This is a genomic window from Coleofasciculus sp. FACHB-542, assembly GCF_014695825.1.
GTDB lineage: Bacteria > Cyanobacteriota > Cyanobacteriia > Cyanobacteriales > FACHB-T130 > FACHB-T130.
Map to the genome: position 1 here is coordinate 1 of NZ_JACJPB010000028.1, position 57,671 is coordinate 57,671.

The 57,671-nt window shown below is 48.6% G+C and carries 53 protein-coding genes, 1 tRNA gene and 1 pseudogene (1 of these 55 running past the window's edge); 30 read left to right on the plus strand and 25 right to left on the minus strand.

The features are described from left to right. The first annotated feature begins 129 nt into the window (after positions 1-129). Positions 130-981 (plus strand): pentapeptide repeat-containing protein, encoded by an 852-nt coding sequence (locus H6F52_RS09140; protein ID WP_242033885.1) that lies wholly within the window; start codon positions 130-132, stop codon positions 979-981. Between the two features lie 139 nt (positions 982-1,120). Here the strand turns inward: H6F52_RS09140 and H6F52_RS09145 are convergent, their stop codons facing one another. Beyond that, positions 1,121-1,714 (minus strand): MarC family protein, encoded by a 594-nt coding sequence (locus H6F52_RS09145; protein WP_190414150.1) that lies wholly within the window; start codon positions 1,712-1,714, stop codon positions 1,121-1,123. 362 nt (positions 1,715-2,076) lie between these two features. After that, positions 2,077-2,289 carry a hypothetical protein gene (locus H6F52_RS09150; protein WP_190534180.1) on the minus strand — a complete coding sequence of 71 codons (213 nt, stop codon included), beginning with the start codon at positions 2,287-2,289 and terminating at the stop codon, positions 2,077-2,079. Positions 2,290-2,548: 259 nt separating this feature from the next. On the opposite strand from H6F52_RS09150, the gene H6F52_RS09155 reads away from it, so the two are divergent. After that, complete coding sequence (locus H6F52_RS09155; RefSeq protein WP_190533967.1) at positions 2,549-3,361, plus strand: carbon-nitrogen hydrolase family protein; 813 nt, start codon at positions 2,549-2,551, stop codon at positions 3,359-3,361. 211 nt (positions 3,362-3,572) lie between these two features. Here H6F52_RS09155 and H6F52_RS26055 read toward each other — a convergent pair whose 3' ends face one another. The 4 genes from H6F52_RS26055 to H6F52_RS09170 all read right to left on the minus strand — a co-directional run bounded on the left by H6F52_RS26055 (position 3,573) and on the right by H6F52_RS09170 (position 6,345). Continuing rightward, entirely contained in the window at positions 3,573-3,695 is a 123-nt protein-coding gene (locus tag H6F52_RS26055) for a hypothetical protein (RefSeq protein ID WP_277881926.1), read from the minus strand. A 178-nt stretch (positions 3,696-3,873) separates the two neighbouring features. Further along, positions 3,874-4,953, minus strand: a complete 1,080-nt coding sequence (gene fba / locus H6F52_RS09160; RefSeq protein WP_190414027.1) for a class II fructose-bisphosphate aldolase — start codon at positions 4,951-4,953, stop codon at positions 3,874-3,876. 367 nt (positions 4,954-5,320) lie between these two features. Further along, positions 5,321-5,392: transfer RNA gene (locus H6F52_RS09165), tRNA-Lys, on the minus strand. Between the two features lie 83 nt (positions 5,393-5,475). Then, the gene (locus H6F52_RS09170) at positions 5,476-6,345 is read right to left on the minus strand and encodes an aldose epimerase (protein WP_190414029.1); all 870 of its coding nucleotides are present in this window, start codon (positions 6,343-6,345) and stop codon (positions 5,476-5,478) included. A 350-nt stretch (positions 6,346-6,695) separates the two neighbouring features. On the opposite strand from H6F52_RS09170, the gene H6F52_RS09175 reads away from it, so the two are divergent. Together H6F52_RS09175 and H6F52_RS09180 are read left to right on the plus strand one after the other, a co-directional pair. Then, a complete protein-coding gene (locus tag H6F52_RS09175) occupies positions 6,696-6,938 on the plus strand; it encodes a hypothetical protein (protein WP_190414030.1) in 243 nt (80 codons plus the stop codon). 727 nt (positions 6,939-7,665) lie between these two features. Further along, on the plus strand, positions 7,666-7,977 hold the full coding sequence (locus H6F52_RS09180; RefSeq protein WP_190414032.1) for a DUF6679 family protein: 312 nt from the start codon (positions 7,666-7,668) through the stop codon (positions 7,975-7,977). A 78-nt stretch (positions 7,978-8,055) separates the two neighbouring features. Here the strand turns inward: H6F52_RS09180 and H6F52_RS09185 are convergent, their stop codons facing one another. After that, on the minus strand, positions 8,056-9,729 hold the full coding sequence (locus H6F52_RS09185) for an MBL fold metallo-hydrolase (protein WP_190533970.1): 1,674 nt from the start codon (positions 9,727-9,729) through the stop codon (positions 8,056-8,058). A gap of 289 nt (positions 9,730-10,018) precedes the next feature. Here H6F52_RS09185 and H6F52_RS09190 point away from each other — a divergent pair, with 289 nt between their 5' ends. Then, on the plus strand, positions 10,019-10,615 hold the full coding sequence (locus H6F52_RS09190; RefSeq protein ID WP_190533973.1) for a DNA-3-methyladenine glycosylase: 597 nt from the start codon (positions 10,019-10,021) through the stop codon (positions 10,613-10,615). Positions 10,616-10,623: 8 nt separating this feature from the next. Here the strand turns inward: H6F52_RS09190 and H6F52_RS09195 are convergent, their stop codons facing one another. After that, positions 10,624-11,196, minus strand: a complete 573-nt coding sequence (locus H6F52_RS09195; protein ID WP_190533976.1) for a sporulation/spore germination protein — start codon at positions 11,194-11,196, stop codon at positions 10,624-10,626. 217 nt (positions 11,197-11,413) lie between these two features. On the opposite strand from H6F52_RS09195, the gene mgtE reads away from it, so the two are divergent. From mgtE to H6F52_RS09215, 4 genes are all read left to right on the plus strand, one after another. Next, complete coding sequence (gene mgtE / locus H6F52_RS09200) at positions 11,414-12,763, plus strand: magnesium transporter (protein WP_190533979.1); 1,350 nt, start codon at positions 11,414-11,416, stop codon at positions 12,761-12,763. Positions 12,764-12,811: 48 nt separating this feature from the next. After that, on the plus strand, positions 12,812-13,858 hold the full coding sequence (locus H6F52_RS09205) for an aspartate carbamoyltransferase catalytic subunit (RefSeq protein ID WP_190533982.1): 1,047 nt from the start codon (positions 12,812-12,814) through the stop codon (positions 13,856-13,858). A gap of 150 nt (positions 13,859-14,008) precedes the next feature. Next, positions 14,009-14,503, plus strand: coding sequence for a molybdenum cofactor biosynthesis protein MoaE (locus H6F52_RS09210; RefSeq protein WP_190414042.1), 495 nt, complete (start codon positions 14,009-14,011; stop codon positions 14,501-14,503). A 167-nt stretch (positions 14,504-14,670) separates the two neighbouring features. Next, positions 14,671-14,985, plus strand: a complete 315-nt coding sequence (locus tag H6F52_RS09215) for a hypothetical protein (protein WP_190414044.1) — start codon at positions 14,671-14,673, stop codon at positions 14,983-14,985. A 215-nt stretch (positions 14,986-15,200) separates the two neighbouring features. Here the strand turns inward: H6F52_RS09215 and H6F52_RS09220 are convergent, their stop codons facing one another. Both H6F52_RS09220 and ruvC read right to left on the minus strand, forming a co-directional pair. Then, complete coding sequence (locus H6F52_RS09220; protein ID WP_190425888.1) at positions 15,201-15,905, minus strand: SH3 domain-containing protein; 705 nt, start codon at positions 15,903-15,905, stop codon at positions 15,201-15,203. A gap of 291 nt (positions 15,906-16,196) precedes the next feature. Continuing rightward, entirely contained in the window at positions 16,197-16,727 is a 531-nt protein-coding gene (ruvC, locus tag H6F52_RS09225; protein WP_190533984.1) for a crossover junction endodeoxyribonuclease RuvC, read from the minus strand. Between the two features lie 378 nt (positions 16,728-17,105). On the opposite strand from ruvC, the gene H6F52_RS09230 reads away from it, so the two are divergent. Genes H6F52_RS09230 through tsaE form a run of 3 tightly spaced genes read left to right on the plus strand, consistent with a single transcriptional unit; the run spans position 17,106 to position 19,096 of the window. Then, positions 17,106-18,497 (plus strand): gluconeogenesis factor YvcK family protein, encoded by a 1,392-nt coding sequence (locus tag H6F52_RS09230; RefSeq protein ID WP_190414050.1) that lies wholly within the window; start codon positions 17,106-17,108, stop codon positions 18,495-18,497. 3 nt (positions 18,498-18,500) lie between these two features. Beyond that, on the plus strand, positions 18,501-18,629 hold the full coding sequence (locus tag H6F52_RS26060; protein ID WP_277878299.1) for a hypothetical protein: 129 nt from the start codon (positions 18,501-18,503) through the stop codon (positions 18,627-18,629). A 14-nt stretch (positions 18,630-18,643) separates the two neighbouring features. Beyond that, on the plus strand, positions 18,644-19,096 hold the full coding sequence (gene tsaE, locus H6F52_RS09235; RefSeq protein WP_190414157.1) for a tRNA (adenosine(37)-N6)-threonylcarbamoyltransferase complex ATPase subunit type 1 TsaE: 453 nt from the start codon (positions 18,644-18,646) through the stop codon (positions 19,094-19,096). 91 nt (positions 19,097-19,187) lie between these two features. On the opposite strand, the pseudogene H6F52_RS09240 reads toward tsaE, so the two are convergent. Further along, a pseudogene (locus H6F52_RS09240) lies at positions 19,188-20,419 on the minus strand (amidohydrolase family protein). 258 nt (positions 20,420-20,677) lie between these two features. On the opposite strand from H6F52_RS09240, the gene lepB reads away from it, so the two are divergent. Next, positions 20,678-21,271: a signal peptidase I gene (lepB, locus tag H6F52_RS09245; RefSeq protein ID WP_190414052.1), complete on the plus strand. Its 594-nt coding sequence runs from the start codon at positions 20,678-20,680 to the stop codon at positions 21,269-21,271. Positions 21,272-21,367: 96 nt separating this feature from the next. On the opposite strand, the gene H6F52_RS09250 is transcribed toward lepB, so the two are convergent. Next, positions 21,368-22,633, minus strand: coding sequence for a dihydroorotase (locus H6F52_RS09250; RefSeq protein ID WP_190534181.1), 1,266 nt, complete (start codon positions 22,631-22,633; stop codon positions 21,368-21,370). Between the two features lie 76 nt (positions 22,634-22,709). Then, positions 22,710-24,053, minus strand: a complete 1,344-nt coding sequence (locus tag H6F52_RS09255) for a histidine phosphatase family protein (protein ID WP_190534182.1) — start codon at positions 24,051-24,053, stop codon at positions 22,710-22,712. A gap of 252 nt (positions 24,054-24,305) precedes the next feature. On the opposite strand from H6F52_RS09255, the gene H6F52_RS09260 reads away from it, so the two are divergent. From H6F52_RS09260 to H6F52_RS09285, 6 genes are all read left to right on the plus strand, one after another. Then, positions 24,306-25,850, plus strand: coding sequence for a CPBP family glutamic-type intramembrane protease (locus H6F52_RS09260; RefSeq protein ID WP_190533987.1), 1,545 nt, complete (start codon positions 24,306-24,308; stop codon positions 25,848-25,850). Positions 25,851-25,963: 113 nt separating this feature from the next. Beyond that, positions 25,964-26,227, plus strand: coding sequence for a TM2 domain-containing protein (locus tag H6F52_RS09265; protein ID WP_190414164.1), 264 nt, complete (start codon positions 25,964-25,966; stop codon positions 26,225-26,227). 48 nt (positions 26,228-26,275) lie between these two features. Continuing rightward, entirely contained in the window at positions 26,276-26,752 is a 477-nt protein-coding gene (locus H6F52_RS09270; protein ID WP_199292049.1) for a DUF2752 domain-containing protein, read from the plus strand. Between the two features lie 473 nt (positions 26,753-27,225). Beyond that, positions 27,226-29,676 (plus strand): heavy metal translocating P-type ATPase, encoded by a 2,451-nt coding sequence (locus H6F52_RS09275; RefSeq protein ID WP_190533990.1) that lies wholly within the window; start codon positions 27,226-27,228, stop codon positions 29,674-29,676. A 112-nt stretch (positions 29,677-29,788) separates the two neighbouring features. After that, positions 29,789-29,983 carry a hypothetical protein gene (locus H6F52_RS09280; RefSeq protein ID WP_190438021.1) on the plus strand — a complete coding sequence of 65 codons (195 nt, stop codon included), beginning with the start codon at positions 29,789-29,791 and terminating at the stop codon, positions 29,981-29,983. 70 nt (positions 29,984-30,053) lie between these two features. Then, complete coding sequence (locus tag H6F52_RS09285; protein WP_190414059.1) at positions 30,054-30,476, plus strand: FHA domain-containing protein; 423 nt, start codon at positions 30,054-30,056, stop codon at positions 30,474-30,476. Between the two features lie 48 nt (positions 30,477-30,524). Here H6F52_RS09285 and H6F52_RS09290 read toward each other — a convergent pair whose 3' ends face one another. Then, positions 30,525-30,872 (minus strand): hypothetical protein, encoded by a 348-nt coding sequence (locus tag H6F52_RS09290; RefSeq protein WP_190414060.1) that lies wholly within the window; start codon positions 30,870-30,872, stop codon positions 30,525-30,527. Between the two features lie 59 nt (positions 30,873-30,931). Further along, the gene (locus H6F52_RS09295) at positions 30,932-31,099 is read right to left on the minus strand and encodes a hypothetical protein (protein ID WP_190527336.1); all 168 of its coding nucleotides are present in this window, start codon (positions 31,097-31,099) and stop codon (positions 30,932-30,934) included. A 66-nt stretch (positions 31,100-31,165) separates the two neighbouring features. Here H6F52_RS09295 and tmk point away from each other — a divergent pair, with 66 nt between their 5' ends. Next, a complete protein-coding gene (tmk, locus tag H6F52_RS09300) occupies positions 31,166-31,828 on the plus strand; it encodes a dTMP kinase (protein WP_190533993.1) in 663 nt (220 codons plus the stop codon). Positions 31,829-31,971: 143 nt separating this feature from the next. Beyond that, positions 31,972-32,973, plus strand: a complete 1,002-nt coding sequence (locus H6F52_RS09305) for a DNA polymerase III subunit delta' (RefSeq protein ID WP_190533996.1) — start codon at positions 31,972-31,974, stop codon at positions 32,971-32,973. Positions 32,974-33,000: 27 nt separating this feature from the next. Here H6F52_RS09305 and H6F52_RS09310 read toward each other — a convergent pair whose 3' ends face one another. The 4 genes from H6F52_RS09310 to H6F52_RS09330 form a co-directional block, all read right to left on the minus strand. Further along, positions 33,001-33,672: an alternative oxidase gene (locus H6F52_RS09310; RefSeq protein WP_190414066.1), complete on the minus strand. Its 672-nt coding sequence runs from the start codon at positions 33,670-33,672 to the stop codon at positions 33,001-33,003. Positions 33,673-33,859: 187 nt separating this feature from the next. Further along, the gene (locus H6F52_RS09315; RefSeq protein ID WP_190414068.1) at positions 33,860-34,078 is read right to left on the minus strand and encodes a hypothetical protein; all 219 of its coding nucleotides are present in this window, start codon (positions 34,076-34,078) and stop codon (positions 33,860-33,862) included. A 438-nt stretch (positions 34,079-34,516) separates the two neighbouring features. Continuing rightward, positions 34,517-34,774: a DUF1816 domain-containing protein gene (locus tag H6F52_RS09320; RefSeq protein ID WP_190414070.1), complete on the minus strand. Its 258-nt coding sequence runs from the start codon at positions 34,772-34,774 to the stop codon at positions 34,517-34,519. 352 nt (positions 34,775-35,126) lie between these two features. Next, positions 35,127-35,384 (minus strand): hypothetical protein, encoded by a 258-nt coding sequence (locus H6F52_RS09330; RefSeq protein ID WP_190533998.1) that lies wholly within the window; start codon positions 35,382-35,384, stop codon positions 35,127-35,129. A gap of 1,638 nt (positions 35,385-37,022) precedes the next feature. Here H6F52_RS09330 and H6F52_RS09335 point away from each other — a divergent pair. Next, a complete protein-coding gene (locus tag H6F52_RS09335) occupies positions 37,023-38,210 on the plus strand; it encodes a PAS domain S-box protein (RefSeq protein WP_199292331.1) in 1,188 nt (395 codons plus the stop codon). A 66-nt stretch (positions 38,211-38,276) separates the two neighbouring features. On the opposite strand, the gene H6F52_RS09340 is transcribed toward H6F52_RS09335, so the two are convergent. Then, a complete protein-coding gene (locus H6F52_RS09340) occupies positions 38,277-39,446 on the minus strand; it encodes a quinone-dependent dihydroorotate dehydrogenase (RefSeq protein WP_190534001.1) in 1,170 nt (389 codons plus the stop codon). A 370-nt stretch (positions 39,447-39,816) separates the two neighbouring features. Here H6F52_RS09340 and H6F52_RS09345 point away from each other — a divergent pair, with 370 nt between their 5' ends. Further along, the gene (locus H6F52_RS09345) at positions 39,817-42,801 is read left to right on the plus strand and encodes a GAF domain-containing protein (RefSeq protein WP_190534004.1); all 2,985 of its coding nucleotides are present in this window, start codon (positions 39,817-39,819) and stop codon (positions 42,799-42,801) included. Positions 42,802-42,846: 45 nt separating this feature from the next. On the opposite strand, the gene secA is transcribed toward H6F52_RS09345, so the two are convergent. The 5 genes from secA to H6F52_RS09370 form a co-directional block, all read right to left on the minus strand. Further along, on the minus strand, positions 42,847-45,663 hold the full coding sequence (secA, locus tag H6F52_RS09350; protein ID WP_190414081.1) for a preprotein translocase subunit SecA: 2,817 nt from the start codon (positions 45,661-45,663) through the stop codon (positions 42,847-42,849). 246 nt (positions 45,664-45,909) lie between these two features. Continuing rightward, positions 45,910-46,530, minus strand: a complete 621-nt coding sequence (locus H6F52_RS09355) for a diheme cytochrome C (protein ID WP_190414083.1) — start codon at positions 46,528-46,530, stop codon at positions 45,910-45,912. Positions 46,531-46,641: 111 nt separating this feature from the next. Continuing rightward, a complete protein-coding gene (locus tag H6F52_RS09360; RefSeq protein ID WP_190414084.1) occupies positions 46,642-47,550 on the minus strand; it encodes a MoxR family ATPase in 909 nt (302 codons plus the stop codon). 286 nt (positions 47,551-47,836) lie between these two features. After that, positions 47,837-48,952, minus strand: coding sequence for a bifunctional riboflavin kinase/FAD synthetase (locus H6F52_RS09365; protein WP_190534007.1), 1,116 nt, complete (start codon positions 48,950-48,952; stop codon positions 47,837-47,839). A 64-nt stretch (positions 48,953-49,016) separates the two neighbouring features. Then, complete coding sequence (locus tag H6F52_RS09370) at positions 49,017-49,919, minus strand: MBL fold metallo-hydrolase (RefSeq protein WP_190414088.1); 903 nt, start codon at positions 49,917-49,919, stop codon at positions 49,017-49,019. A gap of 1,039 nt (positions 49,920-50,958) precedes the next feature. Between H6F52_RS09370 and H6F52_RS09375 the strand changes: the two genes are divergently transcribed. From H6F52_RS09375 to H6F52_RS09405, 7 genes are all read left to right on the plus strand, one after another. After that, a complete protein-coding gene (locus H6F52_RS09375) occupies positions 50,959-51,147 on the plus strand; it encodes a hypothetical protein (protein WP_190437986.1) in 189 nt (62 codons plus the stop codon). Between the two features lie 770 nt (positions 51,148-51,917). Beyond that, positions 51,918-53,036, plus strand: coding sequence for a PEP-CTERM sorting domain-containing protein (locus H6F52_RS09380; protein WP_190534009.1), 1,119 nt, complete (start codon positions 51,918-51,920; stop codon positions 53,034-53,036). 160 nt (positions 53,037-53,196) lie between these two features. Then, positions 53,197-54,066: a 2OG-Fe(II) oxygenase gene (locus H6F52_RS09385; protein WP_190534012.1), complete on the plus strand. Its 870-nt coding sequence runs from the start codon at positions 53,197-53,199 to the stop codon at positions 54,064-54,066. Between the two features lie 277 nt (positions 54,067-54,343). After that, positions 54,344-54,607 (plus strand): glutaredoxin 3, encoded by a 264-nt coding sequence (grxC, locus tag H6F52_RS09390; protein WP_190414096.1) that lies wholly within the window; start codon positions 54,344-54,346, stop codon positions 54,605-54,607. Positions 54,608-54,703: 96 nt separating this feature from the next. Further along, entirely contained in the window at positions 54,704-55,681 is a 978-nt protein-coding gene (gene gshB / locus H6F52_RS09395) for a glutathione synthase (protein ID WP_190534183.1), read from the plus strand. Beyond that, positions 55,678-56,814: a Gfo/Idh/MocA family oxidoreductase gene (locus H6F52_RS09400; protein WP_190534015.1), complete on the plus strand. Its 1,137-nt coding sequence runs from the start codon at positions 55,678-55,680 to the stop codon at positions 56,812-56,814. The genes gshB and H6F52_RS09400 overlap by 4 nt, the downstream gene beginning before the upstream one ends. A 266-nt stretch (positions 56,815-57,080) precedes the next feature. Next, a protein-coding gene (locus H6F52_RS09405) for a tetratricopeptide repeat protein (RefSeq protein WP_190534017.1) crosses the window boundary here: on the plus strand, positions 57,081-57,671 show its start. 618 nt of this gene lie beyond the right edge of the window; only the first 591 of its 1,209 coding nucleotides appear in the window; its start codon is at positions 57,081-57,083; its stop codon lies off the right edge, out of view.

Genomic DNA, 57,671 nt, shown 5'->3' on the forward strand with positions numbered 1-57,671 from the left:
TGAGTTTCTCGGCTTAAATCTCTAATAAATCTCATAAGTCTCTTGTTTTCTTGACTTTTGTTTTAGCTTATTCTACTTTTTATTATGTGTAATTTATTTTACATAAGCACTTATATCTTCACTGACCAAATGGATCGGGAAATCTACGATTTATTTGGCTACGGTGGACTGACTCCAGAAATTGTGGAATATTTAATGGTTTTATTAGCTGCCAGTACGGAGTTTCAGCCCGTAAAATTATTTAAACGATTGGAGAATTTTTATCTGCGCTGGTGCGATGGCGAATTTCTTGATGCCACTCCAGAGAATCAGCCGCAGAAGAAGATGTTGCAAATGAGGGAGCAAGCGCCAGAAAATGAGCGGCTGGGACTACGACAGGTGGATATCTATGCAGGACTGAATGTAATGATTTTGCTGCTAGAGCTGAACCGTTATGCTCAGTTAAAAGACGACTTAAAAGACAAAATTACTTTCTACCTTTGTGGCGAAAAAGATACTGATAGTTTTGATGTATATCGACTGCTTCGCATTATTGGTTACAGCCAATGTATTGGTATTGGAGGATTTTTAGGGACAGTTGGTAAATTCCTCAGCCGCGCAAACCTCAACGGCGCATATCTCAACGACGCAAACCTCAGCGGTGCAAACCTCAGCGGTGCAAACCCCAGCGGCGCAAACCTCAACGGCGCAGACCTCATCGACGCAGACCTCAGCGGCGCAGACCTCAGCGGCGCAGACCTCAGCGGCGCAGACCTCTACGGCGCAAACCTTAGCGGTGCAAACCTCAGCGGTGCAAACCTCGACGACGCACACCTCAACGAAGCAGACCTCAACGGCACAAACCTCAGCCGTGCAGACCTCATCAGCGCAGACCTCGACGATATTTCTTGGGATAAATATACAAAATGGGAGAATGTTCAGAATTTGGAAACAGCCGAGAATGTGCCAGAAGCTTTAAAGCAACGGCTAGGGTTGGAGTAAAGTTATCATCACCCTTATTTTTCATGGTGGAAAAGCGATGCGATCGCCTACCTCATCTCACCAAACGCGATCGCCCTTTCTTCCCCTCTTCCTTCGCGTTCTTTGCGTCTTGGCGGTTCGTAAAAAACGCGATCGCATCTTAAGTTAGAAACAGTTCCCGAATCCCAGCACTGCCAATTTCGATTGCCAGCGCGGCTAACAGAAAGCCTAAAAGTTGAGTAATAATCACCGCGCCTTCTGCACCCAGCAAGTGGTCGATCCGGTTTGCCAGACGCACAATCAACCATGTCACCAGCATCGCAGAGACAATCCCGACCACCACGCTGAGATGAGCATTTGGAGATTCAGACATCAACAGCATCACCGTCGTTAGCGTTCCTGGCCCAGCTAACAGAGGCAATGCCATCGGAGTAATCGCGATATCGCGCTGCTGCTCGACAATCGGTGTATCTAGTTCTCCACGTAGCATTTGTAGGGCAACTAAGAGTAAAAGCAGTCCCCCAGCAACCCGCAAAGACCCCATACTGATTTCTAAGTAATTTAGAACTGCTTTACCCCCAAAAGCGAATATCAGCAGCACCCCAGTCGCTACAATACTTGCCCGATTCACCACATTGTCTCTTTGCTCCGGTTCCATGCCCTTCGTCAGGACTAAAAAGATCGGTGCATTGCCCAACGCATCTGCCAAGACAAACACAGCTACAAAAGTTTTAACCAGAACAGAGATGTCCAGCTCCACAGTTGACCCTTAGAAAATATTTCCTCTAACCGTAACGTGGATGCCTTGCCGTTTCGCCATTCCGAAGGTTGATCTCAAACGAGTCAGATGCCTCGTGCCAGCCAAGGACTCCAACTCATTCATAGAGTTGTCGTAGTGTCAACCAATAATATTGATTGTTATAATTTAAACCTCAATACAGTGAGAGAGCGATCGCTCAACCTCATCTGAGAAAGCGATCGCCCGGTTTTTCCCTCTTCCTGAAATGCCTAGATCCAGTGAATACTTTCTTTAAGCTGCGGTGACAAACGCGCAAGTGTTGCGATAGCGCGTCCGCGTGGCGCTGTGCTAATGCAAAATAAGCGATCGCTCCCCGTTTAAACTAAGGCAGAAACACGCCTGGAGTGGAGCAACTCACGAGACTCTTGACGAACCCGACCTTCCATCGCCTCTTTTTGTAAGGTAATGAAAGCCATAAAGTCATCAAAGTCATACTTGGTTTTTAAAAGCTGACGTAGCTGCTCTTCGGCTTCAACCGTTAGATAGCCCGTTACCAAAGCTTGTTGCACAATTTTACTAATCAGACTCATTGCCATTGCTACCAGAACACACGATGATTTCAAAACAGCATCTTTGTCACTGAAGACGCGCATCCGGATGATTTGTGTCCGCATTCCTACTTAGCTGAGTAAATATCTCTCTAAATAAGTACCTTCGGTATAATCCACAGGATTGCTCGAACCAACCCTTCATCAATGCCTAGACACAGAACAAAGGAATAATATATATTCTGATGTTCTCAGCTTCACCAGCATTTAGACTGATTTAGATGAAATTACGAGAGTGATAATGAAGCCCTATCTCGCCGCCGCCATACAAATGACAAGCCTGCCAGATGTGGAAAAAAATCTGGTTCAGGCAGAAGAACTCATCGAGCTTGCTGTGCGTCAGGGTGCTGAGTTAGTAGGCTTGCCAGAAAACTTCTCATTTTTAGGAGAAGAGAAGCAGAAGATAGCCCAATCGGAGGCGATCGCTACCAAGAGCGAAAAATTCCTCAGAACAATGGCTCAGCGCTTCCAAGTCACCATCTTGGGTGGCGGGTTTCCAGTTCCCGTTGATACCGGCAAAGTCTACAATACCGCTTTGCTTATCGATCCTTCAGGGGAAGAACTCGCCTGCTACCAAAAAGTACATTTATTTGATGTTAATTTGCCCGACGGCAATACCTATCGAGAATCTAGCACCGTCATGGCTGGGATGCGACTACCACCCGTTTATCCCTCCAAGCATTTGGGTTCCTTGGGACTTTCGGTGTGCTACGATGTCCGATTCCCGGAACTGTATCGGCACTTGGCGCAGATGGGAGCCGACATTCTATTTGTTCCCGCTGCCTTCACCGCCTACACTGGCAAAGATCACTGGCAAATCTTACTACAAGCCAGAGCTATCGAAAACACCTGCTATGTGATAGCACCGGCTCAGACTGGGCAGCATTACGCCCTGCGTCACACTCACGGACACGCGATGATTATTGACCCTTGGGGCGTTATTTTAGCGGATGCCGGAGATACGCCGGGAGTAGCGATCGCAGAAATCAACCCCTCTCGCCTAGAACAAATCCGCCGCCAAATGCCCTCCCTGCAACATCGGGTTTTTATCTGAGCCTTTTGGGAAAAAAATAGACCGGCGATAGCGCAAACTAATACCATTTTTTAGATTGAAAGATTCTAAATCTTTCAATCTTGTTTTAGCTTTGGTTTTCTAATTAAAAATTCCAAATCTAAAATCCAGAAATGTATAAAAGAAGCCCTCTTATTAGACATTGCGCCAACCGCCGGTATTACCGAACGGCAAAGAAGCCGCATCGGGCACCTTACTTACCAGAATTCTTGCGCTTGGGAGTTTTCTTTGGGTTGCCAGTGACTTTAGGGGCGCTACCATCGCGTCTGGCGGGCTTACCTAAATCGGGAGAAGGTTTAAATTTATTGTTAGCCATAAGATTGACAAACTCTTAAAAAGCAACGCTATGCATTTATACAAAGCAGCTATTCCCTGTTCCTGAAAGTTTGCCAAAAAACTCTTCTTACACACAAAAAAACGGGTGGCTTGGAAGCCACCCGACAAGAAAAATTTCAAATTTTAGATACTAGAGGTATCCAAAACCTAAACTTCTCTTAGACAGTTACAGTCTTCTTGGTAACAGCATTCAACTCGCCTTTGGCATACTTAGCAGCAAATTCATCCAAAGTCATCTGCTTAATCTTGGTACCTTGACCAGCAGCACCAAACTGGTGATAGCGATCGCTACAAACCTTCTGCATATACTTGATGGAAGGCTTGAGGAAGTGGCGGGGGTCAAATTCCTTAGTATTGCTAGCCAAGGCTTCGCGCACCGCAGCGGTAATCGCCAGACGGTTATCCGTGTCAATATTCACCTTACGGACACCGCTCTTAATGCCTTTCTGAATTTCTTCAACAGGTACGCCGTAGGTTTCCGGGATTGTACCGCCGTATTGGTTAATCAGGGCAAGTAAATCTTCGGGCACAGAGGAGGAACCGTGCATCACGAGGTGGGTGTTCGGCAGACGGCTGTGAATTTCTTCAATCCGGCTGATAGCCAGAATTTCGCCAGTCGGCTTGCGGGTGAACTTGTAAGCGCCGTGGCTGGTGCCAATCGCAACTGCCAAAGCATCCACGCCGGTTTGTTCTACGAAGGCAACTGCTTCGTCTGGGTCGGTCAACAGCTGGTCGTGAGAGAGAACTCCTTCGGCACCGTGACCGTCTTCCTTATCACCCATGCCTGTTTCTAGAGAACCCAAGCAACCCAGTTCGCCTTCTACGCTGACGCCAATTGAGTGAGCGACTTCCACCACCTTGCGGGTGACTTCCACGTTGTACTCGAAGCTGGCTGGAGTCTTCGCATCTGCCTCTAAGGAGCCATCCATCATGACGCTGGTGAAACCGTGGCGCATGGCAGAGTAGCAAGTGCTTGGGGCATTACCATGATCCTGGTGCATGGCAATTGGGAGATGAGGGTAAGTTTCAACTGCCGCCAGAATCAGATGGCGTAGGAAATATTCTCCTGCATAGTTCCGAGCGCCACGAGAAGCTTGCAGAATCACGGGGCTATTTGCCTCATGAGCAGCCTGCATGATGGCCTGGATCTGCTCCATGTTGTTAACGTTATAAGCTGGGATTCCATAATCATTCTCAGCTGCGTGATCCAACATCAGCCGCATGGGTACGAGCGCCATAAATAGTCCTCCTATTGACTCGTCGTCAGTTACTTTGTTCTGGACAGCGAAATTATTACAATAATCTTAAGATAGTTTACCAGTCTCTAGGGAATTATCTTGATAATTCCGAGATAAGCAGCCAATACTGCATTTATAAGATTGCCTGATGGTGGAGGTTTAGCAAGAGCATTAGGCTTTCTAACAGGGTTTTGGTTTTGCTCTCGTTTCCAATTTATGTCTGGGAATGGTTTCTCTAGAAGGCTGTACTCTCAATAACGTAGATTCTCCTGGTTCCAGCTAGGAAATGAGAAAACTAATCGTTTGCCAGAGCGCTTCTCGCTTCTTGTCTTAATTTTCTTTAGGTATTTTTTTGAGTATTTTTTTATGGGTCGCCCGGGATTCGAACCCGGAACTATTCGGTTAAAAGCCGAGTACTCTACCGTTGAGTTAGCGACCCGAAAACTTCAGTTGTTTAGACAACGTTTACAACGGTAACACAGATTACTGGAATTAGGAAAGGGGTTTTGAAAAAAAACTTTTTTATAAAAAAGTTACGGTCAAACGAACTGATGTCTCCAAACTGCCTCCCGGTTCTAGACGCAGTAGCTGCTCTCCGGTATTCAGAGCATTGCGGGGGGCACTCCAAGGCTCCATGCAGTAAAAGTCTTTGCCTTTGACCGTCCAGAAGACAAAGGTGGAATAAGGGTTGTCCCAACTAAGGGTGAGCTGCAACTGTCGGCTGGCGTCGGAGGCAGTGGCTTCTTGACCGCTCAACTGCTTAAAGGCGACATCAATTTCATCTTGGTTAAAGTCAAAGGCACCCGTGAAGGGATGGGTTTGGCGGGTGCGCTGATCTTGGTATTCGGCGGCGGGAATTCCAAACTTGATTCCGGTTTTTTCGGGTGTCCAGAAGTAAGGATGCAGACCCGTGGAGAAGGGCATCGGCTCGGCTGAGTGATTGGTGTAGCGCTGCCGAATCTCTAGCGTGTTACCCAACAGACAGTAAGTAAAGGCGAGTTGAAAGTCAAACGGGTAAACGGCACGTGTCTGGTCGTTGCTGTTAAGGACAAGGGTAAGGCTCACTAGGTCTTGAGTCACTTGGTCGGTGACTTCCCAAGGCATATCGCGTGCAAAGCCGTGTTGCTTGAGGGTGTAGGGCTGACCTTGATAGGTGTATTGACTTTCGGGTAAGTTGCCGCAGATGGGAAACAGAATCGGAATCCCGCCTCTAACGCTCAAGTCTGGATTGGCAAACCGCTCTGCATCTAGGTAGAGGATTTCTTGTCCTTGGATGCGTAGGCTAGTAACGATACCGCCTCGCTCTGGAACGACCTCTAGATGGGACTGAGCGGCTTGGTCTGAGAGGATGTAGGTTTTGTAGAGCTGCTGCTTAGTGGCGATCGCGTACACCCGTCTTTTTCCGTTTCTATTGAGGATTTGCTGATTGTCTCAAACTTTAACAAACATTTCTTGAAATTCCCATATCTACTTTACACATCCTTAACAGTCGCTGCACTAAGCTGTTTTATACGGTCAATCTATCTATAGGATTAAATCGACAGCTTGCTCAGTAGAGAAGCAACCGCAGTAAACTCTTCTTTTGTCAAGCATCCGCTTGGTTTTGCCATTTGTGACCTCGATCACCTAAAAATACGGTCTAAAATCACAAAAAATGGCGGATTACCATCAATTCCTAATCTTGGAAAGTATTTCATACTCAAAGATAGATATCTCAGCAAATCAAGGATAAACAGGTCGCCATGATTCGCACACTTGTAAAGTCAGCTTTCCAAACAGGTTGCCTCAGCGTCGCTTCTGAAGGTCTGATTCGCCAAGTGTTAGTGATGAAAGGCTACCAATCGGCGGATTTAGAAGCTCTTGACACCTTACACCAGGCATTGAATGCCGGTAAGATTCAAAGAGAAGCACGGCAGAGCGTAGCGCTGATATCGCCTCGGATACAAGCCCTGAAACCGTTCTTTGATAACTACAAGGCATCGTGATCGCGGCACGGCTGCCAAAACGATAGAAAAACTTTGATATCAGTAGAATTTTTATTTATTCGCTGCCGACCTGGGCCAAGAATTATTAGAATGATTAATAAGAACTACCAATCTCAGCTAGGTGCGCTTCCTAAACAAAGCGAGAGTTAGGATGACTGAATTGACTGCTACAAGGTTGGACTGGTTGCCAGTCAAGGCTTTTTGTCACCAGTTGCCTTTCCATTACTCATCTCAAAAGACTCATTGATACTCGTAGCTGCCTTGATTCAAGTTTCCCTTAGTGGTAAAAACCCTGAATGAGGATTGGAGTGCGCGCATTCTACCAGAGGGAGTATCCTACAATCCCTATCTTAAATGCCGCAGGATTCAAGCTAAACTTTGAAATTAAATCGGCAATATCATCTAGAACGCTCACTTTGAACCCTTGTCCCTACCCTCGATTTCCACATCTTTCCAAAAATTGGCATGGGGCTGACCAAGAGGCTTCCTTGCCTATCCAAAATCGGCATTCCCAGGCTTTAGGGATGCAAAGCCTTGCGCCCCTAAGAAACCCAACCCAAATCCCACATTCCAGGCTTTTGGGAAAAATAGGTAAAGATAAGGACAGGAGCCTGGGAGAATGGCAGGATTCAACCCCGATTACGTTTGAGAGAGGCTGGATACCTAAAAAAAGGTATGCAGGCTCCATGAAGAATTGCACAACTTATCTGCTCAGGAGAAGCAACCCATGCTACACCGCAAGATTTATCAACTCTGTTGCGATGGTCGTGAGGTCTGTATTTTCTTGCGGGACCAACAACGCTGGATCGAACGCGCTCGCATCGTTGACATTGAAGGAGATTTAGTCACGCTCCGCTATGAAACCGAAGAAGAAGATGAAGCTTGTTCTTGGGAAGAAATGGTTCGCCTCGAAAGCATTGGTGCTGTGACACAAAAGCTGGCTTCAGTGCCCAGAGGCAATGCTGAACCACTTGTCTCTGACGATTGTCCGGAAGCCGAACAAATTCGTCCGCGTTTCCCCGACTCGAATCCAGACTAAGGAATTAAAAATGCAAAATCAAAAATTAGAAATGGGGGATGCTTCATTTTTAATTTTTGATTTGATTTCTTATCTTTTTCAATCTTCGAGGCTTTCTAGGTCGTCATCTGAAGGGGTTGGGGGCGGATGCGCCGGTTCAAAAACTGGACAGTATCCTTCAGGTGTCACCTTAAATCCATACAGGGGCGAGTCCTGATTCCAACAGCGCTGCCCCCGTTGGTGCAGGCAGTTGCCGCAGCACTCAACATTCATGGGGACTCTGGCGTCGCTGCTTTGGCTTAAAAGTTCTCGTTGGGATAATCCGCGCAATACCAGTTCCTCACCCTGCCACCGGGCTTCCACTAAACCAGTATCAGCAAAGTGTTGCCAACGGGGATCGGCAGCGATCGCCTCCGGTAGGGTGATGGTAACGACTGTTCCCAGTTCCGTCAGCTCCCCTTCGTAACTGGTTTCGGGTGCCGCCGGTTGCACAAACGTCTCGCCAATCGGGAGTTCTACCAGCGTCCTAGCCGGTGGAGAATGCAAGTGGTAACGGTTGTGCAACTCCTCCAACCCGGTTAAATCAGCCAGGTAGGTGGGAGAGGCATGAACAAAAATTACGTGCTGAGGACGGATATTGTGAATCAGCTGGGTGGTTCCCAGCCCATCAGAATGCTGGGCAAGCAAATAGTTTTGTATCGTCAACGATGAGTAACTAGGCTCTTGGGAGAACCTGGGTTGCTGGGGCAGTAATAACACCCACGGCCCGGTGCCTGGTTGACAGTATTCTCTAAGATCGTGGTTTTCCTCAGTCAGGATAATGCATGGAGACTGACCGACAGAGGGACGTTGTTCTGGAAGCAACCGACGCACTCTGGGACGCACCCGTTCATCCCAAAATAGGGATTGATGACGGGCAAAATTTTGCACAGAGGCTGGGAGGTTGGTGAGAATATCCAAATAGGCATCGCAGCCAGCTGCCACGTTACCATCTACCCAGATATCGAGGTTGCGACCCGTGAATAAGTGGTGACTCCGCAAGAGCATCAAGAGTTCTTGCCCCAGTCCCAAAGTGGGCACGGGCATCAAGACAGAATTCGCTTGAGCGATCGCTTGATTAATTCGCTCTGCCAGCTGATTCTCTTGGTTCCGCCGGTGGGGATGACGCGCTGTGCCGTAACTGCCTTCCACGATTAGCACATCTGGCTCTAAGCCTCGCAATGCTTCTAGCGGCAACCCCTCCACCAGCCGCGAGTTTGAAAGGAAAAAGTCACCTGTGTAAAGTAGGGTGTAAGAGCGGTGGCGACTCGTGTAGGTCAGCAAGATTGCAGATGCGCCTGGTAAATGTCCGGCTGGGAATAATTCCGCACTCAATCCCTCTTTGAATTCGACAGGCGATCGCATCGGCAATGCCTGACACAATTGCGGGAGATTCTGCGGATCTATCTCAGGCCAATTCAGTGGCAGCAGCTGGGTTGTCAATTCACTTGCATAGACTGGCAACTGAGGGAAGCTTTCATGCAGCGCCAGCAATCCCCTAGCGTGATCCGGATGGGCGTGGCTGCACAGCACTAAATCTGCTGGAGGATCTGCTGGAGGAATTCCCTCACCTTTAAGCGAGGAAATGTCCGCCAAACCACAGTCTAGGAGAATGCGGTGTGGCCCCATCCGTACCAGTAAGCAGACGCCTTCGTCGCCATGACCGACGCCATAGGGAAAATAGGCTAGTTCGTCATAGCCGTGAGAGGATACCGGGGGGGGTTGACTCATCATTCGATTTTCAATTTTAGATTTTGGATTTTAGATTCAATCCAAAATCATCGGAGGCTTAGAAACTCCGACCTCCGCAAACTCTAAAATCCAAAATTGACTGGCTAACAGCGATCTTAATGAGCAGAACCGTTTCCGTGATAGTTGTCTGAATCGTAAAATCCATTTTTAGTGCCAAAAAATAGGCACGATACGGTAAAAACAAGTGTTAAGGCTGCTAAAACTAGCTTGACATCCATGAGTTTTTATGAATTGAACGGGGTGGTTTGGTATATCTTAAGTATATTTAACGATGAATCTGATTAAAAATACCCAAATTGTAGAAGTTTCTTGGCTAGATCGCCCATCCACTGAAGTTGCACCTGATTTGGTGGGCTGCACGTTGGTGCGACAGATGCCTGATGGAGAAATCATCCGAGGGCTAATCGTGGAAACGGAAGCCTATGGCCCTGAAGATCCGGCTTGCCATGCCTATCGGCGACGAACCGAGCGCAACTGGGTAATGTTCGGGTCAGCTGGGAGAACTTATGTTTATTTAATTTACGGAATTTACTACTGCCTGAACGTGGTCACAGACCAGGACAGCATTCCCAGTGCTGTCTTGATTCGGGCTTTGCAACTAGAGTCTATACCGCCCTGGATCAAAGAGAGCGATCGCTCGAAACCCCATCGAATTGCCGCCGGCCCCGGTAAACTCTGCCGCGCCTTACAAATTGACAGCACCCTGAATTCACAAGTTTTACAACCCGGTCAACCCCTGTGGCTAGAGCATCGTCAGTCACAATTTACGCCGGAACTTGTCCAAACAACTCGGATTGGTTTATCACAGGGAATCGATTTGCCGTGGCGGTGGTATCTACGCGGTTGTGCTGCTGTCTCCAAACTTTAATCGAAACTTTAAAGGGAGATGTCTTCGCCCTGCTCTGTGAACCGGACATCTCTTATCTTCCATTGAGAATTAGCGGTGAGGGTTTTTCTAAGGCTACCGAACAAAGCAAATTGTTCGCAGCTCGAAAGGGAGACAAATTTCCGCTGGGAACCGGGTGCAATTCGCAAATCAACCGTGGCAACTCGATTGCTGGGATTCACGCTGACACGATACCCAGCTAAATTAAAGTCGGCTGTGTCCCGCTCCTCCAGAACTTTGCCTACCGCTGCTTGGACGCTTTCAATCGATGAAACGTCTACTTTTTCCGGTACTAGCGCTTCACACTGAGTATCGGGTTGATAGATGGTGACGGTGACATTGTTTTTTGAGGGGGCGGTTGTTGTTGCTTGGCTAATCGCACCCGTCAACAATTGGCTGGCATCTGACGCTTTCGTCGTAGTTTTGCTGGCTTCAATAGCATGAGCGGGAGGTAAGCCAGCTTTGTCTCTTTCGCTGTTTGTCGGTAAAGAAGCGCAACTACTTAGACTAGCGACAATCGCTCCAGTTAATAAGGGAATCCAATAATTTTTTGTACGGCTCATCGCTTTTGAAATCTGTCTTTAGATAGATTTTTTGATAGCCCCCAATGGTAAATGGCACCTTGAGGGGATAGCATAGTTTTACTGATACTGCTGAGCAATATCAGTGTAGATTTCTGCGGAATTTATGGACCGAAGTCCATTAGGTGACAGTAGTAAGCTCCTCTAGCGCCTGGGCGGGTCAGTCTCTCCCAGCGCGGGGGGAGACTAGGAGGTTTCTATGCTCACTCAGGAAGGACGTGTTGCACTGTCGGATATTGCTGACTTAAATCAGCTTAAGTCTGAGCTAAATCGCTTACCGGCGGTTGATGTAGGGGATTACATTGCCGAACTGCCCCCATCCAAGCGAGCGATCGCGTTTCGCTTGCTTAATAAAGCTCAAGCCATTGATGTCTTTGAATATCTGCCTCCGGAAGTGCAAGAAGAACTAATTGGTTCGCTGCACGATAACCAGGTGTGTCAGATTGTAGAGGCGATGCGACCGGATGACCGGGCGGAACTGTTTGACGAGCTACCCGCAGGCATTGTGAAGCGGCTGTTGCAGCAACTCAGCCTTGAAGAACGGCAGGCAACTGCCAGGATTCTGGGCTATCCCGAAGGCACGGCGGGTCGGGTAATGACGACGGAATATGTACGGCTGCGCGAAGGCTTAACGGTCGGAGAAGCCTTGAGCAAAATCCGTGTCAGTGACGAAGATAAGGAAACAATTTACTACGCCTACGTCACCGACGACAACCGCAAGCTCGTTCGGGTTGTATCGTTGCGGCAACTGTTGTTTTCGCTTCCCAATGCCCTGATTGGGGATATTGCGAGCGATCGCGTTGTCAAAACTTACACAGAAACGCCCCAAGAAGAAGTCGCGCAACTAATGAAGCGCTATGACTTGATCGCCGTGCCTGTGGTTGACCGCGAAGATAGGTTAGTGGGGATTGTCACCATTGATGACGTGGTAGACATTCTAGAAGAGGAAGCCACACAAGACATTCAGAAACTGGCGGGAGTCAGTGGCGGTGATGAAGCCGCCTTGTCGCCTCCTTTGGTGACGCTTCGTAAGCGTCTGCCTTGGCTGTTAGGGAATATTATTCTCTATGTCGGAGCCGCCAACGCGATCGCGCCTTTTCAGGGAACGATTTCATCAGTGCCCGTTTTGGCAATCATCATGCCAATTTTAGCCAATAGTAGTGGCAATGTCGGCTTTCAGGTCTTATCGGTGACTGTGCGCGGACTAGGTGTAGGTGAAATAACACCACAGGATACGCTGAAACTTCTCCGTAAGGAAATTCTCGCTGGCTTGGGTACAGCCTTGTCACTGGGTTTTGCCTTGGGTGCCCTTTCTTTGATTTGGTCTCCTGCCAATGAGCGATGGGTGGGGTTGGTTGCAGGACTGGTGATGGCTATCAATGTCTTGATGGCTGCCACCCTAGGGACTTTGCTGCCAATGGGTATCAAACGGTTGAACTTAGATCCAGCACTCATTAGCGGTCCGCTGCTGACTACGACTCTAGATGCGCTGGGGTTCTTGACTTTCCTGACGCTAATCTCAGCGGCTTTGAATGTAGTATCTAGATGAGCAGTCAGTTGTCTTCTGTTCGTTGTTCGTTGCTACTGACCACACCTAATGGCTACCACTACCTGGACTCGTCACCACGTTCTTTCCTTAGCTGATTTCACCCCAATTGAATACAATACTGTGTTGCAAACTGCCGCCAGTTTCCGAGAGGTACTGTCGCGACGCACGAAGAAAGTGCCAACGTTACAAGGTCAGGTGGTAGCAAATCTATTTTTTGAATCCTCTACCCGCACCCGCAGCAGTTTTGAACTAGCGGCAAAGCGTCTCTCTGCCGATACGCTGAACTTTGCCGCGGCAACGTCTTCTCTAACGAAAGGAGAGACCATTTTAGATACGGCGAAAACCTATTTAGCGATGGGTGCGGACATGATGGTGGTTCGTCATCGGGAGGCGGGAGTGCCGCAAGCGATCGCTGCCGAAATGGATCGCTTAGGTTCAAAGGTGGGCGTCCTCAATGCCGGGGATGGTCAGCACGAACATCCATCCCAAGCATTGCTGGATCTTTTCACCATCTGTACCCTGTTAGACCCAGACCACCCGCGACTTGAACTGCTCAAAGATAAAAAAATTGCGATTGTCGGCGATATTCTCCACTCGCGGGTTGCCCGGTCGAATATCTGGAGTTTAACGGCAACGGGTGCGGAGGTTCACTTAGCAGGACCCCCCACGCTTCTCCCTCAGTTGTTTGCCGCCTATGGCACTCAGGAGGGGAGCCAGGGAGCCAATCGCCCGTTACCAAGCACCCACGACCAATCCCTCATTCCCAACCGCAAGCTTTTTCTCCACTGGGATTTGGAACCCGCTTTACAAAATGCTGATTTTGTGATGACGTTGCGGCTGCAAAAGGAACGCATGACGCAGCATTTGCTGCCCAGTTTGCGAGAGTATCATCAGCGGTATGGGATAACACGCGATCGCCTGAAACTCTGCAAACCTGACGTTAAGGTACTGCACCCAGGACCCGTCAACCGAGGCGTAGAAATTAGCTCTGACTTGATGGACGACCCCCAGTTCAGCTTAATCTCTCAGCAAGTGACTAGCGGCGTGGCTGTCCGTATGGCGCTCCTATATCTGATGGGCGGTGGCAAGGTTTAGCAGCCAGGGTTCTGCAAAATCTTGGGGTAGATCGACACAATCTGGAACAACACAATCTGAGACAACAAGTGCAAGGAGCGATCGCTTAGGGTAATGCGGGTGCTGGATCGATCAAAATAGATCCAGTTCCTTTCTCAGGATTTCAACGTGATGAATGGCGTCACCACTCTCCTAAACCTTCCCAATCAACCCTCCGCGAAAGATAGTTTTACGATTAGCTTCGCTCCCTTATCAATGGAGGAAGTCTACTCACTAGCGGACGATCCTGCCAACGGAGCCGTGGTAGTCATGAGTGGAATGGTACGCAATCAAACTGATGGGAAGCCGGTGGTTGCTTTGGAGTATCAAGCCTACGAACCGATGGCTTTGCACATATTTAGTCAAATTGCTGCCAATATCCGCCAAACCTGGCAGGATGTCAATCGAGTAGTGATTCACCATCGCATCGGACGCTTGCAGATTGGCGAAATTAGCGTGTTAGTTGCGGTTGGGTGTCCTCACCGCTCAGAAGCTTTTGAAGCCTGCCAATATGCAATTGATACCCTAAAGCACAATGCCCCCATCTGGAAAAAGGAACATTGGGCAGATGGTTCTAGCAGTTGGGTGAGTATCGGTGCCTGTGAAACCCAGCCAGAGGGGTGTTAAGTCGCCTTCTGCTGGTTCAGAAAAGAATGCCCTTGACCGATACTTTTTACAAAACTTTAAACTTTCAAGGGCTTTAGATTGCAGTTTGTAACTATTGCTTTATCCCAGGAAAATTATCCTTTAGACTGATCCCCAATTCATAATTTGGGGATAAAGGGGATAGGCTAATGCCAAATCTGAACTGGCACGAATATTTACTTTTTGTTTCTTTTGTGGGTAGTATTGCTGGACTTTTCTTACTATCCGTTGACAAACAAACTCAGGTGGATGAGCTTGAAGAAACGGAGGAAATGCTATTGACAATGAGCTTTACTTACTGGATAGTTTACTGCGTTGTTGTAGGTATCCTGAAGTTTAGCCACCCTGAGTGGGAGATTTTGTTGATGAGTTTGAAGTTAACGGCTGCTTTTTCTTACTTGTTGACCTTTACTTCTGTCCTGACTCTGCCGCTGCACCGGATGTCAGTTCGGCAAGTAGAGTAGTATAAATTTTGTCTGAATCCCTAAAATTACTATCAGACTTCTCTGTGAGCCAATAGCTAATTGTTTAATGCTCAATTAATCGAGGTTGATTCCCTCATTAAAACTGAATCGTAAAATTGAATTCACGCTTAATAGAAAATCACCCCATTTCCGAATTTTGGCAATTCAAATGGGGTGATTTTGCTTTTATGGCTTTAGCTTAATAGACGATAAGCCTAGCGACAAGTGCCGAGATTGGTCGAGTTTGAACTGGGAAACCCGTAAGAAATCCATCCGGCAACAGGGGCTGTAATCTGAACCCAGGCACGGCGTTCGGCGTCGAAGGTGAATGCTGGAGGACTGGTTCTGAGGGTGACTCTATCTCCAAACTTAACTCCGCCAACTCTAGTACCGTTTTTGCCGGGTGCGGTACGAATAGCCATCCCTTCAGCGCCCTTGTAGGTAATGACGCGGCAAAGGCTAGTTGTAGGATTCGGTCTGGGATTCGGGCTGGGAGTTGGGTTGGGAGTCGGGGTAGGGCTGGGAGTAGGTCTAGGGGTAGGATTGACTCCAGAGCAGGTTGTGAGGTCTCTTGCTTGGACATACCCGGTTACAGGGGCACTGATGGCGATAAAACCAGCGCTGCCATTGTCTGCAAGGGTAACTTGTTCGCCAGCAGCGAGCGTTCTAATTGTTTGGCTGGAGAGCGATCGCTGCGTATAGACAAAAATCCGCGCTTTCGTAGCGCGGCATTGTCCTACCAGACTTTGCGCTATTTCAAAGCTGCCCCCAGGTTGAACTGAGTTCTGTTCTGATTGTGCAATCGTGTTAGCAGTTGTGGTTGTGCTAATGGCAGGAGTGGGAAAATTCAGACTTCCCACGACGCTCAAGCCTAAACTAAAGAGAGCGATAGGCTTGCCCCAGCGACTCATCTTTTTCATACGGTCAACTCCTCATCTCACCAAAAAGTTTTTGTTAGAGACTTCAGCAAAGAAAAACCGATTGACGGTAGAAGCAAGTTTTTGAAGATGGCTCGGCTTTAGTTGCCCAGCATCTTTATTCAGCTTTGACGCTACCGAACATCAGGATCGTCAATCTTTTAGAAGTCTCCTCGTCAAATAGCATACAAGTAAAGATTAATCCAAATCATCGGAAAGAAGGCAGAAATGTCAAGAGTAAGAGCGATCGCTCTTTGGGCTTCACCGCACTCAGTCTCCAGAAAGCGATCGCCTTTACTCCTGAAACCACGCCGTTAACGCTACAGCAAGGGCATCGGCGGCATCATCCGGCTTGGGAATGTAGCCCAAATTTAACTCCCGCGCCACGGCTTGCTGCACTTCGGACTTATCCGCATTTCCCATGCCAGTCAGCGCTTGTTTAATTTGGGCAGGCGTAAACTCAACAAACGGAACCCCGTGCTGTGCCAACACCAACATCAGCACCCCCCGTGCTTGAGCCACCACAATCGTGTTTCCCATCCGATAAAAAAACAATTTCTCGATTGCCACCAGATGGGGTTGACACTGCTCCATCAGCGTGTGCAAATCGTCGTAAATCGTGCGGAGTCGCTCCCCCATCTCCGTCTTTGCCGAGGTCTGAATCACGCCAAAATCTAGTAAACTTACCACCTCAGACGCAGTTTCTACTTGGCGCTTCGCGCGAGCTCCACCTGCCGCTGCGGCATAATCTACCTTTTGGCAGACAATTGTCCCAAATCCTAATCTGGCAAGTCCGGGGTCTAATCCTAAAATACGCTTTTCCATCTAGCCTAGCTTTGGGGATTCACTCAAGGGGGAACTGCAATCGGTTAATTGAACGCTTAGAAGCAACAAGCGGGTCTAATCACTGAGTCGTAACATCTTGATTCCTGATCCAAGCAGCAAACCATCGCAACCTATCATAAGCTGAGTTGAAAAATCCCCTCCTCTGTTTCTTAGTTTCGTATGTCACATCTGAGTGGCTTAGTGAAAATGTATTCTGATGGGCACAGCCTTAGTGTTGCTCAGTGGGTAGCAACTTCTGCCTTCCCCGTGCCAGTCCAATCAATCCGTAGAGACGATTCATCAATCGCGCCTACTTGAGTGGATTCGCCAAGCAACGTTAAAGTCGAGTCTTGCCTTTGTGTCCCCTAGGAATCCGCAATGTCAAACGTTATTTTCAAACAAGCCTTACGCACGCTCAAACAAGATTCGCATATGGTCTGGAGTTTTAAGCCTAGGACGCCCCAACGAGTCAATAGCTGGTTTAAGTGGTTAGCGCCCGGACTATTAGTAAAACGCTGGTTGCTGATCAGTGTGGGAGGCGTGCTGCTAACCAGCCTAGGTTTGGCGATTTGGGTGAAACTGACCCCAATTTTCTTATTGATTCAGTTCATTGGGAACATTCTGGAAGCGATTACCACGATTATTCCCAATTATGTTTCCGGTCCAATCGCGATTGGCTTGGGTTTATTTTTTATTTTTTTAGGACAAACCCGCTCGATGGGAGCGATTACCGAGGTACTGAAGCCTTCCCAGGATGAAGAACTGATTGATGTGCTGTTGGCGCATCGCAAACTCAACCGGGGACCAAAAATCGTGGCAATCGGCGGTGGCACTGGGCTTTCTACTTTGCTCAGAGGATTGAAGGAATACAGCGCCCACATTACGGCGATTGTAACGGTTGCAGATGATGGCGGCTCCTCTGGTCGTCTGCGGCGAGAAATTGGCGTCCTACCGCCGGGAGACATTCGCAACTGTATCGCGGCATTGGCAGACCAAGAAAAGTTATTGACCGAATTGTTTCAATATCGCTTTAAGGCTGGGGATGGTCTGAACGGTCATAGTTTTGGCAACCTATTCCTGACGGCAATGAGCGATATTACCGGAGATTTGGAGCAAGCGATCGCTGCCAGTTCTCAAGTTTTAGCTGTGCGAGGGCGGGTGCTACCGGCAACGTTGTGCGATGTTCGCCTCTGGGCTGAGTTAGAGGATGGACGCACCATTGAGGGGGAATCGAGCATTACAGAAGCCAATGGTCAGATTAAGAAAATTGGTTGCATTCCTAGCAACCCCCCCGCTTTGCCTAAAGCTTTACAGGCAATTGAGGAAGCCGATTACATTATCATCGGCCCTGGAAGCCTTTATACAAGCGTGATTCCCAATTTATTGGTGCCAGAGATTGCCGAAGCGATCGCCCAAAAGCAGGTTCCCCGCATCTACGTCTGTAACATCATGACCCAACCGGGAGAAACCCAAGGTTACACGGTTGCAGACCACATTCGCGCCATTGATGCCGCTTGCGGACGACCGCTATTTAACGCCGTCTTGGTGCAGCGGAAAGTTCCAAGTGCGAATGCCCTGATTCGCTATGCTCAAGAAAGTTCCCATCCGGTTTTTCTAGATCGAGAAGCCATCGGGCTGCTGGGGCGTCGCATCGTTTTAACCAACGTGATGGATGAAGACCCAGAGACGGGTTATGTACGCCACAATCCTGAGCGGCTGGCACGGGTGTTGCTGAGGTGGTATAGTCGCGCCCAGGCAGTAGAGTTTTGAGTTTTGAGTAATTTGGAGTCAATTGTCATTTCTCTTGCCGATGCCGGGGCGACGCGATCGCTTAGGATTGCTCTCAGTCAATCCCTCCGCGCTGGTAGTGTACTTTTAAGCGTTTTAAATTTTGAGTTTTGAGTAATTTGGAGTCAATTGTCATTTCTCTTGCCGATGCGGCGGCGACGCGATCGCTAGGGATTGCACTCGGTCAATCCCTCCCCGCCGGTAATGTACTTTTATTAGAAGGCGACTTGGGCGCTGGCAAAACCACGCTGGTGCAAGGCATTGGCGAGGGTTTGGGCATTACCGAGCCGATTGTGAGTCCCACCTTCACTCTGATTAACGAGTACGCACAAGGACGCCTCCCCCTGTATCATCTGGATTTATACCGCTTGCAGCCAGAAGAAGTCGAAGCGTTGAATTTAGAAACCTACTGGGAAGGATTCGAGGTGCCTCTGGGAATTGTGGCGATAGAGTGGGCAGAACGGTTGCCATATCAGCCGCCCAGCTTTTTAAGCGTCCATCTAACCTACTGTGCGAATAATGGTCGCCAAGCCAACCTGATTCCAGCGGGTGGGTTTGATTTTAAGTCAATAAAATTTTAAACACAAAGGTTCGCTCTCGTTTAGACACTGATTTATCGCGTCTTTCCTTTGCGTACCTTTGCGCTTACCTTGGCGTACCGAGAGCGTTTAATTATTCGTTAAATGTCAAGGCTTCGCCCCGCACTTCTAGATTTAGCTTCCCGCGCTCATAAACAACCTGACCGCCAACAATGGTGATAGAACAAGGCCATCCCGTCAAATTCAAGCCTTCAAAGGGACTCCAGCCGCATTTGGTTAGCAATTCTTCGCGCAATACTGGACGATAATTGTCCAAATCTACCAGAACTAAATCGGCATCATAACCGGGAGCGATCGCACCTTTTTTGGGAATCTGATACGCCTTAGCGACAGCCGCAGACATCCAGTTGGCAACTTGGGAAACACTACAGCGTCCCTGCATGGCTGAAGTCAGCATCGAGTAGCGCTTGCCAAAGAACTTCGTTGTCGTGGGGCGATCGCAATGGCGGATTCATCTGTGCCAGGGTGCCAATTTTCTCATAAGCACTGGTGTTCAGCAGCAAGTGTTGCGGCGTCACTTCTGCTTTCACTCAGCTCGGTTTATCTTGACGTAATAAATCGGCTTTTTGGACTGTAAACAGATGTAAAATATGCAAGCGTCGCTGATATTTTTTTTATAAATAGAGCGCCAATTCGGTAGCTCAAAGAGCGGCTTGATTATCCTGAATTTGAGAGTGAATGGCTGGATCGTGAATTCCAGCAAATTCTTGTCGTCGCTGGTTTATCCGAGCTTGGTCTTCTGCGTGAACGGCAATTAAGCGATTTCCCTTTGCAAAAATAGACTCCAATACCGTATCTCGATCCACCAGTAATTGACCGTGCATCGACCCCATAAAAATTTTGATTCCACAGGTGGATGCGCCTTTAGAAGATCCGGCAGATTTGCTCCGGTTGCCCCAATAAAAAAGCCATAATTAACTAAGCACTTCTGGGCACCTCGTCGCAACTTATCATCGAGAGCCGCCTGGGTAGTTGTCAGAGGGCGAGTATTGGGCATTTCCAGAAACGACGTTACCCCGCCTTTAGCACAAGCACAACTCGCCGCGAACAAATTTTTTTGTGTTCGAGTCCCGGTTCTCGGAAGTGTACCTGCGGATCGATGACTCCCGGCAACAAAGTCAGACCTTGAACGTCTATCTCTTTATCCACTAGTAGACTATCAGATGCTAGGATTTCCAGATGCTAGGATTTTAGTGCAACCCGGACAATTTCCCGACCCAAGGTTTGCACCTCCCCAACCAAAAATTCACCCGTAGGCAGGAGAATTCGAGCATTGCGAATCAACAGAGAGGGGACAGAAAACATGGTAATCAGTTGTTGATGCAGTAGTTAAGTGTGAGCGACAATTGTATGGTGCGATCGCGCTTTGTCGTAAGATGGCACTTTTCTAAACTGACCATCCAGCAACCGGGTAAACGACAGAAGCTAAATATCTGTAATATTAGCCGGATATATTTAGACAAAATTTGTACACAATATATATAGCTAATCATCCGTCTTCCTTAAAATAAATAATTACCTAGGGAATCAATTTCATTCATTTGCTTGAGTGATTAACCGTTTATGACTGACGTGCAGAATCAACAACCTGACCTCAACCCCCAACCAAAAGCCGAAAATCCTTTCATAGAGGGAATAAAAACGATTGGCTTGAGTGCCATTCTGGCCTTTGGAATTCGCTCTTTTGTGGCGGAAGCACGCTACATTCCTTCGGGTTCAATGCTGCCTACACTACAAATCAATGACCGTCTGATTATAGACAAGGTTAGTTACAACTTCCGCTCTCCGCAGCGGGGCGATATTGTGGTGTTTGCGCCGACCGAAGCGCTAGAAAAGCAAAACTTTCACGATGCTTTTATTAAGCGCGTGATTGGTTTACCTGGGGAAAAGATAGAGGTGAAAGGGGGACGGGTGTATGTCAACGGGAAACCCCTGTCAGAAAAATATATTGAAGAACAGCCACAGTATACCTATGGGCCGGTGACGGTACCAGAAAACTCCTACCTGGTACTGGGTGATAATCGCAACAACAGTTACGACAGCCACTATTGGGGTTTTGTCCCCCGCGAAAAAATTATTGGTCGTGCTGTGGTGCGCTTTTGGCCCCTGCAACGTGCCGGAGAAGTGGATAGCGCTCCAGCTTATACCAAGGAATAGTAGGGAGTAGGGGCGAGTTTCACCAAGATATTTGTGCGTCACTAAACCCCTGGTTCAACCTGCCCCTACAGTTAGATATTTCTTCGGTTTGACTGACTAATTACCCATTACCCAAGTTTGTAAAACCCGACCCGTCAGCGATCGCCCTAGCCAAGGGGTATTTTCTGAGCGGGATTTCAGGGTTTGTCTGTCCGCTGTCCAGCTTAACTGGGGATCAAATAAGACCAGTTCAGCCGGTTGACCGGGCGCGATCGCTGGCGGTTTTTGCTGCAAACACTCCGCCGGATGGGTACTTAAAACCCGCCACAGTTCTAAAGCTGACCAGTCGCCAGTCGCAACAAAGGTGTGCCACAGAAGCGATAAAGCCAACTCTAGACCAATTGCGCCCGCGGGTGCTTCGGAAAAGGCGACCGTTTTCTCTTCGTAGGTGTAGGGAGTATGGTCAATCGCGATCGCGTCTAACACCCCACTCTGTATCCCCTGAATCAGCGCCGCTTGGTCTGAAGAATTGCCGAGAGGGGGTTCTAGTCGCAAGTTTGAGTCGTAACTGCCTACCGCCTCCGTATTGTGCAATAAATGCATCCAGGTAGTACTCGCGGCGATTGGTAAATTCCGCGCCTTGGCATTCGCAATTAGCTCAACGCTGCGAGCAGTGGAAACGCGCATGATATGGACAGGGGTGCGAGTAGCTTCCACCACTTCCAGCAAAGCAGCCAGCGCCGATGTTTCTGCGATCGCTGGGTTTCCTGGCAAGCCAAAGCGAATCGACGCCGTGCCTTCTCTCATCACCCCATTGCCGCTCAAAGCGCGATCGCAAGGCCATAACGCCACAGGTTTTCCTAACGGCTGGAGGTATTCCAACAGGCGGCGCAGCAGCGCTAGATTCTGCACTGGCTGACCGTCTGCAAAGCCTACCACCCCAGCCGCCGCCAGTTCAGCCAGAGATGTCATCTGCTGCCCTTGGATACCGAGCGTCAGCGCCCCCCAAAATTCAATTTTGGATTTTGGCTGTTGGATTTTGGCTTGTTGAAGGTAGGCTAAACCCCCTAAATTGTCGAGAACGGGTAGAGTATCTGGCAAGATTGCCAGCCGAGTAAAGCCCCCGGCTGCTGCCGCATCAACGAGCGAAGCTAAGGTTTCCCGCTCTTCAAAACCAGGCTCACCAGAGTGGCTGTATAAATCTACTAACCCTGGCCCTACGACGAATCCACGACAATCTCGGACAGTCGTGTCAGCGGACAAGTCAGAAATTTCAGTTTCGACTGCTTGGATATAACCGTCAGCAATCAGAATATCGGCAATCTGGTCGGTTCCAGAAACTGGGTCGATGACCCGTACTTGTTGGAGCAGTTCATTCATAATCGTTTCGAGTTTTGAGTTTTGAGTTTTGAGATCAAAAGTTTCTTCATTCAAAACTCAAAATTCATAACTCATCACTCTACAATGCACCGGCAGCCGTTTGATCGAGAACGCCCCCACCTAAGTGAGTTGTGACATTCATCGCTTGCAGCACCGGCGTACTTTCTGGCCCTTGAAGATAGTCGATAACCGTCACTGCCCCGTTCCCCTGCTTAATGCTCCAGAAATTTTCTGGATTTAAACCCAAAAGGTAGCAGAGTAAGACTTTGTTCGTGGCGTCGTGAGCGACCACCAAACCTGTTTTCGGTCGATCTCCAGAATAAGACGCGACCATGTCTTGCCAAGCTGCGATCGCTCTATCCCAAACTTGTTGCAAGTTTTCTCCTTCTGGCATCTGCACCGTCTGCGGAAACTCTCGCCACTGTTGCAGCATCCCCGGATACGACAGCTCGATTTCTTCTTCAAATTTCCCTTCCCACAGCCCGTGACCAATTTCTGCCAAAGGTGCCTGTAGTTCAATCTGGACGTTGGGGTGATATTTCAGAATAATCTCGGCTGTTTCCTTGGGACGCAGCATTGGGCTAGTCACAGCAAAGTCAATCGGTACATCTTTGAGAAATTCTGCTGCCTTCCGGGCTTGTTCTCGACCGTTATCGTTGAGGGGCACATCAATTTGCCCTTGAAAGCGTTTCTGGCGATTCCAGTCGGTTTCCCCGTGGCGTACCAGCAACAAACGGAGTCCGCGATGGCCCGGACGCGGCTTTGGCAGCACTTCTCCCACATGGGCAGTGAGATTCATCGACTCTAATTGCGCCGGTTTGCCCCAACCAGCGGCAAAATTTAGCACGCTGATGCCGCAATTCGACTGTTGAATCGAATGGTAGCGCTGTGGCGATATTCCAATTGCCGTACTGAGCAAAGCCCGGTTGATGCCGTTATGCCCCACAATGAGAATCGTCTCTCCCGGATGGCGGGATAAAGTTTCCTGCCAGAATTGCCGCGCTTGCTCGTAGATGGCTAAGACTGGGAAGTGTTCTTTTAATCCCTCTGGCGTCGGGACGCTCATCCGAAATTCCTGGGGACGCTCATGCCAACATTGGTAATCTTCAGGAAATTTCTCCTGCACTTCCACGGAAAGCATTTTCTGCCAAAGGGGTAAATCGATTTCCATCAAGTTATCGGACGCTGTTAAGGGGGCAGGCGTCGCCAAACTGGATTGAACGATCTCTGCGGTTGCTTTCGCCCGTTGCAGGGGGCTACTGTAAATCGCATCAATTTTCAAGTTACTCAGAGTAGCGCCAAGTTGACGGGCAGTCGCGCGACCTTTTTCCGTCAAAATTGATTCATCACAGCGGCCCTGAATTCTACGCTCACTGTTATAGCTGCTCTGACCATGACGCACGAGAATGACTCGAGTATTCAGGGTGATATCCTCCGTGGAAACTAGCACTGCAAAGACAGCAGCCTACATATTCTTGTTCGCTGGCTCAGCTGGTGAAGAATTAGGTCGGCTCTGCCTCAGTTTGGTAAGGTAAAGTTCCCCTAATGCTCTAGGCGAGAAATCTACGCCCATCATCAAGAGCAAAAAGGTTCAGGAGAATTTTAACCTGTCCCGGACACGCATCTAAGATATTCCTCATAGGTGCCGTGACACTTAGAGCCTACAGGAGTTTTCATGACAATTAAGCGGTTGCTTTTGGGATTGCTGACAATTTTGGCTTTGTTTCTGATTACCCACTCATTACTGGATAGCTGGAATCAGCCTCAGATTCAAGGTCGCCTGGAACTGTACCAAACGAATTTGTTACTCCAAGCGAGTGAGTGGCAGGGCGACAAAGCTGGTGATGCCAATTTGAAAAACGCCCGGAACGCTCTTTTAGGTGAAGACCCTTTAAGAACTGCCCAAAAGCAGTATGAGGAGGCGCGTTCGGAGGATCGAGCCACTCTGGAAAAGCTGCAAGGACAGCTCGAAAAGCTGAAATCGGAAGCCGATTTGAATCCCAATGCAGTCAGATCGCAGCCGCAATTACCAGCGTCAATCAACAAGGTAAAAAAGCTGATTGCTGAGCTTGACTTGCGGTTGGGAATTTTACAAGCTCAACAAGGACAAACAGACGCGGCGATTAAAACTTGGACGGAATTAATTAATCGGTCTAAACAGGAAGCGGCGAGCGAGTTACAGACTAAGCCAGCGGCGATTTTGGTGGGACTTTGGAGCGAGCCACCCAGTCTGATGTTGGATGCCCAGCCGCAAATTCAAGAGCATTTAGACGGCTGGTTCCGCGATCGCGCTTTGAAAAAACTCTACCAAGTACAAGAGCGTCAGGAGGCGCTGGCGGCACTCCAGGCACGAGAACAGGAACGCGCTGAAGCTGCAATTGTAAAATTAGCGATTGTCGGAGCAATCCCCCTAGCAGGAGTATTGATGGGATTAGGATTGCTGATTTTCCTGGTAATGGGAGTGCTAATTAAGGGAAAAGAAGCCATCCTCGCTCAAAATGCCGATGTCCCCTGGACAACTCCTTGGAATGCCGAAATTATTTGGCAGGTGTTTGTCGTGGGCTTTTTCTTTATCGGTCAATTTCTGCTGCCGCTCTTTTTTAGCTTACTGCCCCTAAATCGAGCCAGCTTTGATATTCGGACACAAGCGGCTTTTGTTCTGGTGAGTTATGCAACATTGGCGTTCGAGTGTCTGCTGGTTCTGTATTTATCCATCCGCTCTTTTTTACCGTTGCCAGAAGGTTGGTTTCGATTCAATTGGCGGGGAAACTGGATTCTTTGGGGATTAGGCGGCTATTTAGTGGCGCTGCCTCTGGTGATTGTGGTGTCGCTGATTAACCAAAAGCTGTGGCAAGGACAGGGGGGCAGCAATCCAATTTTACCGATTGCTCTAGAGGGGCAAGATAGTGTGGCGCTGGCGATCTTTTTCTTGACGGCGGCGGTGGCAGCACCATTGTTTGAGGAGTTCTTGTTTCGCGGTTTTCTGTTGCCGTCCCTCACCCGTTATATGCCCGTTTGGGGAGCGATCGCGCTCAGTAGTTTGTTCTTTGCGATTGTTCACCTGAATCTCTCGGAAATCTTACCCCTGGCGACGTTGGGAATGGTTTTGGGAGTGGTTTATACGCGATCGCGCAACCTCCTTGCACCGATACTCCTCCACTCTCTCTGGAATGGTGGCACTTTGCTGAGTCTTTTCCTCTTGGGTAGTGGATCTGCGTGATGTTTCCTTCCAGTCATTGTTAAGAAGAATCAATGCTTTCCGTCTTGTGATAGATGCGTTACCCAACTGGGAACACTAAAAGCGGAAAGCAAATTTTTCAAGGGTTCACACAAATGAGGGATGGAAACTCTACTGATGCCAGCAAAAAAATCGCCGCTGGAGTCTGCGGGATTCTTATCGGGGCTTTAGGTATCCATAAGTTTGTTCTTGGCTATAACACAGAAGGCATCATCATGTTGCTGGTTAGCCTGCTTACCTGTGGAATCGGTTCGCCAATTATGGGCATTATTGGTTTGATCGAGGGAATAACTTATTTGACAAAATCTGACGAAGAATTCGTCAGCACTTACCTTGTTAGCAAGAAGGGTTGGTTTTAGATCGACCCCTGCGAGAGCGCTTGGGTAGACGCTAGCTTAACTTGAGCCATGTCTAAATTATCTCGCTCTAATCTGTCTAGCAATGCTCGACGGATTCGCTGGTTGATATTAGGAATATGTTCAGCACCTCTAGTGGGAACCTACTTTTATAACCAAGGATATAAAGTAACGTTCCTAGTTTGCCCAATTCGGCACTTTACAGGGATTCCTTGTCCTACGTGTGGCATGACTCGGTCTTTTATGGCAATTGTGCGAGGAGATTGGAGTTGCGCCTTAGCAGAACACCTGTTCGGCCCGGTTTTATTCGCTGCCTTTTTGATTGCAACAGTTCATATTACACTTGAACTAATCGCGGGACGTAAAATCGCCGTCTTGTATGTTCAAATGCTTAGGACCCGAAAGCTACAGGTGCTGAGCCTACTTCTAATTTTAAGCTACCATGCGTTGCGCTTGTATTATTTATCAAAGTCTGGAGAACTATATCTTGCCTTGGTTCATTCACCATTGGGTCAGCTATTTTTTTGAGGAATTCATGCTTGTGTAAAAAGTTTGGTTTTTAGGTCAAATTATTTGCGATCGCTTGTTTGTATTTTGTCGTTTTTGCAACGATAAATTTAACAGATAGAGCAATATTTTATTCATGTTTAAATTAAGTTCTTCTGTAAATCTTTCTCCTGACTTAATATGCTAATACGCAAACCCAAAAAACTGATTTTACCCATGTTCCTAGCTTTGTTAGGTATGGGATATTTCAGTGTAATGTCTAGCTTAGAGATTAACTTCTTCTTTAGGGGCTATGCCGCGCTCATGCCAATGCAGGCTCTAGCACTGGTCTACGTGATGTATCTTCGCTGGAGTAGCCGTTGACCGTTCGCGGGTAACTAACTTAAAAAAGATTAAGAATTTTTGCGCGATCGCCCAGACTTTCGCCTACCCTCAAAATAGAGACGCCAGAACAATCCGGCGTTGAGGTGTCGTGGAAAGTCCCAAGATTCTCTATGCAATCCCCCCAAACCGTAGTCGCTACCCCTGCATCGCCCGTAGAGACGATCGCCTTGGATGTCACAGGCATGAAATGTGCAGGCTGCGTGAAAGCGGTAGAAAAGCAGCTAACCCAGCATCCAGGCGTCGTTTCTGCCCGCGTTAATCTGGTGACAGAAGTCGCTGTCGTAGAATGCGAAGCGGGTGCGATTGACCCGGTTGCGTTAGCCGAACAGGTGACAGAAGCCGGATTTCCGACCCAGCCTCGTCTCGCCACTAAAACAGGCGAAAAAGCAAAAGAGGCTCTGAGTCCAGCAGAACGGCACGCCCTAGAAAATCGCCAGCAGTTGAGGCAATTAGTTATTGCGGGCGTTCTGATTGTGCTGTCGGCAATGGGTCATCTTAATCAACACTTCATCTCTTTTCCCGCTTATTTTTCACCCCTGACCAACATTTGGTTTCACTGGGGATTAGCAACGGCAGCGTTACTCTTTCCTGGACGCCAGATATTAGTCGATGGGTGGCGGGGCTTGCGGCGAAATGCTCCCAATATGAACACCCTGGTGGCGCTAGGAACGCTTACAGCTTACACGGCTAGCTGCGTGGCGTTGCTATTCCCTCAGCTCGGTTGGGAATGTTTCTTTGATGAGCCGGTCATGCTGTTAGGCTTTATCCTGCTAGGGCGCACCTTGGAGCAACGGGCAAGAGGTCGTGCCGCCGCAGCCTTTCAGGCATTGTTGGCGCTCCAGCCGAAAGTTGCTCGTTTAATTGCCAATCCTACGGCTGCTGGCTCTACGCCCAGAGCCAAGGGGAACGACTTCGGGGGCATTGAAATCCCCGTTGAGCAAGTCCGAGTAGGTGAATGGTTGCGGGTTTTGCCGGGAGAACAGATCCCGGTCGATGCAGAAGTGGTGGCGGGTCAGACAACGGTGAATGAGTCAATGTTGACTGGGGAGCCGGTTCCAGTCGTGAAGCAACCGGGAGACTCGGTGGCGGCTGGGACGCTGAATCAGTCGGGAGCGATCGCGATCAAGGCAACTCGCACCGGCAAGGACACGACTCTGGCGCAAATTGTCGCCCTGGTCGAAGAAGCCCAAATCCGGAAAGCTCCCGTGCAGCTATTGGCGGATACGGTGGCGGGGTACTTCACCTACGGCGTTCTGGCAGCAGCAACCTTCACGTTTTTATTTTGGTACTTCATCGGCTCTCAACTTTGGCCTGATGTCACGATGTTGAGCGCAGTCGGGGTAGAAAGCCACTCAGCCATGCACGCAGTCATGCACCATGCCAGCGGCATGGGCGGGGAAACCCCACCTCTACAGCACTCAGCTTTGTTACTCAGTTTAAAGCTAGCAATTTCTGTCTCCGTCATCGCTTGCCCCTGCGCTTTAGGCTTAGCGACCCCCACGGCAATTTTGGTGGGAACGGGTCTGGGGGCAGAAAGAGGGCTGTTGATCAAAGGCGGCGACGTGCTGGAACGGGTACACCACCTGGATATCGTGGTATTTGATAAGACGGGCACTCTTACCACGGGTCATCCTGTCGTTACTGATTACTTGCCGGTAGGGAATTTCCTCCCAGAAATCCTCCTCCAACTGGCGGCGGCGGCAGAAAGTGGCACCACCCATCCCCTCGCGGAGGCAATTGGGGAAGAAGCACACCGCCAAGAGTTAACGATTCCCACTGCCGAGGAGTTTTATACGGAACCGGGACTAGGGGTATCGGCTTTGGTCGAAGGCGTGCGGGTTTTACTGGGGAATGCAGACTGGTTGACTCAGCAAGGGATTTCCCTAAGCGAGTCAGAACAAAACCAGGCTCAGCAACTAGCCTCTGCGGGTAAAACGGTGGTTTATGTCGCCGCTGACGGTCAATTAGCGGGGTTGATTGGCGTCACCGATACCCTCCGACCGGATGCGAAAGCAACGGTGTCTCGCCTGCGGCAAATGGGATTGCGGGTGATGCTGCTGACTGGAGATCGGCTGGAAGCAGCTAGGGCGATCGCGTCTCAGTTGGAACTTAATCCAGACTCGGATGTCTTAGCAGATGTCCGTCCAGACGCCAAAGCCGCCGCGATTGCCCAGCTACAAGCTCAGGGTCAACACGTCGCAATGGTTGGTGATGGCATCAACGATGCCCCCGCTTTGGCACAAGCAGATGTTGGCATTTCCCTCCAAGGGGGAACCGATGTCGCCATTGAAACTGCTCAAATTGTTCTGATGCGCGATCGCCTTCTGGATGTTGTCAAGTCAATCCAGCTTTCCCGTGCGACTTTCAACAAAATCCGCCAAAATCTATTTTGGGCGTTTGCCTACAACACCATCTCCTTGCCCGTCGCTGCGGGTGTGCTGCTACCCACTTTTGGGCTGGTTCTCAGCCCATCTGCTGCTGGAGCATTAATGGCTTTTAGTTCTGTCAGTGTTGTCACGAACTCGCTTTTACTCCGTAAATCTCTCTCTACTGACAACTAATTGAGTCCAGGTGGGTTTATCAGTCGGATTGGTTTCTTTCAAATATCTTAATTAAACTCGCTTTTCCACAACTGCCAACGAACAATTGACCGCTAACCCGGTGTGCCACAATATGATAGAGGAGATTATAACCCTCCAAACACATCAAGCCTGCTCCAAGCTGACGACACTGGCTTCAGGGAAGGCGAGGGTGTTACGCTGGAGTCCTGCCAACCTCCGCCAAAGCGCCTCTTGTTTTCCTCAAGATAATGCTCGGTCGAGTGTTGATATTCAGGGTGCAGGCACAGGCGCTTATCCCGCCGGTTGAGAATGGTGCCACTGTTAGTCTAAGTAACTGTTTTTCACAAACCAACCGCCCTCTCTTAAATAATTTTTCAATGGCTGTAAAACTGCATCTGAACCATATATTGATTATTGAAGATGATCAGGGACGTAAGGAGTTTCCCTTAGAAAAGCCGGAATATTGCATTGGCAGAGACCAGAAGTGCGATATCCGGTTGTACTCCCAATTTGTATCGCGTCGGCACGCAACTTTAGTGCAAAAATTGCGTGCGGATGGCTCTTACTATTATCGAATTGTCGATGGCGACAAAGGCAAGCCCAGCGCCAATGGTCTGTTGATCAATGGTCGAAAACTCCAAGCTCACGATCTCGAAGATGAAGATGAGATTGTGTTTGGGCCGCAAGTGCGGGCACGCTACTTCCACCTGAAGCGAGAATCCATTCCCACGGGACCTCCAGATGAGTGGGACATTACCCTGATTAGTCCCAATATGGTTGGCGATGGGGAAGAACCTTAATTTTCTCCATGAAAATCTCGCCTGAGAACTTCCCAGGGGGAAGCTTGTCTATCCGGCGACGCTTTCAACTAGTTGCCAATGGCGATTTTCCGCGATCGCCTGATGCACCTGATAGAACATCTGGTGGCAGTGGTTGTCCACTTGCAGGGGCAACTCTTCGTTTTTCACTACAAAATTCATCCGCACTTCTCGGTCGGTAGCGGTCGATTTATCGATGAGCACTTCCACCGTCACCAGCTTGGCAAAAGAGACGTGACCCGGTATCTCGCGAGCCATCAAGTAGTCTCCAGTGTTGTAGATAATATCGAAATTACAGGACTCCAAAACTTCTATGAGCACCTGCTGGAGACGCTCAAGGGGAACTGCAACGATAAATGAACAAGTATAACGAGCCATAAAAAATCCCCGACGTCATATCCCTCGACCCTCTTATCATACCGAACCTTCGTTTCGGGTCAGAAAGGAATGCTTGCTTCTAAGGCTAGAGCCATCACCCAGCCTTTATCAGCTTCCAGCATACCAGTCGCTCCTCCGGAAGAACTAAGTAGGGAAGTTACCAAAAGCACGGGGTGGGGTTGACTGATACTTTGGAAGAATGAAGGATGAGTGGGTAGTGGATTCATCGGTTCTGGTGAGCCACATCCCGATCTTGAGCAAGAAAAAAGGGCTGTGATGATAAGGATTGGGGAATGCAGGGCAAGCTGATTGTGTTTGAGGGAGTGGAAGGAAGCGGTAAAACAACTCAGATGCAGCGATCGCGCGATTGGCTTCTGGAAAAGATGAAGGCAGAATCTCCGATTTTCTCGCAGGTGGCGATCACCAGAGAGCCAGGGGGTACAGAATTGGGTAAAGCTTTGCGCCGCTTGTTGCTCGAAGGGACTCTGACCCACCCAATTCAAGACCGGACAGAACTATTGTTGTATGCAGCAGACCGCTCGCAGCACGTTGAGGAGGTACTAAAACCAATCCTGACGGCGGGAGGAATTATTTTGTGCGATCGTTACACCGATTCCACTATCGCCTATCAAGGCTATGGTCGAGGTCTTAGCCTATCTTTAATCGAGAAGATATGCCAAATGGCGACAGACGGGCTGGAAAGCGACCTCACCCTGTGGCTAGATGTTGACGTTGAAATAGGTCTAGCACGCGCTAAAGCCAGGGGAGCCGCCGACCGAATGGAGCAAGCAGAATTGGCGTTCCACCAACGGGTACAGCAGGGGTTTAGAGCCTTAGCAGCAGCCCATCCCCAGCGGATTGTTCGGGTAGATGCCAGTGGCATTGAGGCAGAAGTCCAAGGGCAAATTCAGGCTATCTTGACTCAACGGCTTCGGGAATGGTCTCTAGAAAATTAAAAATCTATAATTCCTTCCCTGGCAGTGGCTATTAAACTATCAAGACAATTTTTGAGGGTTGGTTCCAGACGCCATATATCGCGTCTCTAGGGTAAATGGTACTGCTTGCAATTTTTTTGAATTTTGCCTTTCTTTGCGGTTAAATGGATTTTTTTGCGGAACTTGTCGGACAAAACCGAGCGGTTGAGTTACTAACTCAGGCAGTGGCTCAAAATAGGATTGCTCCTGCCTATCTATTTGCGGGTCCCGAAGGCATCGGACGCAGCATGGCGGCTCAGTGCTTTGTAGACCTTTTGTTCTGTGCCAACCTACCCGCAACTGAGCCAGATGCCCCCGAATCTCCTGTGATTAAGGAAGGAAGCAAGGGGAGTATTGCGTCTATCAAAAACCGCTTGCGTCAGGGCAATCATCCAGACTTATTTTGGGTGCAACCGACCTATCTGCATCAGGGTCAACGATTATCTGCCGCCGAAGCCGCCGAAGCGGGTGTCAAGCGCAAGGCTCCGCCGCAAATCCGGCTGGAGCAAATTCGGGAAATTACCCAATTTCTGGGACGTTCGGCGCTGGAGGCACCGCGATCGCTGGTTGTGCTGGAACAAGCAGAAACGATGGCAGAAGCGGCGGCAAATGCCTTACTCAAAACCCTGGAAGAACCGGGACGAGCAACGCTGGTTTTAATCGCACCAACGCCGTCGTCGTTGTTACCAACGCTGGTATCGCGCTGTCAGCACATTCCTTTCTATGGTTTAGACTCGGCGGCAATGGAGCAGGTGTTGCGGAAGACGGGTCACGAAGAGATTTTGGAGCATCCGACGGTGTTAGCGATCGCGCAAGGCAGTCCGGGAAATGCGATCGCTTCCTGGGAGCAACTCCAAACGATTCCCCAAGACTTACTTCAGGACGTTATCCATCTGCCGAAATCGCTTCGTGACGCCCTTGAACTTGCCAAACGGATTGATAAAACTCTCGATACAGAAGCCCAACTGTGGTTAGTTGATTATCTACAGCACACTTACTGGCAGCAATTCTTGAACGGTGTAATTCATAAATTGCCCCTCGAGCAACTCGAAAAAGCCCGCCAATCTCTCCTGAGTTATGCTCAACCGCGACTTGTCTGGGAAGTAACGCTATTAGAAATGATTTAAGCCACCATTTGAGAGGAAAAAATTGCCTTAACTCTCTTCAGATGAGGGCTTAAATTCAGGGGAATGGGGGCTTTTAATTTTTTCTTTTGCGTCTGGTTGCTGGCAGGCAATCATGGTTGTGATGTGTTCTTTTTCGTCATTGCGGATGGCAACGAACACATCGTAAAGATTCTCAATTTTTGGGCGACGCTCCCTTGGTGTATGAGAGATTTGAAAATCATCAAACATGTAAAGATCGCCCTCGTGGTAGTAATCAATTGCTATCTGTGGAGCTGGCTGAGTTTTGAGTTCAGCCTCATGCTCTGTTAGAAATTTATCGTAGGTGTGGTAAGCACCTTCTTCGACTAACTGATTAAAGTAGTAAGCCGATCTGGGAGCAATCATGTATACAAAGACTAGAATCCAGTAGTAAGCCAGGACGCCAATCCGAGCAATCATGCGATCGCTCCACGATTTCCCCCCACCCAATGCTTCGATGATGCGGAGATGATGCAACTCATTCCAGGACTCAGCAAAGTGAACCTTGATCCAATCAGCATAAGGCCACGCGCCGAGACTTTCATAGAGATGAAGAACCGACAAATAAGCAAAACAAGGAACGCGAGCGATCGTTTCCAAGACATAAAATCTTGCATACCATCGCTCTTGGTAAAAAGTTTTTAAAATAAATTCTAAGAAACTAACGAGTAAACGAATCATTCTCCTAGTCTGCTTTTAAAACGACTAATAATTATAAACTCATGGATTAAGTATAAATAAATGTAAAATAATTGACAAACCAAGTAACCCGATTGATGTAGTGCAGGGGGTTAGCTGATATTGAATTTTTATACCTACCTAATACTCACCTACTGAGACTGCCGGACATCTACTGTGCGGACAACACTTATTGACCAGATTGTTCCACTAATTTTTTCAGACGCAGATATGCCTCTTCTGGGGTGAGCGGTTCAGATTCGGTTTCGTTAGGAATATAGAATTGGCTGCTATCTGGAAAGTAGCGGACGACAAAACTAGGGATAAGACCTAATTTTAGAGCTTTTTTTCCAAATTGCTCTGCTGTTTCCGAAAGGGTCAATTCATCATGGAACTGAGGTTGAGTCATAATCTTTTTGTCTCCTCAATAGTGTTTATAAATATAAACTAATAGGGACGCTAAGTTACAAAAGCTCAGGCAATAGCGCCACCAAGTGTAATTTACAAACATTCCCTTAAAAGGGAAGCTGGGAGTTTACTAAGCAGAGGGTTCGACAAGGAAGGGTTAACAAAAGCGCGATAGCGTTAGCGAAGCGAGGCGTTAGCCTAGCGCTGACTTGTCAGTTCGCCATCCGACTTAGCGTTTCCGGAGGATAATCGCTGTTTCCCTGACCGTGTAGTACCGTGTAGAAACTCCCAGAGGGAGATTGCCATTCATTTGTTGTCCTTATTAACCAAGTTAATCCCTACCCCTTCCCTGAACTTCTACCGGAGGAGTGGGCATTACGTTAAATCTCTTGGTGATCTTATATACCAACCACTGAATGGTAGATTTCGGACAGTTTTCTTAGTTGACTTCTTCCTCGCACATCGTCAACACGCTTGGCTTGCAGCGTTTGATGGTGACTTCGATCCCGCCAGCTTTTTCACTTTGGATATCTTCAATATAGCCAGGGCACGCAGTTGCTGCTTCAGCGGAGTTGTGAAAGGGACCAAAATAGTAGATACAGCGAGGCTCAGTAGTGGCAATTTCCACCCACCAAGACATTCGGAGACCTTGTGCAAATCCTGTCAAGACCTCTTTGATTGTTTTGAGCAGTGCCATAGGAAGTGATAACTAAGAGAATTAGGGATTAGACAAACTAGACAGAGGCATTGAAATTCTCGTTTGAACTGAATGACAGTTCTGCCCAGCTCGATAGGATAACCTGGCAGTCGGCTCATAGTTGTACGATTCTGCTTTCATACAACTGCGTCACTGTACTCAGATGCGATCGCCAAATTGATATTTTATATCTTTTAGAAAACCTCAAAGAATATCAAACACAAAATTTGTTCTTGAATTCTAGTTTAACGGATGCAACTTGGCACAAGTGTATGCAATACAACCTTAAAGTTCAAGATATTGCTGAATAATCAATAAACCCTGACATTAGCAGCGTAACTGTTGACCATCACTAGCTTTCTGTTTTTGGGATATTTGCTCCCACGCCTAGTTCTTTTTTACTTGTCTTTAACTGCTTCCACAGAGACTTAATATCCTTGTATGCCTGTTCGGAAGAAATCTTACCTCCGGTTTGCAACGCAGATATATAAGAAATTTTTTGTGCAAATTCCTGTAAATTCGCATTAAAAGCTAGCTCCTCTGGAGTGAAACGACCCCAATAACGACTCTGGGGGTAGAGAAAGCTTAATTTATTGAGATTCTCTGGCATGGTACAACGCTCTGAATTAATTTTATAGTTAATCAACAGGTAGGCTAATTAAAGATTACTTGCCTGCACTCAATTATTTATAAATCGGTAATAAAAAACCATTACTTATTCCCATCATCTACAAAAAATCTTGCTTTTTAGAGCATTCTTTAAGATTTTAGCTTTATAAAGTCTACTGTTATTTATACCCCTAGTTTTAGTAGTCTAGGAAATACTGATATTTCGCGAACGCGACAGTGGCGAGGTAAGGTGGGAAGCTTCCAAATACAAAGCGAACTGTAATCTGGGTGTGGGAAGGTTAATCGCTGGCGTTGATTGGTATCTTCTTCTGTGGCTAATGATGAAGAAGTCTGGAAGTTTTTCAAAACGCAATGGGGCGATGACACAGATAGGGAAACTTCTTGTTTTTGCATACAAAAACTGCTAGGGCAGTTTGCCCAACTCCGTAAGAATGCACCTTTGGAACTTTACCCGTTACTGTTTTACCAAACTTCTACCACAGGGCTGGGTTGAATGTTAAATTTACCTGTGATTGGAAGCACAAAACCTATGTTTAGGAAAGATAGGGGTATTGTGGATAGAACAGTAAAGTTGTCAAAACAAGCGTAAGAGCTACAGCTTTGAGACATCTGTTTTATAAAATATAAGAGTTTTAAACGGCGATCGCGAGAATTGCCTTGCACTTCTAAGATAGAATGAACCGACTGGGAAATTATTAGGCGATTGCGCATCCAAAAAAACTTTCTATTGCAGTTAATCAGGAGGTTTTTATTGGTGTTTGTGAGCGATGACAGCTTAGGGAACTTCGCGGGGGTGCTGTTACGCGATCGCATACATAACGGTTTCAGTATTTCTAGCAGAGTTTTTAACTGTTTAGCTAAAATTGTATCGCTAATAAATAAACGAAATTATTCTCATTCAACCTGATTTTTCGCTTACACTAGAGGAATCAGCGAACATTAAATCTATTTGCAATTCTGAATACAAAAAGCCCCTATCAGTTGCTTTCTAGGGGCTTGGTGTTGTCTGTCAGTATATCCCGTTGCAGCTTCTTGCGGCAGGATAACGATTATCTAAGGCTTAACTTTTGTCCTCTTCGCCTGCATCTATCTGAAGAAATAGATTGATGTAAATTCAGTAAATAATTGTATTAAAAATCACAAGCAATTTTAATTAGGTTCTTTCAAAACTTGTCTTTTCATACCCCGCGTAACTGAACTCTTGATTGCGTTCGTTAACGAAGCGGTGCTTAGTGCAAAGTAACTTTGTGAAGCGATCGCAAAGCGTATGCAGAGAGTGATAGAATCTCCCTTGTGCTTTACTCAGATTGCGCTCGGTTCCGTACTACAGGGTGTTGTACATCAAAGATTTTCCAATCGCTAAATATTTAGTTAGAAAACCCTAATTATTTCCATAATCTCAAAAAATAAGCTTGAATATACATTAGTTAAATAAAATTTACTTTTTGCCGCTATTTGCATATTTAATTTATTCATTTAATAAATAGATAAATAGGGGGAGCAAGGATTGCCTCTTTTGGAAGGGCGCAATTAGAGAAAGGAATGTTAAAAGGAAAAAAGCAGTGAACTTGATAGAGGGTAAGAAGTTCTCAATCATGCCCTTAGTGAAGGTAAAACTATGAAAAATGAAATAAATGTGAACTTATTTGCCCAACAAATTCAGCAAATTAACTGGCGATTAGCTGAGCTGTACAAAGGGGCAACCATCGCTCCGCCTAAAGAGCCGGAGCTACTGCCAGTCGCCTTCAAGGAGTTGGGCATCGCCTCGGAAACGCTACAAGTGGCGCTAGAGGAACTACGCCAGCAGAATGAGGAACTTGTAGCCGCACGACAGGCGTTGGAAGCCGAACGCCACCGCTACCAGGATCTGTTCGAGTTAGCACCGCAAGGCTACCTGGTGACGGATGCAGAAGGGACAATCCGAGAAGCCAACCGCGCTGCTGCTAAACTGCTCAACGTGTCGCCAGAGTTTTTAGTGGGCAAACCGTTTGTCATCTTCATTCCTCAAGAAGAACGTCGAATCTTTCGTAACGAACTGACTCGGCTGCATGAGCAGCAACGAGTATATGAGTGGACAGTACGCCTACAGCCCCGTAAAGGTGAGATTTTTGACGCGGGGATAACAGTCGCCACTACTCATAATAATGGGGAAGGCAAAGCCGTCACATTGCGTTGGCTGATTCGCGATATCACTGAGCGCAAGCGGGTAGAGAAGGCGCTAGAAAAAAATAACTACGACCTCAAGCAAGATCGCCCTGTACAGGCTTACTCCAAAGGAGAAATCATTCCCCTCGACCCTCAAAACCTGTGGTTAGTGTGTCGGGGTTTGGTGAAGCTGAGTACGATGAGTGACAATTGTGAAGAGGTGCTGGTAGGGTTAGTCGGTCCTTCGATGCCTTTTGGCTCTTGTTTAACCGCCCTGTCAACCTATCAAGCAACTGCCGTCTCGGACGTGCAGATAGTTAACATTTCCCTCTCAGAGATAACAGCCTCCCCTCATCTTGCCCAGACTATTTTACCGAAAATTAATTTGCGGTTGCGGCAGACAGAATCGCTTTTGGCGATTTCTGGTCAGCGACGATTGCAAGACCGCTTGCAGAATCTATTGTTGCTGCTGAAACAGGAAGTTGGCGAACCTGTGCCGCAGGGAACTCGTTTGAGCGTTCGTCTCACCCATCAAGACCTTGCCAATGCCTGCTGCGTCACCAGAGTGACAATTACCCGTTTGTTAGGGAAGTTACAGCAAGAAGGAAAGATTTCCTTTGACTCCAAGTACCACATTATCCTCAAAGAAGGGAGCTTCTAGAGTAAGCGGTTAGGGGTGAGTTATCAGTTGTTGGTTGATTAACAAGTGACAGTGGGTAGCTCGAAATCAAGTCTGAAGACTGTCTATGCCAACGGCGTCAGAGAGGGACGCTAAGCTGTGTTCCTGCAATTTTTGCAACAGACCCTCCAGAATGCGGCGTACCATCCAAGGACCTTCATAAATCCAGCCAGTGTAAACCTGGATCAGGCTAGCACCCGCCGCGATTTTCTCCCAGGCATCTTGGGCAGTGAAGATGCCGCCGACGCCGATAATGGGCAGTTGACCTTGCGTTTGCGTGAAGATAAAGCGAATGACTTCGGTAGAACGTTCTCTTAAAGGGGCACCGCTGATGCCACCGGCTTCTTCACTCACGGGTTTACCAGTTGGGGAAAGTATCTGGGTTTTTAGATGATCGCGCCGGATAGTGGTGTTAGTGGCGATGATCCCAGCCAGTTGGTAATTTTTAGCAAGTTCAATCACAGAAGCGATCGCTTCCCACTCCAAATCTGGGGCAATCTTTACCAGTAGAGGTTTTTGTCCTTGATTTTCCTGTTGCAGGGCATCTAGAATCAGACTCAGCTGATCCGAAGACTGGAGACTTCGCAATCCCGGTGTATTGGGTGAGCTAACGTTAACGACAAAGTAATCTCCCAAATCCTTCAAAAGGCGAAAACTACCCAGATAGTCAGCAGCCGCAGCCTCTAGTGACGTTATCTTAGATTTACCTAGATTAATTCCTAGGGGAATGTTGAAGGTTGAAGGTTGAAGGTTGGAATTTTCAGCTTTTAACTTTCCACTCCAGCTTTCCAACCTTTGCGCCATTGCCGCTGCCCCTTGGTTATTAAATCCCATCCGGTTGAGGGCGGCTTTGTCCATCGGCAAGCGAAACAAGCGAGGACGGGGATTTCCTGGTTGCGCGTGTAAGGTTACGGTACCGAGTTCCGCAAAGCCGAAGCCGAGACTAGGCCAAATCCCAGCCGCGACGCCATCCTTATCAAATCCAGCGGCTAGACCCACTGGATTGGGGAACTTTAGCTTCCACAGAGTTTGTTCTAAGCGAGCATCTCTCTTGGCGTAAGATTGCTGTAATTGTGCAACAATCCAGCTTTTGGGGGGATGAGAAGGCAAACCGGCAAGAGCGCTGAACAGATGGAGCGTTTGTTGATGCAGCCATTCTGGATCGGCTTTCAATCCGGAAAATAATGCCGGACGAATTGCGAGTTGATAGATATCCATAATTTAATCATTCGTCGTTAATCATTAGTCATTGGTAAAAAAGAAAACAAAAATAACTAATAATTGACAACCGACTATCCTCAAGTAAGGGCATTCTAGATATTACAAGCTTTGCAAGAGACACCCACGAACAAAGTTCATACCAAAAACATGAAAGTCTCTTTCCCGCACGCCCGACTTCCGAGTTTTAAGACACTCACCGATGAGCAAAGTTTCACAACGAACAAGCTGAAAATCTTTCTTTTTGAGACGCTCTGGTTTGTTCGGGCAATCCGGGAGTAGAGCGCCGCTACGCTAACAGTCCTACTTTCAAGTGAGAAATCTGACAAGCGACAAGCGATCGCAATGAGTCGGGTCGCGGTTGAATAACATGGATCAACACCACACTCCAGACCAAAGTCCAGCGGACTACGAAAACCAACTTGTTGCCTTGGGGCGCGTCCTTCAGACCATGCGGGAAGAGGAGAATGTTGACGTTCTCATCGAAACCACCCTGAATTATCTCGCCTCCGAGTTTGACTATCGCCTGATTTGGATTGGCCTCTACGATCGCTTAGATCACCGTTTATTTGGCAAAGGCGGCGTCACTCCCACCGGCGACACAAAATTTCTTAAAAGTAAGTTTACCCTAAGTCCCGGCGACCTTCTGGAGCAGGTAGTCATCCAGCAGCGCTCCTTAGGCGTCCCAAATCTCAGCGAAGAAGTGCGGGCTGGAGAATGGCGTCGAGCAGCTCAACAATTTGGAATTCAGGGTGCGTTTTTTTATCCTTTGCGCTGCAAAGACCGTTGTTTTGGTGTCGTGCTACTAGGATCGTCCTTGTGGGGTGCCACTCCTCGACCGGGAGAAAAAGCCCAGATGTCAATGCTATTTGGGGGATTAGCTGCTGCCCTGTACCAGATTGAACTTGACTGGCAGCACTCCTCGACCAAGCGCCCCGACCAGCCGCTATTTCAAGTGCTAGACCAGATGGCGCGGATGCCTGCGATGGATCAACGCCTAGAGGCTGTGGTAGCCATGACGCAGCAATTTATTGGACCAACTCGCACCAGCGTCTACTGGTATTCCCCGGAGCGACGCTACTTTTGGCACCGAGTTGGCAACCGCCAGACATCTAGGGGACTCGCTTCCTCAGCCGCCAGTGCTGCTGCTGGTCTTACCGTCCAAGAAGTCAGCGAATTTTATCTAGCTCTGAATGAAAATCGGCTGATTGCCATTGGCGCGGGTAGAAGCCCCCTAAAAGCCGAAGTAACCGGGCGCTTGCTCTCCAGGTTGCGGGCACGCTCCCTTTTGGCTGCGCCGATTCGGGTAAAGCAGGAACTGGTGGGCTTTCTGGCAGTGGAAGGCAATGAAGCTCGCATCTGGGAAGAAGCGGAAAAAAACTACATTCGTGCGGCTGCTCAGTTGATTTCCCTAGGGGCAGGAAGTGAGGAGATAGAAGGAACGCTTGAGCGTACCCAACAGGATGCCCAACTGGTAGCAGAGTGTGCCCGTATCCTCGCCGACAACACAAACGCTGAGAAAGCCTTAGATGAGTGTGCCCAACTGCTCTTGAAGCGGCTGGGGGCAGAACGTTTTTTGGTACTGCAACAACCCAGAAGTGGTCAGGGGTCATGGTTCGGGAATGGGGAACAAGACTCATTGCCCATTCCCCCAGGTTCAACTGAACACTCAAAACAGAAAGCTGAAAATTATTCGGTTGTTTACCAGCGCCAGCCACTGAATAGAAGACCCCTAACAACTTCCCTCAGCGCTGTTACAGGTGCTGACCGGCAGCTAATCGAGGAAAGTCCTGAAGCCGTGGCGATTGAAGATTGGGAACAAGACCCGCGACTGGGTCGCTGGCGGGAAAGCTTGGCGGGTTTAGGCGTGCGATCGCTTTTAGTCTGCCGGATGTCCAGTCGCGACGCCTCTGAGCTTGACCCAGACGCGGAAGAGAAGTTACCCCTTGTTGTTATTGGTCATAACACCCCCCGAACTTGGAACCAAACCGAGCGCCAATTACTAGCCATCGTCAGCCAACAATTAAGTTTGGCAGTCCGCACCTTGGAGATGAGAACCTCCACCCAACTCTCAGAGTCAGCCCAATCCTTCTTCCAGGCTGGCTTAAAGATTCTCTTATCGGCACCGACAGACCCAGCCGGGTTCGATCGGGCTTGGGTGGAATTCCTCTCTGAGATGCTGCAATCTCCTCTAGCGCTCTTGCTCACTTGGGGAGGCACCCGGAAAGATTCTCGGATTGAAAACGCCAAGGTAGCGGCGGCGGTGATGGCAAACTCGCGGTTTGCCCTTCCCCCCGACCTCTCGGTTCCACTCAACGATGCGTTGATTCAGGAAGCTCTAATGACCGAGGGTCTTCTAGAAAAGCGGGGCACGCAAATCCCCGGTAGATCCCGGCAATGGCTGAGTAGCGCCAGTATCGGCTGCTTGCTGGTCATGGCTCTCCCCCAGGATGAAGGCGGAAGGATGAAGGAGGAAACAACTCCCCTTCATCCTTCCGGTGGTCTGGTTGTGCTGGCAGACAGCCCCCAGCGTCAGTGGCCCGAACACTTACTTCCGGTTGTGGAAACCTTGATAGGACAGTTCGCTCGGATTCGCCAGTACACCTTGGAAAACGCCGCTCTCTATGGGCAAGTCAGAAACCTAGAACAGCTGAACTGGTATAAACATCGTTGTATGGCAAGCTTGCATTCCTCTGCCGCCGATCGACTTAACCGCCTGAATCAACTTGTAGGGGGGGGATTATCAGACATCCCCCTGGGAGAACAAACCAATCGTGCAGACAGTTCTGTACCTTCTAAAGGGCATCCTCCAGATAAATCTTTAGCGCGTATGCATTCCTCACAACTCATCCGCGAACTAGGGAATATCCTTGGGGAGTTCGCCCCGCTCGTGGAGGAGGAGCAGTGGCAGCTGAAGCGCCGACTGACAAAGGTGCCGTTAGTGAATGTGTTGAAGCGATCGCTCTGGTTCGTTCAACCTCTCTACCATCAGCGCCAGATTCAAGTATCCATCGGAGGAGTGGGTAGCAACCTTCACGTATATAGCGACCTGCTTAAGCTGGAATGCGTCCTCTCCGAACTGTTAGCGATCGCAGCTCGTAAGGCAACCGCAAACAGCCGGATTCATCTCAAGGCTGAAGTCAAAATTCCCCAAGAGGACAGCGCTTCCCTCGTGGAATTGTTAATGACCGATTCGGAAAGTTTTGATTTGACAACACCCGTAGGAGCGGGTTTCCATCTCGAACCAACCTTGAAGATTTGCCAACGCTTCGTGCGCTCTTTTGGCGGCGATCTCCAGTTTTACCAGATGGAAGGACACCGCTACTTAACTCGGTTGTTACTACCAATGGTCTAATTAAAAATTAAAAATTGAATGCCCAATTTTTAATTTTTAATTCTTTTACACCGCTTGCGGCTGAACCTGCGGCTGGAACTGGAACAACGAATAAACCACATTCCGGCGGATATCCGTCATCATGTCCAGAAACATCTCATATCCTTCCTGCTTGTACTCAATCAGCGGGTCTTTTTGACCGTAGCCGCGCAAACCTACCGACTCGCGCAAGGCGTCCATTGCTTGTAGGTGTTCCCGCCAAAGGGTATCAATTTGCTGCAAGATAAAAAAGCGCTCGGCTTGGCGCATCAAACCAGGCTGAATTTGATCGACAGTCGATTCTTTGAGGTCGTAGGCTTTTCGCACTTCTTCTTGCAAGAAAGTTTTGATTTCCCCAACGCTCATGTCTTCTAGATGGGACGGCTCCAAATCTGCCAACAGATTGACAAATTCCTTCACCTTGGCGACAAGGCTGTTTAAATCCCATTCTTCCGAAGGTAATTCTGGATTGACGTAAGCCTCCACAATGTCATCCATTGTCCGCTCGGCATACTGAATCACCTGTTCTTTCAAATCCAGCCCTTCCAAGACGCGGCGGCGTTCGGCATAGATAGCGCGACGCTGGTTGTTCATCACCTCGTCGTACTCAAATACCTGCTTCCGGATGTCGTAGTAGTAGGTTTCGACTTTTTTCTGCGCCCCTTCCAGACTCCGGGTTAGCATCCCGGATTCAATGGGCATATCCTCCTCTACCCGCAATCGATCCATCAATCCTGCCACGCGATCGCCACCAAAAATCCGCAACAGGTTGTCTTCCAAACTCAAGAAAAACTTCGTCGAGCCTGGGTCTCCTTGCCGTCCGGCGCGACCCCGCAACTGGTTATCAATCCGGCGCGACTCGTGGCGTTCTGTGCCGATAACGTGCAAACCGCCCAACTGGATCACTTCTTCGTGTTCGGCGCTGGTAAATTGTTCGTACTCTTTGTGAATTAAGTTGTAAACCTCCCGCAGCCTTTGGATGACCGCGTCATCCGTCGGTGCTTTTTCTGAGGCAACGGCTAGCTTATCCTCTGCCTCCAACTCTGGCAGGCTCCGCTCTCCATATTGCTGTACGGCAAAATCTACCGCACTTTTCAGCTTTTGTTCCGTATCCTTGGATAACTGAGTCGGGAAAATTTGTGGGCTAACCTTCCAGCTTTTCACCTTCTTACCGGGAGTAAACCCCTGCGCGGGGGCACGTCCTGGCGCTCCCGCAACCTGGCTTAAGGCAAAACTATCTTCTTCTTCCGGCTGCACAATCTTGGGCATCAAGTATTCTCGCAGCTTCAGGCGTGCCATATAGTCCGCATTCCCGCCCAAAATGATGTCGGTTCCGCGACCCGCCATGTTCGTCGCAATCGTCACTTTCCCTTTGCGACCGGCTTGAGCGACAATTTCCGACTCTCGCTCTACATTTTCCGGTTTGGCATTCAGCAGGTTGTGCGGCACTTCTCGCTCGCTCAACAGAGTTGATAGGAGTTCTGATTTTTCTACGCTGGTTGTTCCCACAAGGACGGGTCGCCCAACTTTGTGCATTTCCGCACACTCTTCAGCGATCGCCCGCCACTTCCCTGCCTCTACCTTGTAGACCACATCGGGCATATCTCCCCGCCCGCTCGGTCTATTAGTGGGAATTTGCGTAACTTCCAGTTTGTAGATTTTTTCAAATTCGGCTTCTTCTGTCTTTGCCGTTCCGGTCATCCCGCCGAGCTTTTCATACAGCAAGAAGAAATTTTGATAGGTAATCGTCGCGAGCGTTTGCGTTTCATTCTGAATTTCTACCCGCTCTTTCGCCTCAATTGCTTGGTGGAGTCCGTCACTCCAGCGACGACCGGGGAGTACCCGCCCCGTAAACTCATCCACAATCACGACTTCCCCGTCGCGGACGATATAGTTCACATCTTTTTTAAACAGCTCTTTTGCCTTAATCGCATTAAAGATATAGTGCGCCCAAGGATCGTTGGGGTCATACAAATCCTTGACTTCCAGCAACTGTTCTGCTCTGGCAAACCCTTCATCCGTCATCAGAACGTTACGAGCTTTTTCATCTACCTCGTAATGCCCTTGCTTATTCCCGTCGCTCTCAACTTCCTTTTCCAGCGCCGAAGCGATCGCTGCCGCCTTCATGTACTTCTCGGTTGGGCGCTCGACTTGCCCGGAAATAATCAGCGGCGTCCGCGCCTCGTCAATCAACACCGAGTCTACTTCGTCGATGATGCAATAGTTCGGGGGACGCTGTACCACATCCGCCATTGAGGTTGCCATGTTGTCGCGCAGGTAATCAAAACCTAGTTCGCTGTTCGTGGCGTAAGTAATATCGCAGGCGTAATTTTTCTGGCGTTCGCTTGGCCCCATTCCCGATTGAATCAGCCCTACGCTCAAGCCCAAGAACCGATGCACCTGACCCATCCACTCGGCATCGCGCCTCGCCAGGTAGTCATTGACCGTGACTACGTGGACTCCCTTGCCAGTCAGGGCGTTGAGGTAAGCCGGTAGGGTTGATACCAGGGTTTTTCCTTCCCCAGTTTTCATTTCGGCGATTTGACCTTTGTGCAGAACAATCCCACCGAGCATCTGCACGTCAAAGTGGCGCATTCCCAAAACTCTCCGCCCTGCTTCCCGCACGACTGCAAAAGCTTCTGGGAGCAACTCATCCAACAGTTCTTGGCGTTCCCGCGCTGTCTTAGTTTTCTCCAGTCGCTGTTTAAATTCTGCGGTTTTGCCCGTCAGTTGTTCGTCGGACAGCGCTTGGATTTCTTCCTCCAAGAGGTTGATATCTACAACATAAGGTTGGTATTTTTTGAGCTTGCGTGCGTTGGGGTCGCCCAGTAATTTTTTAAACATAGCAGCAAAAGGAAACTTTAGAAGGATGAAGGATGTTAGCGATTCGCTGTCGCGTATAGCGGTGCTTTCTTCGCAGGATGAAGGATGAAGGATGAACTTAGGAGTCAGAAGTCAGAAGTCAGCGGAGAAGTCCTACTTGATTCATCTTTCTGCCTAGCGGTTTTATGCCTCCAACGACCTTCGGCATTTATCAATCATCGTATCATTTCCACTTAGGCTGAGATGGTACGGGCATCCCGTCTAACTTTAGGGTGAATTTTCCCATTCAGCAGTCAGATCCCGGAAGTTGTATTGATTAGCGCCAGGGTGACAGGTGACGCAACTAGAGAGTTTTACGGGCTGGGGCAGTTCGACGCGAGGATGAAGTGCTTTTAAATAGCGAGATTCTGTAACCCGATAGGGCACGGTTTCTTTTTCTAGTTGGGGACGAGAGTAAGTCCTCACGTAATCCCAAATCAGTAAAAGTGAGGGAGTGATGATGCGCGGCAACTGCGTCCCGTAATGTTGGTGCGTTTCTTGCAGCAGATTTTTCCAGGTTTCCATCGGCAGAACGGCTGGGGGGACGGCAATGTGACAGGTGGAACAGTTATCCACGTAAAGTTGCTGTCCCAATTCGAGGCGACTGATAACCGGATCGACGGTGCCCATTATTTCTGTCGCTGTGTTGGCAGTGGTTGGGGACATTTGGGCAATGGGGACTTTGCTCTGAACGTCCATCGCCATTGCCATTCCCCATCCCAGGATGATGCTCCAGACTAAGAGCAGCAAAAACAAAGTAAAAAGCGATCGCTTGCGGATGCCCTTAGGCGCGGCTTCTCGCCCAGGGAAAGAGCGGGAGCGGGTTTTTGACCGGACAAGCTTTGGCATAACGGATGCTTGGGTAATGGGTAATGGGTCGTGGGTTGTGGTTTGTGAGTTACACCGACTACCTGCTACCTACTACCTACTACCAAAAGACAACTGACAAGGGACAAAAGTCTATGGAATCGGAATCGAGCGCAGCAGACGCTCCACAATCGTCTTAGCACGGCGACCGCCCGATGGAATGAGACGATGGGAAAGGACGTGAGGTGCCAGGAACTTCACATCATCGGGAATAGCATAATCTCGCCCTTCCAAAAAAGCCAGTGCTTGGGTACTTCGCTGCAAGGCAACGGTACCGCGAGGACTGGCACCCAGGGTAATTTCTTCATCTTCCCTCGTCGCCCGCACCAAGTCGAGAATGTACTGTTGCAAAGACGCCTCTACCTTCACGCCGCCACACAGACGCCGTAACTCCAGCACGTCTTCCAGGGAAATACAGGGCTGTAAATCTTCTACCCTAACGCCTTCAGCAAGCCGTTGCAGCATTTGGAGTTCTTCTTGCTCGCTGGGATAGCCCAAAGTTAAGGAAACTGTGAAGCGATCCATTTGGGCTTCTGGCAACGGAAACGTGCCTTGATACTCAATTGGGTTCTGAGTTGCGATCGCAAAAAACGGATTGGGTACGGTGCGAGAAACCCCATCAACGGTGACTTGTCGCTCTTCCATCACTTCTAATAAAGCAGATTGGGTGCGGGGGGTGGCACGGTTAATTTCGTCTGCCAGCAGCACGTTGGCAAACACGGGTCCCGGCAGAAATTCAAACTCGCGTCCGGCGGGATTCCAGATATTCGTGCCGGTGATATCAGTGGGCAAAAGATCCGGAGTACATTGAATGCGTTGAAACTTTCCGTCAATCGAGCGTGCCAGCGATTTAGCCAACAGGGTTTTACCAACGCCAGGGACATCTTCCAACAGGGCGTGACCACCGGAAAGGAGGGCTACTAGCACTAAGCGAATGGCATCTGCTTTGCCGACAACTGTGCGACCCAGATTTTGCGTCAGCTGCTCAATACGTTGTCTCATAGTCGTTATTTTTTCGTCATTCGTCAGTAGTGAATTCGTCCATTGTCCGTCGTCTGTTGTCTGTTGTCTGCCAACAGTGACAATGACTGATGACGATTGAGTATAGACGAATGAGACCGCTTAGCCATTCACGCTTAAAAAGGCTCTTGCTGCCTCGCAGTCTGCCTGTATTTGTATCTCACCTCACTCTATTGCAGTCCTCAGTCCTCAACCCTCACTCTTTGGCTCCTCACTCTTCGACTCCTCAGTCCTCAGTCCTCAGTCCTCAGTCCTCAGTCCTCAGTCCTCAGTCCTCAGTCCTAAATAAGGCTCTTGCTGCCTCGCAGTCTACCTGTATTTGCGTCTTAAGCGCGTCCAGGGAAGCAAATTTTTGTTCGGGGCGCAAAAACTGTTCCAAGCTCACAGTTAAGGTCTTTCCATATAAATCTCCGACCCAATCTAACAGGTGAACTTCTACGGTGGAGGTGGTACCGTCTACCGTGGGGCGATTGCCAATATTCATCACGCCGATGCCCTCTATTGGCAAGGAACAACCATCCGCCGCTACTTTGGCTTCCTCATTCCCTGTTTCTGTTTGCCCGGTGGCTTCCGAACCATCCTCGGTTTCGCTATAAACTCTGACACAATAAACGCCCTGTCGGGGTAAAAACTTTTCTGAAGGAAGTTGTAGGTTGGCGGTAGGAAATCCGATGGTTCTGCCTAGTTGTTGTCCTTTCACGACTAATCCAGTGAGAGTGTAAGGACGCCCTAGTAGCCGGTTTGCCTGCTCTAAGTCTCCTTCTTGGAGCGCCTGACGGATGACTGAACTGCTAATCCGTTCGCCCTCACAGGTTTGCAACGGCACTAAGATAACATTGATGCCATAAGAGTGCGCGATCGCTTTTAAGTCCGCCCCCGTACCCGCTCTTTGGCACCCAAAGCGAAAATCCTCTCCGACACTCACACTTTGCGCTCTGAGTTGTCCCACCAAAATCTTTTCTACAAACTGCTGCGGACTCAAAGCAGCCAGTTCCCTGTCAAAAGGCAACAGCACCAGCTGTTCCACACCCAATGCCTCTAGTTGTCGGACTTTTTCGGGTCGGGGTGTTAGCAGTCCTCGGCGTTGACCTGTAAAAAACTCTCGCGGATGCGGATTAAACGTCACCACTGTAGCGATGGGATGTTCGTTGGAACTGAGAATTTTCGTCTCAGGCGACCGTCCCGTGTCCTCACTTTGGCTTTGCCAATGGTATTCTAACCGCCGATGCAGGGACGATGGAGGAAGCGTTGGTACACCCGGAACGTCAGAAGCCTTCAAAATTGGTTTGACGACCTGTTGATGCCCGCGATGCACACCGTCAAAGTTTCCCAAGGCAACAGCGGTTGGTTTTAGAGCAGTGTCAGGAGAAGAAGTTACCCACACGCTTTACATTTTTACATAATTTAGTCGTTCGTCATTAGTCATTAAGGATTAGCCAATGACCAATTTAGGCAGAAACGCCCGCTTCTTGGACAGCGATCGCATTTGGCAGATGATTCTGTGGCACTAGCTGAATTGACAAGCCTTCCCGCGCCATTATCGCTTCGGGAAACTCTTGCGCCACCTGTTCGCCAACCCGATCGAGAAAATCATCATTGTGCAGCGGATCGTGGTGGAAAATTACCAGTTTTTTCACATTCGCGGCACGAGCTACTTTCACGGCTTCCTGCCAGGTCGAATGTCCCCAACCTACTTTAGAAGATTTGGGTGAGTCGTATTCCTCATCCGTGTAGGTAGCATCATAAATCAGGACATCTGCATTCCGAGCCAGCCACAAAACTTTTTCATCCATGCGAGTCGGGGAGTGTTCTGTATCGGTCACGTAGGCGGCAGCGCAACCCCGCCAGTTGACGCGGTATCCCACAGCTTCCCCAGGATGGTTTAACAGGGCATTTTCGACTGTAATTTCTCCAATTTGTACCTTTTGCCCGATTGGCAAATCGTAGAATTTCAAATCGGCTCCCATGATTTGTAAAGGCACGGGAAAATTTGGGTGGAGCATTTGGTCGCGCAGGCGCTGCTCAATCGTCGAACCGTTCGGAGCAACCGTTCCATGAATATGAAACCGATTCCCCTTAATAAAGGCAGGAACAAAGAAAGGAAACCCTTGAATGTGGTCCCAGTGGGAGTGGGTGAAGAACATATAAGCTTCCACCGGCATTTGAGATAGCAGGGATTGCCCTAATACTCGTAGGCCAGTGCCGCCATCGAAAATCAGGCGTTCACCACCCACTCTCATCTCAACACAAGGCGTATTGCCGCCATACCGGACTGTCTCCGGCCCCGGACAGGCGATACTTCCTCTTACTCCCCAAAAGTGAATTGTGAATAGGTTTTGCATGCTAGACATGGGTGTTGCCTGTAGGATTCCGATCGCGGGTCATCAAAAAGGTTTTACTGATTGTTCATATAGTTTGATGCCAGAAGCCTGCACGAGATTGGGACCGTGCTTGCTTGAGGAAAGTCCAGCCAATCTCAAAAAGCCTTGGTTGCTCAACCAGGCTCAACAATTCAGCGGCTGACGTAGAGAGTGATCCGGCAGAAGACCCTATTCTTCTATTTGAGTATGACTCAAAACTGCTCCCTGGCATAATTACAGATGCCGCTTTTGCAAGCGTTTTTTACGGAAACTTTTTAAGTTACGCTATTGCCTCTGGTAGGACACGCATCCAAACTAGGAGGACGCTAGCTTTTGGATTAATTTAAAAAGCTTAGCAGTTTAGTCGTAAAAACGTCTGGCACTTGTGCAACAGTAATCTGTGATCTAGCTCACCTTCAAAATATAAACAAGTTGCTAAAGGATAAAACTTGCCTTGTGTAGACAGATGAAGTTGCACACCTGGAGAGCAAAATTTCCTAAGAGGAGCGGATTACCTCTCCCTCTCTATATGGATCTTACCAAGTCTGAGTCTAGATTGCCTGCCGCTTAGTTGAGTGAAACTTTTTTAGTGATTGATTGAGAATCACAACGCTCTCCTGAACTCGTTGCCCACATATAGATTGAGGGGGATTGAGGGCGTTCTTTGGGAATGCAGCCCATCTATATCAGAATCAGAATCAGAGCAAAATATAAAACTATCAAAAAAGCGCTTTTTGTGACGGGCACTCAGGCACTCAGGTGCTTTCATCAGTCACCTCCTCCACTTCTGGCATCACTGATTATCTAGCGTGCGCCTAGAATATCTGGTTCAACAACCTTCGTCAGCTCGGTATACACAGCCATATTAAGCAAGGAAAGATATCTACCCGCTACCAGCCTCTGCCAGGTCTTGTAAACTCTGAATCATTGTATTTATTGCTTGCCTAGTACCGAGGGGCACCCAGCTGACTACTACGATTGCCTTTAACAAGATTGCTCAAGTCGGTAGCAAGACAATAGCCCTTCTCCGTTGAGTACACGCTGGAGAGGCGAACAATTATTTGTCCGAACATCAGCCTTGCAGGGAATACCAGCGAGAACCGCTATAACTGCGCTGTCTCATCCCACTTTAGATTTTGGATTTCAGGTTTTGAATGGCACAAGTCCTGACAGCAACGACTTTCAGCAATTTACTTGTGGCGACATTCAGGTGAAATAGTCTCAAAACTTGCTTGAAGCGTTGTTTATCTTAGCTAAACCGAATCTCTGTATAGCAGTAATACCACTTCAGGGCTTCGCATACTTACCCTTGAGAAGGCTGCTTTCCTTCGGTAAATACTCAAAGCAAGCAGGATTGATTTAGCTAATCGCGAAATCAATCCGTATTGATATCAGTGCCAAAAAGAATTTACTTATGATTTTGGCGGTAAAGTAACCTGCCTAAAATATTCAACCTCGTGTTTCGACTCGGTAAATACTGAAAATGGCTTTTATAGGATTTGTATCACCCAAATAAGTGCGTAGTTCTGCTGAAGACGTTACACCTATAAATGTGAAACACTTAATATTGAAGCTCGATATTTTGCGGTAATTGCAAAAGTTGAAACCTTGCGATTGCTGCCCAGAATGATTGAATGGAAAGAATTTCAAGGCGCAAGCATCAGTTTTAAGCGTAGTGTCTCTTATAGGTAAATGCCTAGAGAAATGCTCGGACATCAGCAAAAAAATACTCATAATTTGAGTTTAAATGAAGATACGAAGAAGTTTTAAAAAATTGATAGACAATCAAAAGAATACTCTCTACAGTAGAAGTAACAATAAATTAAACATGATTGATTTTCAGGAAAATCAGGGGAAATCTACAAGTTCAAGGCATTTCATTGATGTTTAAACATCCTGTGATATACAACCTTGCACTGTAGTGCAAAGATCGCAGATTCCATAGCGCAACTTCAGTTCACTCTTAAATTGGTAAAGGTTTTAATTACGATGAAAAGGACAATCCCAACTCTACTTAGTTATTCCTTCGTGGCTGCTGGTGTTGCGATCGCATCTTCTGCATTTTCCCCAGCCAATGCTGCCTCTATGACTTTTAGCGCCAATGACTTTACAGGTGCTGACGCAAAGGTCAACTTTACTTTGGATGACACCGCAGCAGGAGTAGGCAAGATTCAGTTCACAGTGGCTGTTGACACGAAATTCTCATTTGGGGACATTCGTGGAATCTTCTTCGACATTCTTGATAACTCGCTCCTAAGTGGTCTGAGCGTAGTTGGTCAAAACCAAACAGGTCAAAACCAATTAATAACCACGACTGCCTATAACACCAGCGGCAACCTTAGCACTGTTGGTCAAGCTAATTTGAATGGCGATGGAGGCAATCACTCATTTGAATTTGGCATAGAAATTGGTGACACAGGTTTAAAGGGCGGCAAGGACGACTTTCAAACAGCCGTTTTTACCCTGTCCCATGCCACAACAGCTTTAACCCTCGCTCAGTTTTACGGTCAGGAATTCGGAGTGCGCCTGATGAGCGTAGGAGATACCAATGATGAAAAATCTCGTCAGGAAAGTAGCAAACTAATCGCAACAGCTCCACCAGCGCCAGCACCAGCACCCGCACCAGCACCAGCACCAGCACCCGCACCAGCACCAGCCCCAGCCCCGGCACCAGCACCAGCACCCGCACCAGCACCAGCCCCAGCCCCGGCACCAGCACCAGCACCCGCACCAGCACCAGCCCCAGCCCCGGCACCCGCACCAGCCCCGGCTCCAGCCCCAGCCCCAGCCCCGGCACCAGCACCAGCACCCGCACCAGCACCAGCCCCAGCCCCGGCACCCGCACCAGCCCCGGCTCCAGCCCCAGCCCCGGCTCCAGCCCCGGCACCCGCTCCAGCACCCGCACCCGCTCCAACTCCCGGTGGTACTACCGGCGTTGATTACAGCAATGGCGGTACGGGAATTGACTACGGTTCCGGCTCTAACGGCACCGGCGGCGGCACTAAAAGTAACCCTAAACCAGTACCCGAACCCAGTACCGTGGGCGCACTCATGCTGACAAGTTTTGCAGCCATGCGGTTTGGCAAAAGACGGAAGACAAGCGCATAGTAGCGTTAAGAGCTAGTTAAGCGACTGTTTTACCTTCAGTAGAGATACATATTTCAAAAAGAGCTTCTCACTTACGATACGGTGAGAAGCTTTTCCTCAGGGTGAATTTACTTCAAGCCAAAAATCTCAATGCGATAGGTATGTGAAAGTAGGAAAACTTATGGAAACATCTGCTCAAGTCAAGGAGATAAAAGTCAAACTGCTTTTAGCAGGGGGGCATCAATACACTGTCTTTCTAAAGTCAGACGCCCCTATGCTAGAAAATCTGTTAAAAACTGTTGTGGCTCGCTCTTATAAGCAAGAAGATGGTTTTTATGGGTTGTTCCAGATTCCGATTGATGAGGGTCGCGCTTCTCTGTGTTTTCCAAGCGAACATCTGGTTGGTGTAGTTACCGAACCCTCAGTTTTTGTCATGCAAGAGGAACTGAAACCTCAACCAACGGATGTTTTAGCTTCTCCCTACGTGCAAATTGACAATTTTCTGACTCAAGAAGAACACAAACAACTACTCGATTATGTGTTTAAAAAAGAGCCAGCCTTTGTACCTACCAGCATTTCAACCGATGCGACTGATTATCGTCGGTCTATGGCTCTCTACTCTTTCCCTGAGTTTTCAGAACGGATAGTCAATCGCTTGCGAGCAATTTTACCGGATATATTTAGCAAATTAGGGATTCCATCATTTCCTGTATCTCAAATTGAGTCACAATTAACCGCTCACAATGATGGAAATTACTACAAAGTTCACAATGATAATGGTAGTCCTGATACTGCTACCAGAAAATTAACCTATGTTTACTACTTTTACCAGGAACCCAAAGCTTTCTCTGGTGGAGAGCTACTAATTTACGACAGCAAGATTGAAAATAACTTTTACGTGAAGGCTGATTCTTTTAAAACAGTTGAGCCTCGTAATAATAGCATTGTGCTTTTCCTCAGTCGCTATATGCATGAAGTCTTACCTGTGAAATGTCCCTCGAAAGCCTTCGCAGATAGTCGCTTTACGATTAATGGGTGGGTTCGGCGTTAATATTTTTGCGCCTTCAGCTAGATTTTCTTTCTCTAGCTTCAGCGCTAAGCAATATTCAATGGCTATTTTCCCTTAAGGATTGATTTTTGGGAAACTTCCACAAGAAGCTCTCCGCTTTGATTAAGCGGGGAGCTTTTTAGGATGGAGTGGGACTTCCGATACGGGACGTGCTAACTAAGCAAGCCAAGATTTTCAGTAAACTTTACTCGGAAAACAAAATATAGATGGGTTTGACTAGACTAAGATCAAGAAAAATTACTTAATATTTGAGGACAAGATGGCTCCTAAAGTGGAAATTTATACCTGGAGCAGCTGCCCCTTCTGCATCCGTGCCAAGGCTTTGCTCGATAAAAAAGGGGTTGATTATATCGAATACTGCATTGATGGGGATGAGGCGGCACGGGCGGAGATGGCAAAACGTTCAAGTGGGCGGCGTTCCGTACCTCAAGTTTTTATTAACGATCGGCATATTGGGGGGTGCGATGATACCTATGCGCTAGAAGCTCAAGGTAAGCTCGATCCACTCCTGCAATCAGCATAGTCATTTGTCCTGAGTGGCTGTTTGCGGACAACGGACAGCGAACAACGGGCAGCGAACAGCGGACAATGGACAAAAGACAAAAAGCTGATAGCTAACATGAAACTTGCTTTTATTATTGACCCCATCGAACGCCTAGATCCCGGTCACGATACCAGTGTGGCGCTGATGGAAGCAGCACAAGCACTGGGACACGAAGTTTGGATTACTCAGGCGAATTTATTGAGTGTGGGGGATGGCAAGGCTTGGGCGTTGCTTGAGCCGGTGCAACTGACGCCGGTGCAACTGGTGGAAGGACGCTGGGTGGCGGAGTCGCGATGGTTTTCTGTCGGCGATCGCGTTTTACAACCGCTGGAAGGAATGGACGCGGTTTTCATGCGAACAGATCCGCCAGTGACCGTTCCTTACCTCTACGCTACCTACATTCTGGACTATATCGATCCAGCGAAAACCTTGGTCATCAACGCCCCCAATGGGTTGCGGGCGGCAAATGAGAAGATGTACGCACTCCAGTTTAAGGAGGCGATTCCGGAAACGATTGTCAGTGCGGATAAGCAGGTAATCCGGCAGTTTCTGGAGGCAAAAGGGGCGGCGATCCTGAAGCCGTTGGGAAATAAGGCGGGGGAAGGGATTTTATTTTTAGATCCGAGCGATCGCAACTTTAATTCCCTGATAGAACTCAGTACCCTTCAGGCACGAGTTCCGGTGATGGTGCAAACTTACTTACCTGCCGCTAAGGAGGGAGACAAGCGAATTATCCTGCTCAATGGCGAACCGATTGGAGCCGTGAATCGCATTCCTACAGGGAAGGAATTTCGCGGCAATATGGCAGTCGGGGGTAGAGTCGCTCAGACGGAAATTACCCAACGAGAGCGCGAAATCTGCGCCCAACTGGCTCCTACACTGCAACGGGATGGTTTAATTTTTGTTGGGATTGATGTGATTGGCGGCTACCTCACGGAAGTGAATGTCACCAGTCCTACTGGCATCCGGGAAATTGATCGACTTGATGGCACCCGTCTCGGCTATCAAGTGATTGAATGGGTGGAAAAGTTTAGATCGGAAAACCCTGCATGACATTCAGCAATTCAGCCCAAGCATCGAACCTGATTGGCGTGGCAGTGGTAGGGACTGGATTTGGTCAGAAAATCCACATCCCAGGATTCCAGGCACATCCGCGTACTCAGGTGGTTGCAGTTTACAACCGGGATTTGGATAAAGCGATCGCTCTCGCTTCTGCCCAGAATATTCCCCACGCTTGCGATACCCTAGAAGAAATCGTCGCTTTGCCAGATGTCGCCGCTGTCAGTATTTCAACGCCGCCCTTTTTGCACTATGAAATGGCGAAGACGGTGTTGCAAGCTGGGAAGCATCTATTATTAGAAAAACCCACAGCCCTGTCAGCGACTGAGGCACGTCAGTTGTATCAGTTGGCGAGAGAAAAGGGCGCGATCGCTACCCTCGATTTTGAATTTCGCTTTGTCCCCGCATGGCAGCGATTTGCGGAACTTTTAGCAGAAGGGTATGTGGGGCAACAGCGCCTGATCAAGATTGATTGGCTGGTGTCGAGTCGTGCCGATGCCACGCGCCCGTGGAACTGGTATTCTCGGAAAGACCAGGGAGGAGGAGCATTGGGAGCCGTCGGTTCTCACGCTTTTGATTACATTCGCTGGTTGTTTGCACCCGTGCGGCGACTGTGTGCCCAGCTGATTACAGGAATCTCTGTTCGTCCAGACTCTAACACGGGTGAAATGAAGCCGGTGGATGCGGATGATACGTGTATGCTGATGCTGGAACTGGCGGATGGGACGCCTTGCCAACTGTGTATCAGTTCGGTGGTTTATGCATCCCGGACGCACGGGATCGAAGTCTATGGCGATCGCGGTACGTTAGTCTTAGGCAGTGAAAATCAGAAAGATTACGTACATGGTTTTCGCCTCTGGGCGGCACCTGCGGGTAAACCGCTCGCTGAAGTAGAAATTCCGCATCGGCTGGCGTTTCCCCAAACCTATACGGATGGGCGTCTGGCACCCTTTATCCGAGTTGTAGACAACTGGGTGCAAGCAATTGACGCCGGGAAAGCGATCGCGCCATCGCTGCGAGAGGGAGTTTATTCGCAGCTGCTGATGGATTTAGCCCATGAATCCCATCAGACGGGTTGCTGGGTGGATGTCCCAAGTTTGGACACTTTCCTTGCCAGTCGCTCATAGCGACAGTCAACGTAGGAGATTAAGCTTCAAATACAGTTAAGTTAACGTTTTGAGGCAACCTATTTGCGCCCCCTTCGCCTCCTGAAAAAGGAGATTTTTTTCTCATCGCCCCCAATTTATCAGCGGGTTGGGGGATCTTCTTTCAAATACTGATTTATCTAAACGTATTTAACCCGAACCGGATCGCGTTGCAACTTTGCCATTTGCCTCGCGGCTGAGTTAGATTAAAACATCTTTTCAACCGCTTTTCCTCAGGGTGGGCAGCAATGTTACCTGTCGCAGTTTTCGTCTGTCTTGGCTGGATCGTGTCTGTTTGTATACACGAGTTTGGTCATGCGGTAGTTGCTTATTGGGGCGGGGATACCTCAGTTAAAGATAAGGGGTATTTGACCCTGAATCCCCTCAAATATACCGATCCAACTTTGAGTCTGGTTCTGCCCGTCGTCTTTCTGCTCATCGGTGGGATTGCGTTACCAGGTGCCGCAGTTTATATCAATCAAAGCCAATTACGCAATCGTTGGTGGAAAAGTGCTGTCTCCGCAGCGGGTCCCATCGCTAGTGTAATCGTGACTTTACTGCTCACGATTCCCTTTTGGTTGGGTTGGGTGACGCCATTCAGCGAACACTGGATTGGCCCAGCTTTAGCATTCCTAATTATTCTACAAATCTCCGTTATTCAGTTCAACTTTCTGCCAATTCCACCGCTTGATGGCTATGGCATCATCGAGCCGTGGTTGCCCATTCAAACTCAGATTAAACTGAGAAAGTTGAGCAAATATGGGATTATTGCCCTCTTCTTTCTGCTCTCATTTGTAAAACCGATAAATCTGCTTTTTTGGAAGTCAGCTTTTACAATT

Excerpts from the sequence above, each read along its gene's own strand:
- H6F52_RS09140 (WP_242033885.1), top strand. The coding sequence starts at position 130 with ATGGATCGGGAAATCTACGATTTATTTGGCTACGGTGGACTGACTCCA.
- H6F52_RS09150 (WP_190534180.1), bottom strand. The coding sequence starts at position 2,289 with ATGAGTCTGATTAGTAAAATTGTGCAACAAGCTTTGGTAACGGGCTAT.
- H6F52_RS09155 (WP_190533967.1), top strand. The coding sequence starts at position 2,549 with ATGAAGCCCTATCTCGCCGCCGCCATACAAATGACAAGCCTGCCAGAT.
- H6F52_RS26055 (WP_277881926.1), bottom strand. The coding sequence starts at position 3,695 with ATGGCTAACAATAAATTTAAACCTTCTCCCGATTTAGGTAAGCCCGCC.
- fba (WP_190414027.1), bottom strand. The coding sequence starts at position 4,953 with ATGGCGCTCGTACCCATGCGGCTGATGTTGGATCACGCAGCTGAGAAT.
- H6F52_RS09175 (WP_190414030.1), top strand. The coding sequence starts at position 6,696 with ATGATTCGCACACTTGTAAAGTCAGCTTTCCAAACAGGTTGCCTCAGC.
- H6F52_RS09180 (WP_190414032.1), top strand. The coding sequence starts at position 7,666 with ATGCTACACCGCAAGATTTATCAACTCTGTTGCGATGGTCGTGAGGTC.
- H6F52_RS09185 (WP_190533970.1), bottom strand. The coding sequence starts at position 9,729 with ATGATGAGTCAACCCCCCCCGGTATCCTCTCACGGCTATGACGAACTA.
- H6F52_RS09190 (WP_190533973.1), top strand. The coding sequence starts at position 10,019 with ATGAATCTGATTAAAAATACCCAAATTGTAGAAGTTTCTTGGCTAGAT.
- H6F52_RS09195 (WP_190533976.1), bottom strand. The coding sequence starts at position 11,196 with ATGAGCCGTACAAAAAATTATTGGATTCCCTTATTAACTGGAGCGATT.
- mgtE (WP_190533979.1), top strand. The coding sequence starts at position 11,414 with ATGCTCACTCAGGAAGGACGTGTTGCACTGTCGGATATTGCTGACTTA.
- H6F52_RS09205 (WP_190533982.1), top strand. The coding sequence starts at position 12,812 with ATGGCTACCACTACCTGGACTCGTCACCACGTTCTTTCCTTAGCTGAT.
- H6F52_RS09210 (WP_190414042.1), top strand. The coding sequence starts at position 14,009 with ATGAATGGCGTCACCACTCTCCTAAACCTTCCCAATCAACCCTCCGCG.
- H6F52_RS09215 (WP_190414044.1), top strand. The coding sequence starts at position 14,671 with ATGCCAAATCTGAACTGGCACGAATATTTACTTTTTGTTTCTTTTGTG.
- H6F52_RS09220 (WP_190425888.1), bottom strand. The coding sequence starts at position 15,905 with ATGAAAAAGATGAGTCGCTGGGGCAAGCCTATCGCTCTCTTTAGTTTA.
- ruvC (WP_190533984.1), bottom strand. The coding sequence starts at position 16,727 with ATGGAAAAGCGTATTTTAGGATTAGACCCCGGACTTGCCAGATTAGGA.
- H6F52_RS09230 (WP_190414050.1), top strand. The coding sequence starts at position 17,106 with ATGTCAAACGTTATTTTCAAACAAGCCTTACGCACGCTCAAACAAGAT.
- lepB (WP_190414052.1), top strand. The coding sequence starts at position 20,678 with ATGACTGACGTGCAGAATCAACAACCTGACCTCAACCCCCAACCAAAA.
- H6F52_RS09260 (WP_190533987.1), top strand. The coding sequence starts at position 24,306 with ATGACAATTAAGCGGTTGCTTTTGGGATTGCTGACAATTTTGGCTTTG.
- H6F52_RS09265 (WP_190414164.1), top strand. The coding sequence starts at position 25,964 with ATGAGGGATGGAAACTCTACTGATGCCAGCAAAAAAATCGCCGCTGGA.
- H6F52_RS09270 (WP_199292049.1), top strand. The coding sequence starts at position 26,276 with ATGTCTAAATTATCTCGCTCTAATCTGTCTAGCAATGCTCGACGGATT.
- H6F52_RS09275 (WP_190533990.1), top strand. The coding sequence starts at position 27,226 with ATGCAATCCCCCCAAACCGTAGTCGCTACCCCTGCATCGCCCGTAGAG.
- H6F52_RS09280 (WP_190438021.1), top strand. The coding sequence starts at position 29,789 with ATGATAGAGGAGATTATAACCCTCCAAACACATCAAGCCTGCTCCAAG.
- H6F52_RS09285 (WP_190414059.1), top strand. The coding sequence starts at position 30,054 with ATGGCTGTAAAACTGCATCTGAACCATATATTGATTATTGAAGATGAT.
- H6F52_RS09290 (WP_190414060.1), bottom strand. The coding sequence starts at position 30,872 with ATGGCTCGTTATACTTGTTCATTTATCGTTGCAGTTCCCCTTGAGCGT.
- H6F52_RS09295 (WP_190527336.1), bottom strand. The coding sequence starts at position 31,099 with ATGAATCCACTACCCACTCATCCTTCATTCTTCCAAAGTATCAGTCAA.
- tmk (WP_190533993.1), top strand. The coding sequence starts at position 31,166 with ATGCAGGGCAAGCTGATTGTGTTTGAGGGAGTGGAAGGAAGCGGTAAA.
- H6F52_RS09305 (WP_190533996.1), top strand. The coding sequence starts at position 31,972 with ATGGATTTTTTTGCGGAACTTGTCGGACAAAACCGAGCGGTTGAGTTA.
- H6F52_RS09310 (WP_190414066.1), bottom strand. The coding sequence starts at position 33,672 with ATGATTCGTTTACTCGTTAGTTTCTTAGAATTTATTTTAAAAACTTTT.
- H6F52_RS09315 (WP_190414068.1), bottom strand. The coding sequence starts at position 34,078 with ATGACTCAACCTCAGTTCCATGATGAATTGACCCTTTCGGAAACAGCA.
- H6F52_RS09320 (WP_190414070.1), bottom strand. The coding sequence starts at position 34,774 with ATGGCACTGCTCAAAACAATCAAAGAGGTCTTGACAGGATTTGCACAA.
- H6F52_RS09330 (WP_190533998.1), bottom strand. The coding sequence starts at position 35,384 with ATGCCAGAGAATCTCAATAAATTAAGCTTTCTCTACCCCCAGAGTCGT.
- H6F52_RS09335 (WP_199292331.1), top strand. The coding sequence starts at position 37,023 with ATGAAAAATGAAATAAATGTGAACTTATTTGCCCAACAAATTCAGCAA.
- H6F52_RS09340 (WP_190534001.1), bottom strand. The coding sequence starts at position 39,446 with ATGGATATCTATCAACTCGCAATTCGTCCGGCATTATTTTCCGGATTG.
- H6F52_RS09345 (WP_190534004.1), top strand. The coding sequence starts at position 39,817 with ATGGATCAACACCACACTCCAGACCAAAGTCCAGCGGACTACGAAAAC.
- secA (WP_190414081.1), bottom strand. The coding sequence starts at position 45,663 with ATGTTTAAAAAATTACTGGGCGACCCCAACGCACGCAAGCTCAAAAAA.
- H6F52_RS09355 (WP_190414083.1), bottom strand. The coding sequence starts at position 46,530 with ATGCCAAAGCTTGTCCGGTCAAAAACCCGCTCCCGCTCTTTCCCTGGG.
- H6F52_RS09360 (WP_190414084.1), bottom strand. The coding sequence starts at position 47,550 with ATGAGACAACGTATTGAGCAGCTGACGCAAAATCTGGGTCGCACAGTT.
- H6F52_RS09370 (WP_190414088.1), bottom strand. The coding sequence starts at position 49,919 with ATGTCTAGCATGCAAAACCTATTCACAATTCACTTTTGGGGAGTAAGA.
- H6F52_RS09380 (WP_190534009.1), top strand. The coding sequence starts at position 51,918 with ATGAAAAGGACAATCCCAACTCTACTTAGTTATTCCTTCGTGGCTGCT.
- H6F52_RS09385 (WP_190534012.1), top strand. The coding sequence starts at position 53,197 with ATGGAAACATCTGCTCAAGTCAAGGAGATAAAAGTCAAACTGCTTTTA.
- grxC (WP_190414096.1), top strand. The coding sequence starts at position 54,344 with ATGGCTCCTAAAGTGGAAATTTATACCTGGAGCAGCTGCCCCTTCTGC.
- gshB (WP_190534183.1), top strand. The coding sequence starts at position 54,704 with ATGAAACTTGCTTTTATTATTGACCCCATCGAACGCCTAGATCCCGGT.
- H6F52_RS09400 (WP_190534015.1), top strand. The coding sequence starts at position 55,678 with ATGACATTCAGCAATTCAGCCCAAGCATCGAACCTGATTGGCGTGGCA.